We start from the raw sequence: 57,671 nt of genomic DNA on the forward strand, positions 1-57,671 counted from the left end.
TCGTGTTTGATACCGAATGTCCGCTCGCCCCGCTGCTGGCCGACGCGTATCAGGCCGCCTTGCCGCAAGCGCCGCGGCTGGAAATCAGCACAGTGAGTAACGAAGAAGTGCTGGCCCGTTTTGCCGCGCTGCCCGCTGGCGCGCTGGTGGTGTTGATTCAATCCACGCATTTTCGGCTAGATGCCTATCGCCTGCGGGTACAGCTATTTGCGCAAGGGCTGAAGGTCATCGAACACGTACACCTTGCCCGCATGATTAATGCCGAGGCGCCGCGCTATATCGCCGCCCTGGCTTACGATGCCGACTACTATCGGGGCACCGGCCAGGCGCTGCAGGCGCGCATCGCCAGCGCCCCGCATGCCCGGCTGATCAGCGCACGCGGCGATGTACTGCATTACGGCCCGCTCGAGCCGGCCAAGCTCAATGTCGGCGACTATCGACAGCTGAACAATATTGGCGGGCAATTTCCGATTGGCGAAGTATTTACCGAAGCCATCGACCTCACCAGCGTGCATGGCCGCGCGCAGGTGTATGTGTTTGGCGATACCACCTTCCACTGCAATTTCCCCGCCACCCCAATCACCATCGAGGTGGCCGCCGGGCGCATTGTGGCCGTGGAAGACAGCACCCCCGAATTCGACGCAGTGCTGGCGCGGATCCGCGAAGTGGAAGGCGAAGTATGGCTGCGCGAGCTGGGCCTTGGGCTCAACCGCGCCTTTGATCGCGAGAACACCGTGAGCGATATTGGCACCTACGAGCGCCTATGCGGCGTGCACCTATCCTTGGGCGCCAAACACGGCAGCTACAACAAACCGCAATTCAAGCGCAAAGACACCCGCTTTCACATCGATGTCTTCGTGGATATTGCCGGCGGGGTATGGCTGGGGGAAGACAACCTCTACCAGCAGGGGCGCTGGGTGGTGTAAACCCAAGGCCACTCACGGCAATAGGTCAATCCATCTAACTATTTAAATCGCAGGGCGCCGAGGAACAGCGCGGCAATTTCGTTGCGCCTACATCGCATAGATTTCCGCCCAATAAAACAAAAAATCCAGCGGGGTATATGCTGAATGCCTTTTATTGTTAAGCGCTACAGACATATACCCTAAGCCGGATTGGATATTACTCCGCGCCACCTAATTACTGGTCAAACCCAAAACCCTGCTTGCGTGCCACTGGGGCCACTTGCGGGAAATAGAATTGCGAGTAGAACTGCGCGGTATTGGCCGACCATGGTTTGCCATCGCCACGGCCAATGCTTTGCCAGAATTCGCTCAGCGTTTGATCGTAGGCATCGATGTGCGCCGGCAGCTCTGCCGCTTGGTAGGTTTCGTGATGCACAAAGCTGGCTCGTGGCAGACGCGGTTTCAGCGGGCTATCGGTGGCTACATGGCCGATCACCACCCCGGCAATCGGGAAGGTATTCGCTGGCAGTTGCAGCAAATCAATCATCGCCTGTGGATCACGGCGAATACCCCCAATAGGTACCACGCCCAAACCAGCCGCCCGTGCGGCGGTCATCAGATTACCCAGGGCAATGCCGGCATCGACCGCGCCCACACCAAAGCCTTCCACGCTTTGCTGAATCACATGTTCGATGCCGTGCTTGGCCAAAGCCTGGCTGGTTTTATGGAAATCGATCACCACTGTCACAAACACCGGCGCCTGGGCAATCCAGGGCTGGCCACCGGCGATTTCGGCGATTTTGGCGCGGCGGGCAGCATCTTGCACCACCACCAGCGATACTTGCTGGCCATTGATCGAGGTTGGGCCTTTGTAGGCTGCATCCAAAATGGCATCCAGCACTGCGGGCTCAATGGCTTGCTCGGTGTAGCTACGGACACTGCGGTGTTGGTGCATCAGTTCCAGCGTGGCATTCATGGTGTATCTCCAAAGTACAGTCAATCAATTAGACCAGTCGTCTAGTTTAAAACTCAAAAAAAGCCGCCGTGAGGCGACGAAACATCTACCGGCCCGCAGGCCGGCGCGGTTTATTGGGCCGGCCCTGCCGGCAATAACCATTCGGTTTGTTGCAAAGCGCGCTCTAGCGGCGCACTACTCTGCTGAATCTTGCCCAGCAAGGCGCTGCCCATCCACAAGCTATACAAAGTGCTGGCCAGCTGGCTAGGCGGCTGGCTGGCCACCAGTTCGCCGCTGTGCTGACCGCGGGCAATTGCTTCGCCCAGCAAGGCTTCGATGGCTTGGGTGCCTTGAGCCAGCGTGGTGCGCATGGCGCTGGATAAATCGGCCACTTCCGCGCCCAATTTCAGCGCCAGACAGCCGCCAGCCTGGCATTGCTGATGGGTGATCCAGCCGCCAAAATACTGCAACAAAGCCGCGCGGACATTGCCCTGCGCGGGCGAAAGCTGCTGTGCCAGCCGCGCCTGGTAATCGGCAAAATACCGCTCCAGCATCGCCACCCCAAAGCCTTCTTTCGAGCGGAAATAATGATAGAACGAGCCTTTGGGCACGCCCGCTGTTTGCAAAATTTCGGCCAAACCGGTGGCGGCAAAGCCTTTATGCAAGATAATTTGCTCAGCGGTGGCCAGAAGATGGCTGCGGGTATCGTCGGTGCTGGTTTTCATCATGGCGCCATCCTACTAGACGACTGGTCTAGTAGCAAGCCCCCACCCTTGCCGCTCGTCACTTGTTGCAGTGGGAATTTGCCGCAATGCCGGCTGTGCGCAGGCTAGCGTGCAACTAACTGTGGAAAAACCCAACTGCGCTGCGCGTGATTTTCCCTTATCGTGCCGCACCTTTGCTGCTGTGGAGCATCACCATGCCCAAACGCCATACCTGGCTGGAAGACGCCCAAGGCTTACTCACCGGTGTCTTGTTAATGGCGCTGGCCATCCAGTTTTTCAAGCACGCCGGTTTGCTCACTGGCGGGATTACTGGTCTGGCCTTTTTGCTGTATTACGCCACCCACTGGGCCTATGGCGCGATCTTTTTCGCCATTAGCCTGCCGTTTTATCTGTTTGCCTACCGTGTTTTGGGGCGCGAATTTACGCTCAAAACCTTTCTGTGCATCGCCATGCTGTCGGTGCTGGCCGATTGGCTGCCGCACTGGATTCAATTTGGCCAGCTACAGCCCTGGTTTGCCAGCATTATTGGCGGTCTTTTGGCGGGGATCGGGATTTTAATGCTGATCCGGCACAAGGCGAGCCTTGGCGGGGTGACCGTGATGGCGCTGTTTTTGCAGCAGCGCCATGGCTGGCGTGCCGGGCATATCCAGCTGGTGTTTGATCTGTGTATTTTGGCCGCCGGCGCCATGACGGTGAGCGGCGAGAAACTATTGCTATCGATCATGGGCGCAGTGGCGCTGAATCTGGTCATTGCCATCAATCACCGCCCTGGCCGCTATATGGGCATGTAGTGTATTAGGCTGTGTGCCTTATATTAATTAGCATTCAAGCCAATACGCATGATGCATGCATAACTAGGTAAAGGCACCTGACTGATTTCAGCTCAGCCCGGTGCCGACCTATTTTACTGCGGGTAATACGCGCTCAGCGGCTGTTTCAGTTTCAGCAGCCACAGCTCGGAGTCTTCCTTAGTGGCTTTGACCTGCAGCGCTTCGCCTTCGGGCAAACGGCCATCTTTGATCAGTACATCATCCAGATCTTTGCCGCTGGCCAGCTCGGCTTTCAGGCCGAAATCGTTGTCGTTAATCAGCGCCAGCTGACCATCAACCACCGTTAAGCCTTCGGCCTTCTCGGCTTGCCAGCCGATTTCGCGCAGATCAAACATCCGCTGCTTGCGAATCAGCTTGAGGCCGGCCAATTGCTCGGCGGTAGCGTATTCGGCCTCTTTGCCCTCCAGCTGCGGTAAAGCTTCGGCGCCGGCAATGTCGATCACATACAGCACATTGCGCATCTGTTTATCTTTGCCCTTGCCCTGCTCCACCAGCACGAAGCGCTGATTATCCAGCGCCACCAGATCACCGATTTTGGCATCGCCATTTTTCTTGTAGGCGGCGCTATCCAGCGGGTAGCCCAGCATACGGGTCGCGCCGGTGGTCGGGTCTAGCTCCAGCAAGCGGATAATGCCGGCGCTGTGTTTGGTTTCGCCATTGATATTGAGGGTGGATTGCAGCATGGCGTAGATCTTGCCATTGGGGGTGCGCGCCACAGCTTCAAAGCCTCGATTTGGCTGGCGGTATTGCAGCACCTCGGGTAGGCCGCGGCCCGGGGCCAGCTGTTGCAGTACTTTGCCGGTTTTGGCTTCCACTTTCAGCAGGAAGGGGCCATATTCATCCACCACCCACAGATGACCTTTGCCATCAGGCACGATGCCCTCAGGATCTACCCCGCGCGGATGCGCCGGTAGTACCGCCAGCGTGTCGCTCAGCGCCACTTCACCGGTCGCCCCCACCGTACCTGCTGGCAGCGGCAAACCGCTCGCTGGGCCTTCAGCAAACTGGAACGGCTGGCTCTGGATTACACTGGCGCTCTTGCCTCGCACCAGCTTGATCTGGGCAAAACGGGGCTGGTAATCAGGGGTGAGGAAAATCTTGCTCTCCAGCTTTTTGCCACCCTCTTGCACGCGCGGCGCATCGCCATTCGGGCCACGATCGCCGGTGGCCCAGAACAGCAAATTACCCTGCGCATCTTTACCCTTAAACGCTAGACCCGAGCCCGGCGCAAACGGCAGCCCCTGCGGAAATTCGCTGGCAAACGCACCGCTGTACAGCAGATTGAACTTGGCCGGGCTTTGCAGCGCATAGCGCTCTACCGCCGCCACCTGTGGATGATTGACGCTCTCGGCGCGAAAAGCCTCGCCCGCTTGCGCCCCACTTGCCAGCACTGCCGCCAGCATCCATGCCCATTGCTGCATACCCACCTCGTTAAATGAAATCTGCTTGCAATATTACGCAGCAGCGATGACGAAACGATGACAAATTGGCTAGGTACCGCCAGTCAGCAAGCGTCGGCGTGCAGGCTAAGCAAAAACCCAAACACCAAATACCCATACCCTGTATATAAAACCAACCATTACAAAGAAAGGCCTTCATGCGCATACCTATAGATGCAATCTCGACCGCGCGAGCGTTTGCCGTTGAGCGTCACCACTCGTCGGCTTACATTCAAGTTTTGATAAGCCATACCTCGGTACGGTATCGGTGGGCGAAATCGACAGGGCTTAGCGGCGGCTGGCGATACCCTGCCGCGCAAAAAGCAAGCCAAGCCCGCGACGGGCGGCGGCCACTAGGCCGAAGTGATTTTCTTGTCTTTACTGAAATTCAAACAGCATGATCAATCAAGACAAGGGATACCGAAATGCAGCTCTCAATGAAAATGTGTGCCGTCCCGATTTTGCTCGGGATCACCTGCTTACTGGGGTATGGCGTGCTCAGCAGCGCCTTTGATCTGCGCGAAATCAGCCTCGTATTGCTGCTCCTGCCGCTGGGCTGGATGCTGATTTTTGGCGGCATTTATATTGGCCTGATGTATCTGAGCCAGATGAGTATCGACCCGATCCGCTTTCGCCCGCACCGCCATCACTAAGCCTGACGCATCACCCCCAACAACGGCTCGCTGCGGCGGGCCGTTGTGCTGTGGGCGCCGCACAGAATCAGATTAAGGCATTTTACCTTTCGTCGCCCAATCAAATACCCCAGTGATGTATATCACCACAGCCTATTCCAGCTATAACTCTGCAGCAGATACCTTTCATCGTTTCGCCATCTAGACGTCATCGCTTTGTCGCGTAATTGCAAACGGCCTGCAAACTGCGCCCTCTATGCTCGCGGCATTTTTTGATGACGAGGTGCATATGTCTGCCCATGCCCGCGCCGGCCTTTTTGGCTTGGCCCTGCTTCCCCTGCTACTGGCCGCGTGCGGCGGTGGCGAACTGCAAACTCCAACCAGCAGCGTCACCGCGCCCACGCTCAGCGGCCGCGCGATCCTGCCCGCCGCCACTTTCGCCGATGGCCCGATCTCGGGCCAATATCTGGGCGGGACTTTGTTTAACGGCCACAGCGCGCCGTTTGCCAAACAGCCGGTACAAGGCTTTTCAGCGATTCTGAAAAACGCCGATGGCAGCTTCCTGGTGATGGCCGACAACGGCTACGGCAGCATCGAAAACTCGGCTGACTTTAATCTGCGCGTGTACACCATCCGCCCGAATTTCAAAACCGCCACTGGCGGCGATGGCAGCATCAAGACCGAGAAATTCATCGAGCTGAAAGACCCGAATAAACTGATCCCATTTGCGATCACCAATCAATTCAGCAAAGAGCGCGTACTGACCGGCGCCGACTTTGACATCGAATCGATGCAGCGCGCACCGGATGGCACGCTGTGGTTTGGCGATGAATTTGGCCCGTTCCTGCTGCATACCGACGCCAATGGCGTGCTGCTGGAAGCGCCAATCAAGCTGATGGATAGCGAAAATGCCGGCCTGGAAATCCGCTCGCCGCAAAACCCATACAGCGAAGAAGGCAGCGCGGTGCGCATCATGAATGCCGTGCGCGCCCATGCGCAGAGCTTTGGCGCCAAACGTGCGCCGGTGTTCTCGCCGTACTTTGTGCAGCTGAAATACGACGCCAATGGCGTGAAATCCAGCCCGGACGCCCACTACGCCCGCGGCAAAAACCCGCAACCGGGCCTCACCCCAGCCACTAGCGAGATTTTTGATGTTGCCTCGCTCAAGAGCGCTGGCTATCAGGTGGTGACCTGGACGGTGAACGATAAAACCAAAATGACCGAGCTACTGAAAGCCGGCGTGAGCGGCATTATCTCTGATCGCCCTGATCTGCTGCTGGCGGCGGTGAAAGAATTTGATGCCAACAAAGACGGCGTACCTGGTGACTACCTGACCAAAGACGGCCTGATCGACCCGGCCAAATTTGACGCCCAAGGCCACCGTGGCGCGCGCAATCTGCGCCCAGAAAACACCCTGCCCGCCTTTGAGGCCGCGCTGGATAATCTGATGACCACGCTGGAAACCGATTCGGGCATCACCAAAGATGGCGTCTCCGTACTGAAGCACGACCCTTACATCGAAACCCAGAAATGCCGCCGTACCGATGGCACGCCGTACAACGACATCAAGCAAGAAGTGCTGATCAAAGACCTGACACTGGCGCAAATCCAGGCCGACTATATCTGCGATAAAGTCTTCCGCGGCGCCGACCAGAGCAACGACGTGGCTCTCTCGCCAGTTTCGGCCGCACTGGCCACGGCCAAGGGTTACACCAGCCCGTATGTCTTGCCCAAAACGCAGGATATCTTCGATCTGGTTACGGCCTATATTGACTACTACAGCACCGGCGCGGGCAAAACCCATCCGGATGCGGCCAAACGCGTGGCCAACGCCAAGACCGTCCGCTTTAACATCGAAACCAAGATCAATCCGCGCAGCGACAAAGACAACCACGATAAAGTCTACAAAGACCGCACCGTGGGCTTTGAGCAAATGGCCGATACGCTGGCCAAAGTGATTGTCGACAACAAGATGGAAGCGCGCGCCGACATCCAGAGTTTCGATTTCCGCACCCTGCTGCGGGTACAAGAGAAATTCCCGGCCATTCGTACCGTGTATCTGTTTGGTGATTTCCCGATCTACCCAGATCCGGCCAATACCGATGACGGCACCAATATGCAGGATGAAAACGGCAAAAACACGCCGTGGATGGCCGGCCTGTATTGGCCATATCGCAGCACCGCCACCAGCAATCCATTCCGCGCGAAGAAATCTGGTGGTTTTGAAGGTATGGCGCTCTCAAGCGATGGCAGCAAGCTGTACCCGCTGCTGGAACAACCGCTGACTGGCCACGATGATAAAACGCTGCTGATCAGCGAATTTGATATCGCTAGCCGTAAATACACCGGCAAAACCTTCAAGTACAAGCTGGACGCCAAAGGCACCAATATCGGCGACTTTATCCTGTTTAACGCCGAAGAAGGCATCATTATCGAGCGCGATAACAGCACCGGCGATCTGGCTGGCTTTAAAAAGCTCTTCAAGATCAAGCTGGGTAAAGCCGGTGATTACGTTGAGAAAACCGAACTGGTCAACCTGATGGACATTAAAGATCCAAAAGGCATCAGCGGCACTGCCAGCAATGGTGATATCGGGCTGGGTGGCGTCTTTGCGATGCCGTTTGTCACCATCGAGGACGTGGTGGTGATCGATGAAAACACCCTCGGCGTGCTCAACGACAACAACTACCCATTTAGCGTGGGTCGCCACATGGGCACCAAGCTGCCGGATGACAACGAATTTATGTTGATCACCCTGCCAAGCCCACTGAAACTGAAATAAACCGCGCCGGCCTGCCCAATAAAAAAGCCCGCGCTTGCGGGCTTTTTTATTGGTTTGCTCTAACATACCGCCAGGCTGTATTAACCTAAAGAGCATTCAATATAATACCTGGGGCGATATACCCTAGCGCTTCTCGCTATGCAGCAAGGCTTCACGCGCATCTTCAAAGCTCATTTCTTCCGGGCGGACCAGGCGGGTTTTATGCTTGAGGCGATAGCCCCACCAGATCGCCAGAAACAGCGGAATCCCGATATACGTTGCGGTAACGCCCAGCCAATCGATCTTGCCGGCGGCAAAGGCCTGATAGTTTTGCCCCAACATCACCAAGACACACAGGCTAAACGCAAATAGCGGCCCATACGGGAAAAACGGCGAGCGATACGGCAGCTCATCCAGCGAATGGCCTTGTGCCAGAAACCCTTGGCGGAAACGATAATGGCTCACCGCAATCCCCAGCCAGGCAATAAAACCAGTCATGCCCGACATATTCAGTAGCCACAGATACACGGTTTTATCTTCGCCCAGCGCGGTCAGGAAACACAGCATACCCACTGCCGTGGTGGCATACAGCGCATTGCGCGGCACACCGTTGCCCGCCAGCTTGGCAAAGATCTTGGGCGCCAAGCCCTGCTGAGCCAGGGTAAACAGCATCCGCGTTGAGGCATACATACCCGAATTACCGGCCGAGATAATCGCCGTGAGAATCACTGTATTCATCAAGGCGGCCGCAAAGGCCAGGCCGGCATTCTGGAACACCAGCGTGAACGGGCTCATCCCAATGTCGGCAATATCGTTTTTCAGCAGCTTAGGATCGGTATAAGGGATCAGCAAACCAATCAGGAAAATGGCGATCACATAAAACAGCAAAATCCGCCAGAACACCTGCCGGATCGCCCGTGGAATCGCTTTATGCGGGTTTTCGGCCTCGCCAGCGGCCACGCCAATCAGCTCGGTACCCTGAAACGAAAAGCCGGCCACCATCATCACGCCAATCATCGCGGGCAGGCCACCGACAAAAGGCGCCTCACCCAGGGTGAAGTTATGCCAGCCGCCCTGCTCACCGCCGTGCATCACGCCAAAAATCATCAACAGGCCGGTGGCGATAAACACAATCACCGTCACCACTTTGATCAGCGAGCACCAGTATTCGGCCTCACCAAAGCCCCGCACCGAGATGTAATTCAGCGCAAACATCACCGCCAGAAAGCCGGCACTCCAGTAAATACCCGGCACATCGGGAAACCAGAACGCCATAATCAGCTGCGCCGCGACCAGCTCGACCGCAATGGTCACCGCCCAGTTGTACCAGTAATTCCAGCCCAGCGCGAAACCAAAGCCCGGCTCGACAAAGCGCGCACCATAGGTGGCAAACGAGCCCGACACCGGCATATAGGCTGCCAGCTCACCCAGACTCGTCATCAGGAAATACACCATCAGACCGATCAGCAGGTAGGCCGCAATCGCGCCGCCTGGGCCGGCCTGGGCAATGGTGGCGCCCGAGGCCACAAACAGCCCGGTACCAATCGAACCACCGATGGCAATCATCGACAAATGGCGCGCTTTCAGATTGCGCCGCAAGGTAGGCGGGGAGGAAGAGGTACTCATTACGTGGGCTGCATCCTATGTTTTGATTAAAAAATGGTCAGTTGATGATGCCTGAAAAGCCCTGCGCTGTCGTTTGTGGCTATCCCTAGTCAAATACAGTGCAGCCACAAAGCCAGTCAAACAGCTTGACCTAAAATCGGCGACGCCAGCTTGCAGGGATTTTTCACCGTGCCAGCACAGCATGTAGGAAAGCCCGCACGCACGCCGTTTATCGTCTCAGCGCCCGTCTTGCTACCCCAGCACCAGCGTAAGCAGCCATGCTGACGGTAAATATAATTCTGCTGCGCGCCGCCATGCCTTTGTTGCTGCTGGCCCTCTTGCTGGCAATGCCAGCACTGGCCCAAACCACCATCACCCTGAACGCCGAAGATGATTGGGCGCCGTATTCTTATGTCGAGCGGGGCAAAGAGGGCATTCAGGGCCTGGCGCCCAAAATCATCACCGCAGCATTTGCCACCCAGCAAATCAAGGTCAATTACCGGGCGGTGCCCTTTAGCCGCTGCCTGCGCGAAACCGAAGAAGGGCAGGCGCTGGGCTGTTTTGATATTGAAATCAATAGCGACAACGCCAAGCGCTTTTACTTTCACCGCACACCGCTGTTTCAGGAAGGCCTGTCGATTTTCGCCCGCGCCCCGCATCGCACTGGCCTAAGCGCGGCCGACTTACCCGGGCATGCGGTGGGCGCCACCAATGGCTACACCTATCCGCCGGTAATCATGCAGGATAGCCGCATCCGCAAAGATATTTCCCCCAGCGATGAAGTCCAGCTGCGCAAACTACTGGCGGGCGGGCGCATCGACTACGCCCTGATCAACACCACCCCGGCCAAACTGCTATTCAAGAAAAACCCGGCCTTCAAAGGCGCGCTGCTCGAAGTCGGGCTAGTGAATCAGGCCAGCTTCTATATCGGCTTTAGCAAGAAACACCCCGATGGGCAAAAGCTGGCCGAGCTATTCGAAGAAGGCCTGCGCACCATCAAAGCCAATGGCGAATATGAGCGCCTAATGCGCGAATTTCGCGCCAGCCTGCAGTAGTTCCACTCGCTTTGCGCCGCGGCAAAACAGCAATTTTCATTGGGTGATAGCCTGCATTCCGCTATCCTGAAACTTATCCCGTTTGAATGTACTGTAACAGCCGCGTGAATCCCGCCATTCTGACCGCTATTTTGCAGGCTCAGTCCGCCTTTTTGGCCGACAGTGTTGCCCCCGCTGTGTGGCAACAAGCCTTGCGCCAGCTGCTGCCACTCGCCCCGGCGCGCGGCGGACTGCTGGCCAGCTTGCGTGATGATGGGGCGCTGGGCATTCTGGCCATTAGCGAAGGGCCGCAACTGAGCCAACCTGCGGCGCTGGCGCCACTGCAACTTCCCTGCGAAGACTGGCAGCGCCTGCATCGCTGCCAACCTTGCTGGGTCTCGCTGGATCAGCTAAAGGCGCTGAATCAGCCGGCCTTGGCTTGGCTAGCGGCGCAAGCCGGCACCCGCTGGCTGGCACTGCCCCTGCACCGCGAAAACCATTTGGAAGGCATCGCCCTGCTGGCCGTACAAGAGCGAGATTTGCTGCCACTGCAGCTGGATGAACTGGCACCCCTATTGGCCACGCTGGCGCAATTACTGGTGTTTCAGCGCCAAAAGGCGGCTTCCGCCGCCGAACAGGCCAGCCAGCGCCGGCAGCAAATGGCCTTGACCACGCTATACCGGATTAGCGAACTCACCGGCGATGATGATCTGGCGCTGATGCAGGCCGCCTTGCAGCTGGGGGGGGACTATTTTGGCCTTCCCTTTGGCGCCATCGGCCAGATTACCGCCCAAGACTACCGCGTGGTGGCCACCTATCTGGATGGCCAAACCCCGCAGCTGGCCGCGCATTATCCGCTGGCCGAAACCTACTGCCAGCTCACGCTGGAAACCAACGATGTGTTTAGCGTTTCGGCCATGGGCAGTTCACGCTGGTCACAAGCGCCCTGTTACCGGCGTTTCGGGCTGGAAGCTTATATCGGCGTACCGCTGCGGGTCGCGGGCCAGCGCTATGGCACGCTGAGTTTTTCTTCGCCCCAAGTGTATAGCCGGCTCTTCGATGAAATCGACGTCGGGTTTTTGCGGCTGGTGGCTCGCTGGGTAGAAACCGCACTCGAGCGCCAGCAAGCACGCAGCGAGCGCAAACGCCTGCACGAACGCTTTCAGAAAATTGGGCAGGAAGTCCCCGGCCTGATTTTTCAAACCCGGATGAATCTCGATGGCAGCAGCGCCTATCTGTATGCCAGCGCCGGTATCGAGGATATTTACGGCCTGCAACCTGAAGACGTGGCCAACGATGCCTCACGGGTATTGGCAGTCGTGCATCCGGATGATCTGCCCGCAGTGGTGGCCAGCTATATGCAAGCACTGGAAACCCTCAGCCACTGGGACACCATTTACCGGGTCAACCACCCCGTGAAGGGTGAAATCTGGGTTGAGGGCCATGCCAAGCCGGAGCGCACGCCAGAAGGTGACACTACCTGGTATGGCATCGCCACCGATGTTACCGCGCAAAAACAAGTGCAGCTGCAACTTGAACACGCCAAGCAAGCGGCCGAGGCCGCCAATCAGGCCAAGAGCCAGTTTCTGGCCAATATGAGCCACGAAATTCGCACCCCGATTAATGGCGTGCTCGGCATGACACGGCTGCTGCTCGATACCGAGCTCAGCCCCCAGCAGCGCGAATACGCCGATACCGTGCGCTACAGCGGCGATGTGCTGCTGAGCGTGATTAACGATATTCTGGATTTTTCCAAAATCGAAGCCGGCCATCTGGCGCTGGAGCAGATCGATTTCGAGCTCGCCACCGTGCTGCACGAGCTGGGCTCGATGATGGCGCTGCGCATCCGCGAAAAAGGCCTGCACTATCAGGCCGAGCTGACCCCAGGCGTACCCGCCCGCCTGCGCGGCGACCCGGGACGCCTGCGGCAAGTGCTGCTCAATCTGGTCGGCAATGCAGTCAAGTTTACCGACACCGGCGGGGTACAGCTCAGCATCAGCGTGGCCAGCCAAAGTGCCAGCCACTGCACGCTGCAATTTAGCGTGCGTGATAGCGGCATCGGCATACCGGCCGAAAAAATCCCGCAGCTGTTTAATCGCTTTTCACAGCTGGATGAATCCACCTCGCGCCGCTATGGTGGCACCGGGCTCGGCTTGGCCATTTGCCAGCAGCTGGTCACGCTGATGGGCGGTGAAATCCGCGCTAGCAGCCAACCCGGCCAAGGCGCCGAATTCAGCTTCACCCTGCCGCTACAAGTGGCCAACCCCGCCAGTGCGCAGCCAACCCCACGGGTGCCGCAAGCGGCTAATGGCCAGCATTATCGGGTTTTGCTGGCCGAAGATAATCCGGTGAATCAGCGGGTGGCGGTCAAAATGCTGGAAAACCTCGGCTGCAGTGTGCACACCGCCAACAATGGCCTGCATGCCCTGTCCGCGCTGGCGCGGCAAGATTTCGACATTGTGTTTATGGATCTGCAAATGCCGGAAATGGATGGCATTGAGGCCACTCGCGCCATCCGCGCGGGCGACGCCGAAGTACGCGACCCGGCCATCGCCATCGTAGCGCTGACCGCCAATGCCTTGGCCGATGAAAAAGCCCGCTGCTTTGCCGTTGGCATGAATGATTTTCTGGTCAAACCGATCCAGCCCGAAGCGCTGGCCGGCGCTTTGCGCCAATGGGGCACGGCCACCTAACGGTCAGCTTGTGCGTTTGCACAACGGCACACGCCCCCAGCGCCCGCCCAGTGCAGCCCGCGTGCCATAATTTCCGGCATGACCCTCTGCTCGGAAACCGCCATGACGCTGCAAGAACGCTTGGGATTTGCCCCCACCGACCGTGTTTTGATTGTGCATGCCGACGATATTGGCATGTGCGAAGCCACCGTAAGCGCCTGGCGCAGCCTGCACGGGGTCAGCGCCATGAGCTCGGCCTCGGCCATGGCGCCATGCCCATGGTTTCCCGCCGCCGTGGCCGCTGCCCGCGCCGCGGGCGCCACGGCCGACATGGGTCTGCATCTCACGCTCAATTGTGAATGGCGCGAGCATTATCGCTGGGGGCCCATTACCGGCGGGCATACCCCGGCAGGGTTAGCCGATACAGCCGGCTATTTTCATTCGCTGGCGGCCGATACCTATCAGATTGCCGATCTCAGCCGCGCCTACGATGAGCTGGCGGCACAAGTAGCGCGCGCCCAAGCCTTGGGCTTGCCGCTTACCCATCTCGATACCCATATGATGACGGCGCTGCACCCTGAGCTCTTTCGCCATGTCTTGCGCCTTAGCGCCGAGCTGCAATTGCCGGTGCTGGTGCCGCATTATCGCGACCCGCAGCTATTTGCAGATGAAAGCAAAATGCCGCTGCCGCTGTGCCAGCAAACCAGCGCCCTGATTAGCGGTGCCGCCGAGCAGGTCAAGCCGATTGACGCATGGGCGGTACTGCCGTTCGGCCAGTATTTGCGCGACGAAGAACGGCTGCTGTGGGCCGAGCATGTGCTCAAATATTATTTCCACTCCCCCGGTGTGTATGCGCTGATTGGCCATCCGGCCAGCGATACGCCCGAGCTGCGGGCACTGGCCCCCGACTGGGCTACCCGCGTAGCCGATCTGCGCCTCTTTGCCAGCGCCGGCCTGCGCGAGCTGATTGCGCGCGAAAACTACCGGGTGGTGGGCATGCGCGAAATCGCCGCGCTAGCGCCGCACACTCACAGCACTGTCACATCCACCGCCTATGCTGCCGCGCATTAACCGGAGAAACCCGTCATGAACAATATCGCATTGCTCTTACAAGGTGGCGGCGCGCTGGGCGCCTATGAGTTGGGCGTATTGCGCCGCATGCACGAACAAGGCCTGCTGCCAGTAAAAATGGTGGCTGGCGTGTCGATTGGCGCGGTCAATACCGCGGTGCTGGTGGGTAGCAAACACGCTAATCCGCTCACTGCACTGGAAACACTGTGGCAAAAGCTCACCGTGCCCAATATCCCCTTTGCGCCGCAAATCGTTGAGCAAAATTTATCGCTGCTGGGCAACCCGCATATGTCACGGTTGCGCACCGATGTGTGGAATATGCCGCGCTGGACTTCGGTCTACTCGGCTGACCCATTGCGCGAGCTGCTGACCGAGCTGGTGGATTTTGACAAACTCAATGCCTCCGAGACGATTGTGCAGCTCTCGGCGGTGCAGATCGAAAGTGGCGAGATTGCCACCTTTAGCAATCGCGATGGCCAGCGACTGGAGATGGAGCACGTGATTGCTTCGCTGTCGATTCCACCGATGTTCCCGCCGGTGGTGATCGAGGGCAAACATTACTGGGATGGCGGGTTATTTGATAATGCGCCACTGGGCGCAATGATTAATGCCCTGCCGCCCCAGAGCGAGGCGCATTTTGTGATCGTGAATCTGTTCCCGCTCAAAGGTCAGGTGCCGGGCAATCTGGTCGAAACGCAAGACCGAATGCTGGAGATTATTTTCTCGAACAAAGTCTTGGGCGATATGGGGCGCATGGCCGATTACAACGGCTTGGCCGAGCTGTATCAGGCGCTCAACCAGAGCTTGCCGGCCGACTCTCCAATCCGCCAGCTGGAGGGTTTTAAAGACATCGCCCGCCTGCGCATGCTGCTGTCGCCCACGGTGATTACCAACCAAATGCCCGAGGCCGAGAGCACCACGCTGGATTTCTCGCCACGCAGCATTGCCGCGCGCATCGCCGCTGGCTACCGCGATGCCTGCACGCAATTCTAAGCACTTCCACTCTTAAGGGTATTGCGCGCTAGCCTATATAAATTAAGGCCTGGAAAGCCATACCCCAGCGCCAAATCCCCACAACGCTCAATCAGCCGCCCTGAGCGGGCCAGATTGAGCGTTTGTGCATCAAAGTCGAGCGTTTACGCATCATCGCCGTCCCCCCGCCAATTTATGCTGATCAGCACATTCACCCCGTTTGGAGCTTAATGATGTTGATCCGCCGTTTTAGCCAATTCACCCTCGCTTTGGTCGCCAGCAGCATGCTGCACGCGGCCGACTTTACCCTCAGCAGCCCCGATCTACAGGCCGGCCAGGCCATGAGCCGCCAGCAAGAATTCAATGGCTTTGGGTGCAGTGGTGATAACCGCGCCCCCACGCTGAACTGGCAGCACGCCCCGGCCGGCACCCGCAGCTTTGCCGTCACCGTGTACGACCCCGATGCGCCCACCGGCAGTGGTTGGTGGCATTGGCTGGTGGTGAATCTACCCGCCACCAGCAATGGCCTGCGCGCCAAAGCGCTGCCTGCTGGCGCGCTGGAAACCCGCACCGATTACGGCCAGCCCGGCTATGGCGGGGCTTGTCCGCCGGTGGGCGATGCACCGCATCGCTATATCCACACTGTCTGGGCGCTGGATATCGAGCGTTTACCCGTGGATGCGCAAGCTAGCGGCGCGCTGGTTGGCTACCTGCTCAATCAGCATGCGCTGGGCAAAGCCCAACTCACCGCCACCTACCAGCGGCGCGCCCAACCATGATCGCCAGCCTGGATCACTGGGTGCTCACCACTGGCGATCTGGCAAGGTGCCTGACCTTTTACCAGCAGCTGGGTTTACGCGCGGTTGAATTCGCCCCCGGCCGCTGGGCCTTGCACTTTGGTCAGCAAAAGATCAATCTGCATGAGGCTGGCGCCGAAATCAGCCCGCATGCCCGTTACCCACAGCCGGGCAGCCAGGATTGGTGCTGGCTCGTGAGCGAGCCACTCGCGCAAGTACAAGCGCGGCTGCAAGCACTGGGCATCGCCATCGAGCAAGGGCCAGTGCGCCGGCAAGGCGCGGGCGGGCCGCTGTGGTCAATCTATCTGCGCGACCCGGATGGCAATCTGCTCGAGCTGGCCGAGCAAGACGCCGCCAGCGCAATACAGGAGTAAACATGGCCAATTTGCAGCTACGCAGTATTCAGCATGGGCTGATCTTGGCCCAAGAAACCCAGCTGCTGCGCGAAGTGCATTGCCTGCAACCGGTGTTAATGCGGGTGCGGCAGGGGCAAAAACACTGGTGGCTGGGCGAGCACAGCGGGGTGGCCAGCACGGGCCAGCTGCTGCTGATGCCCGCCGGCGCAACGCTGACTGTGCGCAACGAGCCCGGCCCGCAGGGCTATCGCTGCGAAGTTATCACCCTTAGCCCGCAACTAGTGCAGCTGGCGCGCCAGCAACATGCGCAGTGGCTGGCGCCGCAGGCCACCCACAGCCCGCGCTATAGCTGCCCCGCCAGCCCGGTGATTGGCCAGCAATGGGATGAATTATTCGCCGCGCTCGCCGCACATGAACCCGAACCGCTGCTGGAACACCGCGCCTGCGGTTTATTGCTCAGCCTTTTGCTGGCCGACTGTGGCGGCCACCTGCTGCTGGATCGCAGCAGCCGCAGCGATGAGCGGGTGCAGCAGCTCTTGCTGCTGAACCCCGGCCATGATTGGACGGTGCAAGCCCTAGCGCGCCAGCTGCATGTGGGCGAATCCACCCTACGCCGTCAATTGCAGCAAGAGGGCACCTCGTTTCGCCAGCTACTGGATCAAGTGCGCCTGAATACCGCGCTGGGGCTGCTGCAAACCACGCGCCAGCCCATTGGCCAGATTGCGCTGCAATGCGGCTACGCCTCGGCCTCGCGCTTTAGCCAGCGCTTTAGTCAGCGCTTTGGTATTGGCCCGCAACAGCTGCGCAAATCGATTCCCGCGGCCAACCACTAGCCGTGGGTATATCCATCCAAGCAAAGCTAAGAAACAGTCCCAGCCACATACCCTACCGATCCAGTGAAAGCCGGCAAGTCCGCGGCAAACCCGCTATGCTGGGCAGATCTGCTGTCTTGCGCTGGAGCCCGCCATGAGCAATCACCCCGCCTTCGATGCCAAATACGCCGCCGGCCGCGCCCTGCGCGACACAACCGCCCGCGGTAGCCATCATCACCCCGGCAATCTGGAGCGCGACCCGGTGCAGCTCTTGAAGCAATCCAGCCAAGGGCGAGTGCAAAGGCTGGTGCCGCTGCGCTATGGGCGAATGCTGACCTCGCCCTTTGCCTTTTACCGCGGCAGCGCCATCATTCAGGCGCACGATCTGGCCGGCACGCCGCACAGTGGCATTTATCAACAGATTTGCGGCGATTGCCATCTGATGAATTTCGGCGGCTTTGCCACCCCCGAGCGCAATCTGATCTTTGATCTGAATGATTTTGACGAAACCCACCCCGGCCCATGGGAATGGGATGTAAAACGGCTGGCGGCCAGCTTTGCCCTCGCCGCCGACCACATCGGCTGCCATCAGGACAAGATTGATGACATTGTTTATGCCGGCATCCGCAGCTATCAAAGCCACCTCGCCGATTACGCCGAGCTACCGGCTCTGTCGCTGTGGTACGAGAAAATCAGCTTCGCCGATCTGCGCGAAGACGCTACCGACCCCGATGCCGCCACCCTACTGGACGGCCTGATCGCCAAAGCCGGCAAACGCACCAATGAACTGCTGCTGCCGAAAATGAGCCAGAAGCAGCAAGGCCGCTGGATCATGAACGACAATCCGCCCAATTTATTTCATATCCACGGCGATAACCGCCTATTCGACGAAGATGACAACTGGCTCTCGCTGGGCAATTGGCATACGCTGGCCGACGGCCTGATCGAGAGCTATCGCACCACGCTCAGTTATAGCCACCAGCAATTGCTAGGCTATTTTTATCCACAGGATATGGCCTTTAAAGTCGTTGGGGTTGGCAGTGTGGGTACACGGTGTCTGGTCTTGCTGCTGGCCGATGATTGCGACAACCCGCTGTTTTTGCAGATTAAAGAAGCCGTGCCCTCGGTGCTGGCGCAATTTAGCCCCAGCCCCACCTGCAGCTTTACGCATCAGGGCCAGCGCGTGGTGACCGGGCAGCGCGTGATGCAAGCCGCGAGCGATTATTTTCTTGGTTGGGGTACTGGCCCGTTTGGCCGGCATTTTTACTTCCGCCAGCTGCGCGATATGAAGGTCGCAGTGGAGCTCGAAACGCTAGATGGCGATTTATTACAGCATTACGCCCGCCTGTGCGGGCGCGCCCTCGCCCGCTCGCACGCCCGCGCCGGCGGCCAAGGCGCGCAAATCAGCGGTTATCTGGGGCGCAATGATCGCTTTGCCAGCGCACTGGTCGATTACGCGCAAAGCTATCGCGCGCAAGTCGAGCGCGACTACCAGCAGTTTCGCAGCGCCTGCCAGCGCGGCGAATTGCCGGCGCAAACCGAAGCCGACTTTGGGGCCGATTTTCGGCTTTAAATCCACCCCCTGCTAGATGCAGTGAGGCAGTTCACGATGCAAGTTTTCGACAAGCGGCAGGTAAAGATCGGACATTCAACGACCCTAGATGGGCTTTTACAGTGGGGATGTGTGGCCATCCGGCCATGCTGAATAAGCGGCACAGACCGCCCACTGGAGTGAGAGCCATGCCAACGCATCAACATATACCCCCGTGCAGTATTAAACCTAAAACCAGTCCAATCAAAACCTTTATAAATATACCCGTATCTTTCATCGCAGCTAGCTTACTAGCTCTAGGCAACGCAGCATCTGCGGAGTCTAGTCCAGCAATTTGCGCCAATTATTGGCAAACCGATCAGGCTTACCATGCAGGCGATGTGCGTAGCCATCTTGGCCGTAATTATCGAGCCAACTGGTGGACGCAAGCCATGCGCCCCGATCGAGCAGCCAGCCGCAGCGAATGGCAAGATTTAGGCCCTTGCCAGTACCCTGCCCATAGCGTGATCACACTGCGCGGTGATCAGCTCACACCCATCACAGGTCCAGCTATGCAGATTGGCACGCACTATCGGGTGCATATTCTGCTGCCCGCTAACTATCAGCCGGATCGGGCTTACTCGACACTGTATGTGGCAGATTGGAGCTGGCTAGGGGAGCGTAGCAGTATGCAAGACTTGCTTCGCATATATGAGCAACGTGAAGTCCCCCTCTCGGAACTGCGTAGCGTGCCCGAGCAAATTACTGCCGCCGAGGCCGCAGGTGAGGCCTCGCCAGTCATCGTGATCGGGCTCGAATGCCCCGATGACCTGCTCGCCTGCCAGATTCGCCGCGAGCGGGATTTCACGCCCAACAGCTGGGCGCCAGAAGAAGACTACATTCGCGGTGTATTGTGGCCGGAATTGCCAGCCGGTCTAACCATTAGCGGTGGCGGTGAGGCATTTGGCCGATTTCTGCGTGAAACCGTGATACCACACGTTGAACAACGCTTTCGCGTTGATCCAAAGCAGCGAGGTTGGCTGGGCACTTCTCTAAGCGGTTTATGGGGGCTTAGCCAACTCAATCAACGCTCACGGCTATTTAGTCATTACCTGCTCAATAGCCCATCACTGTGGTATGCCGATGGCGCGGTGCTCACAGAATTGACAGTCCAATCTCCAGTGAATTTACGGGGTATCCGCACGGTTTATCTCAGTAGCGGCAGCGAAGAAGCCGCCGAACAGCCCTTGCTGGATTTGCTGGGTGCACAATTACGGGAAAAACAGATTCCCACTGAACAGCGCACCCTGCCAGCAGCCACCCATCTTTCCGCCCCCAGCAGCGCCACCCGCATCGGCCTGCCATTGGTTTATCCTGCTAGCAGTGCGCCCTAACTGGGCACACGCACTCCGCTAGGGTCGCAGTTTTGTGGCCCTAGCCAGTCGTCTGGGCTCTCAATAGCTGGAAGGATGAGCATAGGCGAGGCTTCGGCAACCCAGCATCCGGCACGATTGTGCGATGGCCGCGTGGAAAAATATTCGTTCAAGGACCATAGGCCCGATTCCATGCACACTCTAAGTGCAAAGAAAATACGCAGGAGGAAAGGGTAAATTGGCGCCTTTGCATTCGCAGGGCGGCCCCCTAAGATGAGAGTGACTCTCGCTCCGGGTACAACAATGCGAACTGTTTTTCTGGCTCTGTTAATGTGCTGTACGACGGCGCAAGCGGATTGGGCGCCCGTGCAAGCCACGGTGGATGGTAAGGCCCAGCGCTATACCCCGCTGGCAAAAGCCCAAAACCCATGGCGGATTTGCGCCTTGTTACCCCAAGGCAAAGATAAATTCTGGTGGGGTGTCTCGTGGGGGCTGGCACAACAAGCGGCCCAAGTTGGCGTCAAAATTGGCATCTATCAAGCCGGCGGCTACGATCAGCCGCAACGCCAGAAAGCTCAGTTTGAAGAATGCCTACAGCTGGGCGCCCAGGCGATTATTCTGGCCACCATCGATAGCGCCGATATTTCGCCGCAGATCACCAAGGCCAGCCAGCAAGGTGTACCCGTCATTGATCTAACCAATCAAAATGATCATCCGCAGATCAGCGCTCACGTTTACAGCAGCACCCAAGCCATGGCCCAAATGGCCGCCAATTACCTGCTAGCCAGCACCACGGGCAAAAAACCCGTGGTGGGCTGGTTGCCCGGGCCACTGAATGCGCAATGGGTAAAAAAGGCCGAAACTGGGCTGCAACGCAGCCTGCCGGCCGAGAAAGCGCAGGTCGTTCACGGTGGCTACGCCCCAACCGATCTGAGCTCGCAAATGACGCAGTTACGCGCCCTGCTGGCCCGCGCACAGCCGGATTTTTTGCTCCTGAACGCCGTTGCCGCCGAAGCCGCGGCACGGCTGATGCCGCATCAACCCGTGGCGGTGCCCATCGTGGCGTATTACAGCAATGAGGGCGTACTGAATGCGCTCGCGCACAGTAAAATCAAAGCCGCCGTCACGAGCTCGCCGGTAATTGAGGCGAGGATTAGCGTGGATCTGGCCGTGCGGGTGCTGGAGAAAAAACCCTACCCGCGAGTGGTTAATCCGCCGATCACGCTGCTAACGCCGGAAAATGTACAGCAATTCAACCGCAGCCAACTCAATGCGCCAGAGCAGCAATGGTTTATTGCCCGTCCGCTGCCGAAATAAGCCCAGCTGGCTGACCCAATCATCTAGCAACAGTGCAGGCGCCCCAACAATGCTGAACAACCAGATTCCCACAACAAATAATCCTTCCCCAGTTCCAAGCCCACGGCCGGCCAGCCCCGCCGCGTCTAGCCTGAGTGGTAATCTGTTTGCGGCGGCCGCGCCGCCCGCCAGTGGCGAGCTATTTAGCGTCTTGCTGGAGCGGCCAGATTTATTGATTGAGCGCATCGTCAGCTCAGATCAACTCAGCCCCACGCTGTATTGCCAAACGCAAGACGAATGGGTGGTGCTGCTGCAGGGGGAAGCCAGTGTGCAGTTGGGCGCTGAGCGCCTGCAGTTGCAGGCCGGCGATTATCTGTTTATCCCGGCGCAAACGCCGCATCAGGTGCTCGCAACCAGCGCGGGTGCGCTGTGGCTGGCGATTCATCATGGACCGCGCGGGGCGGCGTGAATATCACCACGCCAGCCGGCTAAGCTTACAGGTATATCGTCAAAAGCATTATTTGAATTAGTCTACAATTAAATACCCACAGCAGGTATTTTAACAAAGCCAGCGGCAGCACCACCGCAGGCCTGCGCCCGCTAGGCAAAGCAGCTGCAGCGGCGTAGCGTAATGCGCAGAGATCAACGCTTGGAGCCGCTATGTCTAGCTACGCCTCAGAATACCTCAACACGGTCACCGCTCTGCTGCAGCGGGTGCAGGATGAACAACTGCCCCAGCTAGAGGCCGCCGCCGCGCGCATTGCCGCCTGCATTGCCAGCGGTGGGCTGTGGCATGTGTTTGGTAGCGGCCATTCGCAGCTACTGGCCGCCGAGCTGTTTTACCGCGCGGGCGGCCTCGTGCCGGTGAATGCGATTCTGGATTTACCGCTATCGGTGATGGTGAACGCGCGCCGCTCAACGTGGCTGGAGCGGGTGCCCGGCTATGCCGAGCAATTGCTGCAGGATGAACCGGTCAGCGCCGGTGATGTGGTGCTGGTGATTTCCAACTCGGGCCGCAATGCCGTGCCGATCGAAGTGGCACTGGCCGCCAAAGCGCGCGGGGCAACGGTGTTTGCGCTCACGGCGGTGGATTTTTCGCGCCGGGTCAGCTCGCGCCACCCCAGCGGCTATAAGCTGCTCGACTGCGCCGAGATCGTGTTTGACAACTACGGCGTTGATGGCGATGCCGTGGTGCAGATCCCCGGCTGCGCCAGTGCGGTGGCCGCCACCTCTACCGTGGTGGGCAGCGCATTGTTGCAAGCGCTGGCCGCAGCGACCGTGGCGCAATTACAGCAAACTGGCCACGCAGCCCCGGTCTGGCAAAGCGCCAATGCCGAAGGTGGCGAGACCCAAAATGCCGCCCACCTCGCCCAGTATCAGGGCCGGATTAAGCGGCTATAGCCATGCGCTACCCTCGCCTACTGCGCTGGCTACAAGGTGCGGCGGTGATCCTGCCGTTGCTGTATCTGCTGGGCGGCGCCATCGTGCTGCTGCTATTTTATCGTACCCCGCCCGATGGTCTGGGCAATCTGTTTATCTTTTTATATACACTGCCGCTGGCGCTATTGGGGCATAGGCTGTGGCCGGGGCAGTTTCCCTTTATGCCCGGCGGCTATTATCTAGCGCATACGCTGTACTTTATCCCCAGCGTTTTGCTGCTGGCGGGGCTGCTGTGGCTGGCTTTGCGCGCACTGGCGCGATGGCTGGCACGCGGCCCATCTCACGCACAGCCCGGCAATCAGCAATAAAAAACCCGCTCGATGCCCCGAGCGGGTTCAGTCTGCTTTCGCCTACGATTCTGCGGCGCTTTAGCTGGCGAGCTTCAAACCCATCACGCCGGCCACGATCAAGGTCAGGCAAGCAATGCGCGCGGCATTAAGCGGATCGCCAAACCAGATAATCCCGCCTATCGTCACCCCCACTGCGCCAAGGCCAGTCCAGATCGCGTAAGCGGTACCGGCCGGAATATCTTTCATTGCCCACGAGAGCAGGCCCATATTCAGAAACGACAGCAATACCGAGCCCAGCATCAGCCAGCGGCTAGGGTAAATCTGTACCAGCTTGAGCGACAGCGCCCAGATAATTTCAGTAAAAACGGCAAAAGCCAGAATCAGCCAACCTGACATCACAACCTCCTACGGGGCCTTGAACAACGGGCTCGGAAGGTCGAGGCTGCCGGAAACCCGCAAGAGGCAGCGGCCGGCATTATCGCCGGCCGCTACGGGCGGGGCAAGCATGTCAGGCGGGTAAAAATACCATTCGGCGCATCAATTCAAGCACTTAGCCGTCAGCGCCGGTAGTTGTAAAAGCCATCATAAATCCGGCCGGTGCGGTCAAAATTGCAGCTATAGGTCAAGTTACGTGACCCACCCTGCACAAAAATCACCTGCCCATCGCCGGTTAAGTTACGGCCATTCAGATTGGTGCTAAACAGGCTAAGCGATTTCACTGCGCCATGATCATCATCCAGATGGCGCTGCAAGACCTGACTGCATTCCTGCCGCAGATATTGCGTATCGCTCAGCGGATTACCGCCAGTGCCAGCGGCGTAGCTCTCGCGTTTCTGGTTTTGCGCCAGCTCGCTGTCGCTGGGCTTTTCGTTGGCCTTATCGCCGTTTTTATTGCCACTCATCATCGCGGCCAATGCCACCAGCCCGACCACCCCCGCGCCGATCGCCAGCGCGCGGTCCCGTTTTTTGTGCGAATCATCTTTACCACCCAGCGCATCCTGACTCACATTCCAGCTCACCACTTCGCGATACCGCACTTTGCAGGTAAAGGCATGGTCTTTGCCATCGCGATTGGCGCGCACCCGGCCATTCAAATCATACGAATCCCAGCCGGTATCCTGCACATCGTCATAGCGGGCATCGCTGTATTCATTGCCCCAATGCACAATCTTGTCATCACAATCGCGGCGGGCGCTCGATTCGTTGTATGCCAGTGCAGGGCTGGCAGTGCCTAACAAACTTGCAATCAGCAAGCCAATCAATACTGGGCGGGTCGTGGCCATTGTCGTGCTCTCCAGGTGCTAGTTGATCATTTGCATGCGGGTGCATGTCATTCAAACTAGCAGACGGAGACAACAATTCGATGACATGCTGGCCAGGCGAGCGCTGAACAACCGCCAGTAGGTAGGCACTTGCGCGCCAGCAGCGCGAGGTGCACACGGCCACCTCATCCAAACAAAAGGGGTATAGCCACAAGAAGCTCTAAAATCAGAGCCTCTGTCGCTATACCCCATTTAGATCAAATAGCTTGCCTTATTTCAACCGACGCAATTTGGCAATAAAAAAGCCGTCATACACCTCATTGGGCAAAATCCGCCGCGCCAGCGCCACGGCCGCGGGCCAATCTTTGCCTTGCCAGTGCGTGATACCGGGCTGGGTATTGCTGATGGGCAATTCAATCGCTTCCAGCGTCACCGCATCGCCAAGACGATCGAGCACATAGGTCAGCACCCCTTCGTTTTCTTCAGGGGCGAACGAGCAGGTGGAATACAGCACCAGCCCACCCGGCTTCACCGCCTGCAGCGCCGAGAGCAACAGCCGCTGCTGCTTTTTGCTGCATTCTTTCACCTTGGCCGGCGTCCAGTGGTTGAGGGTTTCCGGGTCATTCAGATCAAAGCGCGCCTCGGATGAACACGGCGCATCCAGCAACACCCGATCGAAGGTATCGGGCGTTTTGCTGCCGACCGCACGGCCATCATGCATATAGCAGCGGGCCATGGTGACGCCTTGCTCGTCCAGGTTGCGTTTCAGGCGGAAAAACCGATCTTTCACCGGCTCCACGGCCGACAGGCGACCGTCATTTTGCATCAGCGCGGCCAGTAGCGTGGTTTTACCACCGGGGGCGGCGGCCAGATCCAGCACCGCTTCACCGGCCTGCGGCGCAACCAGCAAGGCGGCCAGCTGGCTAGAGAGGTTTTGCAGATAGATTTCGCCCGCGTAAAACTCGGGAGTTTCGGTCAGCGCGCGCTTTTGTGCCGCCGGCACAATGGCGGCGGCCGGATAATAATCCACCGCCGTGAGCACAAAGCCCGCTGCGCGCAGACGCTCCAGCACTGCCGCCGGCTCGGCTTTGAGCGTATTCACCCGAAAAGCCACCGGCTTTTCACAGGCAAAGCTATCCATCACCGCCGGCAATTGCGCTGCCGGCACAATTTGGGCCAGACGGGCCGCAAAAGCCTCTGGCAAAGAAAGTGTCGTCGTGGTCATGCCGGTATTGTAACTGTAAATCCGGCCTCGCTAGGCTGCCGGCTTGACGCGCGGCCCACACCGGCGCAGCATGGCGCCATCCTTGCAAACCTTGTCAATTACCGGAGCTTCAATATGCGCACCGCCCTACTAAGCGTACTGGCCATCACCACCCTGAGCGCCTGCGCCGCCAGCACGCCAACTCCGCCCGCAAACTGCCCGCCCGCCAATCTGGCCGGTGGCTACCACCCGCAAACCAGCGTATCGCCCGAAGCCGAAGAAGCCGCCGCCGTGGCGCTACGGCAAATGAACACCACCGCCAAGCTGGAGCAGATTTTAGAAGTACGCACCCAAGTGGTGGCCGGCCTGAATTACGCGCTGCGCCTGCGGCTGAGTAATGGCGAGGAATACCAAACCGTGGTGTGGCGCAAACTGGATGGCAGCTGGGAAGTGACCCAGCCACTCAAGAAAACCCCGCTGCAGCCACTCTGCCCAGCGCAATAAGCCCAGCTGCCCGCGGCTCACCCCAAACTTGAGGCGCGCAGCCCAGCCGGCTATGCTGGGTGCATGCGACTTTCTCTGTTTCTTGCACTTCTGCTCTGGCTGGGCCTTTGGGGCTCTAGTCAGGCGCAAACCCGCGTGCCGCTGTATACCTATTACGACGAAGCGCCCTTTGCCCTCGATCGCCCAGATAACTGGACTCAGCGCCTAGCACAGCACCTAACCCAAGCCTCACGCGGCAAATACCTTTTTACCCCAACCACCTTACCGCGCCGGCGCCTCGATCGCCTGCTGGCCCAGCCGGGATGGAATGGCGTAGTGGCTTGGGGCAACCCGGAATTCTTTCCGAATGTCCCCACCCAGCAACTGCGCTGGAGCCATAGCTATTTATATGATGCCGATCTGGTTGTCAGCCGGCGTGAGCGGCCGGTGCGGTTTCAAGGCCCGCCGTCTTTATATGGGCTGCGCCTTGGCGCCGTATTGGGCCGCCAGCTTAATGACTTTGAAGACAGCATTCGTGCTGGCTTGATTGTGCGCGAAGATGCCCCCAGCACGCTGTCTAATCTGAAAAAGCTGCGCGCCGGCCGGATTGATTGCACGCTGATTCAGCGCACCGCGCTACCAGGCCTGCGGCAAAGCTTCCCCGATCTGGAACAATGGCTGTACATCAGCCCAACACCACGACGGGCTTTCAGCCGCCATTTCGCCGTTGAGCCGGGTCAGCAGGCCTTGTTTGAATTTCTACAAACCGCCAGCCTGCAAATGCCGGCCAACTTATTCAACCATTAGCCCGCCCGCTCAAAGCGCAGCTTCATCAGCAACACCCCGCTGGCCAAGAGTAGCGTAAAGGCATTGGATAAAATAATCGGTGCCGACTGAATCAACAGGCCATAAACCAGCCAGCTCAAGAGCCCCACACACAGCAGCGCATACATCCCCAGCGAAATATCCTGCGTACTGCGCGTGCGCCAGACTTGCACCACCTGCGGCACAAAGCAGCTGGTGGTGCAGGCGGCGGCAAATAGGCCTAATAGCTCAACCGGATTCATGCTGCCACCTCCGTGCTAGGCGCCCAGCGCACCTCGCGCCAATCACTGATCTGCCCAGCGATGCCGGCCGGGCTTGGCGCCTGCTGCCCCACCTGAATCACCGTGCAGCTCGCCGCCAGCGCGCTGGCCATGCCGGCGCTGGCATCTTCAAACGCCAGACATGCGCTGGCCGGTACGCCCAGCAGGGCGGCGCCGCGCAAATAGGGCTCGGGGTGCGGCTTGCCGTGCTCAATATCATCGGCACAAATGCTGTAGCGGGGCAGCGGCAGGCCGCAATGCGCCAAGCGAGCCTCCATCACCGCCCGCGAGGCGGATGTCACCACCGCCCAGCGCTCGGGCGGCAGTTGCGCCAGCCACGCGGCTGCGCCTGCTATTGCCACCACCCCCGTACTATCGCTGGCCTCCAGCTGATCTAGCCACGCGCTTTCTGCCGCAGCATCCAGCTCAGGGGCGACTAATTTCACCGTGCTGCTGCCGGGAATACCATGGCATACGGCCAGCACCCGCTCCAGCGCAATGCCATGGCGCTGACACCAGCGCGCCCAGATTTGCTCGATATTGGCCGTTGAATCAATCAAAGTGCCATCCATATCAAACAGAAAATAGTTTGAATTCAACAACATGCCGTTCACTCCTTCGCCTGTGATGTGGCACAGTATTCACGATCTGGCACCCGATAAAATCGAGTTTTGGCCGGATTTTCTCTACAATCAGCTCAATACTTAGCCACGGATTGCGATGATGCTGGTCAGGGAATGGATTTCCCCCACCGAGGGGCAGGGCTGGTTTTATCAATGTCTGGAAGAAACCCTGTGCCCGTTTCAGTGGCACTATCACCCCGAATTCGAGCTGACCTTCACCCTGCGTGCCCGCGGGGTGCGCTATATCGGCAGCGATATTGACCCCTTTGGTGAAATCGATCTGGCGCTGGTAGCACCCGGCCAGCCGCACACCTGGCAGGCCAATCCGCCCGAACAGGGCCAGCTGCATCAGGTGCAGGTGGTGTTATTTCGCCTCGAATGGCTGGATGGGCTGGCGCAAGGGGGCTTGCCCGAGTTGCGCGCCTTGCGCAGCTGGCTGGCCAGTGTGCGCACCGGTGTGGTGTTTAGCCAGGCGCTGGCGGTGGCGCTGCAGCCCGCGTTTGCCGAGCTGCATAGCTTGCGCGGCGTACCGCGGCTGGCCTGCTTGCTGAATATATTGCACGCGCTGATGCAGGATGCGGGCGCGCGACTGATCGATGGGCCGGGGCTGGTGTTTCACGAAGATCGCCGCCTGCAGGTGGCGCTGGCGCATCTGCAACAGCACTACACCCGCCCGCTGGCGCTGGCCGAATTGGCCGCCGTGGCCGGGGCCAGCCCGGCAACCCTGAAGCGGCTATTTCATGACGGCATGAAAACCACCTTTAGCGCCTTGCTGGCCAGCTTGCGCATTGGCCATGCCTGCCATTTGCTGCTGACCACCGAGCGCAGCATTGCCTTTATTGCCACCGCCAGTGGCTTTCCGAGCGTGAGCCAGTTTTACCGCAAATTTATCGAGCTAAAGGCGCTGCCGCCGGCGCAATATCGTAGCGCCGTACGTAGCTAAACCATGGGTATTGCCTCCTGACGCATATTAATCAATGTCTCTAGGGCAATACCCAATCCACCTATTCGATTCTGAAGCGCGCTACCAAGCTTTGCAGCTCGGCCGCTACTTGCTCCACACCGGTGGCGCTATCGGCGGTATGGCGGATCGACACGCTGGTTTCTTCCACCATTTGCGAGATATCTTCCACTCGCACCGCAATGCTATTGCTCGCCACGCTCTGCTCGCGGGTAGCGGCGGCCACTTCGCGCAGATGCTCCAGCGTGGCTTCGGCGCCGTGGTGAATCTGCCCCAGCGAGGCCGATACATGGCCAGCCAGCGCTACGCCGCGCTCCACCTCCGGCAAGGCACCTTGCATTAGCTCGACCACTTGCGTGGTTTCACCCTGAATCGTGGCCAGCATGCGCTCGATATCTACCGTGGCCGATGAGGTGCGCTCGGCCAGCTTGCGCACTTCGTCGGCCACCACAGCAAAGCCGCGGCCTTGCTCGCCGGCGCGAGCGGCCTCGATGGCGGCATTCAGCGCCAGCAGATTGGTCTGCCCAGCAATATCTTTAATCACCGCAGCAATGCCGGAAATCTCGCGCGCCTTGCTATCCAGCTCGCGAATCTGGCTGGTGGCGGTGCTGACGCTGCTGGCGATTTGCGCCATTGAATCGCTGGCCTCGCCCACCTGATTCACGCCGGCATGCGCCAGCGCCGTGGCCTCCTGCGAGGCTTGCTCGGTCACCGCCGAATTATCCGAAATATGCGTAATGCTCACGGTCAGCTCTTCCATCGCCGCGGCCATCGAGGTGGTGGCATCGGCCTGCCGCGCGGCAGCTTGGGCGATTTCGCGACTCGAGAGCGCGATCTGCGCCGATTGTGTGCCCAAGGTGCCGGCATGTTGCTGCACATCGCGCAGCATCTGCCGCAGCCCGTCCACCATGGTATTGAGCGCCCCGAGCAAGCTGGCCGGATCGCGGCCGGTGATATTCTGGCGCAAATCGCCAGCCGCAATCGCCTGCATAATCTGCATGGCCTCGCGCGGCTCGCCCCCCAATTGCGACAAAATCGAGCGGGCAATCAGCCACGAAGCGCCGCCCAGCAACACCGCCAACAGCAAAAGCTGGCCCACGCCCAGCCAGAGTTTATGCAGGTAGGCGGCGTTCAGATCATCTTCATACACACCGGTACACACCACCCAATTCCAGCCCGGCACCGGCAGGGCGTAGGCAATTTTCGGCTGCGGCTGCGGATTGCCCGGCTTGGCAAAATGAAAATAGGCAAAGCCGCCGCCCTGCTGCGCGGCTTTCACCAGCTCTTGCAAAATCATCACGCCGTTCACATCCTGCAGGCCGCCTTTAAACTGGCCTTCAAATTCAGGCTTGAGCGGGTGCATGCGATACACCATCGCAGTATCAATGATGAAAAAATACTCGGTCCGCTCAAAGCGCACGCCGCGCAGCGCGGCCGCAGCCTGCTGCTGCGCTTCGGCCTGGCTTAGCTCGCCGCGCTCGGCGCGATCTTTAAAGTAATTCACCACTCCGACAGCCGATTCGACCTGCGCCCGCACTTTGGCCTGCCGCTCTTCGAGCATGCTGCGGCGTAAATCCTGCAAGGTCAGCGCGCCGCTCAAAGCCAGCATCAATAAAGCCACGCCACACAAGACCCATAAGCGGGCGCCAACGCGCCAGCGCTGTAATAGTGCATTCATTTTTTGTCCTCCCAGACTGAGAGCTGGACTACGCCAGCCTTGATCAAGGCCGGAGTCTAGCCAGTGGCCGCCTACGGCGGGGCCAGGATCTGGCGAGCGGCTGCAAGACTTAGGTCAGCGGCATAAAAGCCACCCTCAGCGGTTGAAACATTAGCGTTATCTAATTTTAAGTTGGGCGCGCCATGCTCCAGTCGGTGGCAGGGCTTGCGCCGCCCCAGCGGACCGCCTAAGCTGGCCGCCGTACCTGCGGCTGAGCATAGGCTGCGCTGAGGCCAACAGGCTCTCGCGCAACAATAATGATGGGTATATGACAGTAAACAACATTAATCGAGGCCTGCAGCGACATACCCCCGCCAAGTACATCACGCCAGCCCTGTCATCGCCTACTTCTGCGGCGGGCGGCGCTCAGCGCAGGCAGGCTTAGGTCAACAACTTTGTCATAGATGGTGGCAGGCCGAGTTCCCGCCCTGCGTGTTCATTTTTACCCTTATGGCATCGGCATTTCTCCACAGCGCCCACTGGGGTTGGTGCGATACGCTCAATACATGCGCCAAACTCAGGAAACCCCACGATGACGACCCCACGCATCCCCCCGCTCAAGATCATTGAAGACCACCCCAGCGCCATGGCCCCGCCGCCGCGCCCAAACCAGCCGCCACACCAGCGCTGGCTCGGCTATCTGCTCACCGGGCTGGCGTTTGCTTTGCTGGGCTTTGGGCTAGTGAGTGCCCAGCATATTTACCCGGCTTTTCACCTGCCGCTGTGGTCAGAGCTCACGCTGTTTGCCTCGTTTCCGGTGGTGATTTACGGCGTGGTGAAGCTGGGCTAAGCCAGCCAAAACTGTCAGCCCGCTGTCATTCAAAGCTGGCATACTGCGGTTTTATCCTTGAAGATCGCCACCATGCGTCACCTGCTGCTACTTGCCCTGTTCGCCCTCACCCCATTCGCCCAAGCGCGCACCATCGGGATTTTTAATGGCGCCGGCACGTGCGAAGGCTGCGGCGAAACGGTGGGTGCATTTTTTCAGGCGCGGCAGGACAAGGTGATTTACCTAAATGAGAAAACCCTTAGCGCCGCCACCTTAGCCAAGATTCAGGTGTATGTGCAGCCCGGTGGCTCGGATGACATCGACGAAACGCTCAATGCCCTGCGCCCGGCGCAGATACGCGCCTTGCGCCAGTTTGTGCAGCAGGGCGGCAGCTATCTGGGTATTTGTGCCGGCGCTTATCTGGCCGGCCGCTACAGCGATGCCGCCAGCCGCAAACCCGCTTTTGGCCTCGTGCCCATCAATGAAGTCGATGCCGAAATAGCCAGCCCCGCCGCCACCTTGCTGCCAGTGCAATGGCAAGGGCAAACCCGCTGGTTTTATCACCAAAGCGCCCCACATCTCGGCAAAACCGCGCCCGCCGGGGCCGAAATTTTAGGCCGCTATCAGCGCAGCGGCCGTATCGCCGCGCTGAGCACCCGCTTTGGCCACGGCAAAGTGCTGCTGGTCGGCCCGCATCTGGAAGCCGGCCGCGACTGGTATCAGGCTGATGGCCTCAGCCTGCAATACGGCACCGCCGAGGCTGATTTTGCCCGCCTGCTGGATCGCCTGTAAGCCGCGCGGTGTGAATGCTGCCGCTTTTCTGCGGCAATTGTTACGGGTGGCTGGCTGACGAGCTGATTACAATCGCCGGCTTTCATTACTCTATCCACCCGTCATGCGCTGCTTAATTCCTGTTGCCCTCCTTCTTCTCACCACTGGCTGTGCCTCGCTCAGCGATAGCGAATGCCGTACCGGCGATTGGTATAGCATCGGCCTGCGCGATGGCCAGAATGGCTATAGCTCGCAAGTTGCCGAGCATGCCAAAGCCTGCCGCAAGCAGCGCGTGGCGCCCGATCTGGAACAATACAATCGTGGGCGCGAAGAAGGCCTGCGCAGTTATTGCACGGCCAGCAATGGTTATCAGGTGGGTTTGCGCGGCGCGCAGGCGGGCAATGTGTGCCCGGCCGGCACGCAGGCCGCATTTCAAAATGCCTATCAGCGTGGCTATCAGCGCTACAAGGTGCAGCAAGAGCTGCAGCAGGTGGAATGGCGCATCGATAATTACAACAAGCAGCGCGGCCAGCTCGAAGAAAAACTGCGCGCCGCCCAAACCGATAAAGACCGCCGCAAATACGAGCGCGAGCTAGACAACCTGCGCCAGCAAAACCGCGATGACCGGCGCCTACGCGATATTTTGCGCGCCCAGGTGATCGCCCTGCCGCTGCTGTATTCGCAATAACGCGATGCCCCTTGCAGGTATATCCAGCCAAGCCATGTAAAGATTAGCCTTTAGAGATATACCCTTAATAAGACTGAATCAGGCACATAGCCACAGCCTAGTGCGCCGGCGCCGCGGCCGGCAGTGGCAGCCGCACGCTAAAGCGGCAGCCACGCCCCGCCAGCCCGGTGCCTAATTCAATCTGGCCGCCCAGCCGCGCTACCGCCTGCGCCACTATCGCCAGGCCCAGCCCGGTGCCAGCTACGCTGTGGCCAGTGCCGCGCACAAAGCGCTCAAAAATCCGCCCCTGCTCGGCGGGCGGAATGCCCGGGCCGCTATCGGCCACTTCCAGCAAGAGCTGCGCGCCCTGCTGGCTGAGGCTCACTTCGATCTGATCGCCGGCATGAATATACGCCACGGCGTTATTAAGTAGATTTTGCACAATCGATTGCACGGCATGGGCATCTAGCCGGGCGGGCAAGGTATCGGGCGCATTCAGCCCCAGCTCGATCTGCCGTGCCAGCGCCGCCGGCGCCACGCGGGCCAGCTCGGTTTGCAGCAGGTCGGCCAGATCAATCTGCTGCGGAGTTTCGAGCCGATCATTATCGATATGCGATAGCTCCAATAGCTGGGCGATCAGGTGCGAGGCGCGGGCAATGGCGGCTTCCAGATCTTGCCCGGCGGCTTGGCGCGCCGCGGGCGTGTCGGCCCGCGCCAGCACATGTGCCTGCGCCGAAATCACCGCGATGGGCGTGCGCAGCTCATGCGCGGCATCTTGCACAAAGGCATGCTCGCGGGCGATTTTGCTGCGTAATTGCTGCAATAGCCGCTCTAGCGCCGCGGTTAGCGGTTTAAGCTCGGCATAGGGGCTATGAAAATTCAGCGGCGACAGATCATCTTTATCTTTGCTGGCAATCAGCTGCGAGAGCTGGCGCAATGGCCGCAAGCCGCCCGACACCACCAGCCCGATCACCAGCGACATCACCGGCAGGGCGATCAACATCTGGATGGTCATTTCGGGCAGCAGCACTTTCAGCAGCACCTGCGCGCTAAATTTGGGCGCCGCTAGGCGGATTTCCCACTGCGCAGCGCGCATCAGGCACACCCGATATTCGGCGCCATTCACCACCACATCGTAAAAAGCCTGCGGCTGCAGCGCCAGCGGCACGCCCCGGCTTTCCGGCGATAAATACAGCTGGCGGCCTTGCCGGTCATTGAGCTGCAGCAGCATCGATTGCTCGACTTTGGAATCGCGCAGGCCGGTATTAAACATCTCGGAAGCCGTCGCCAGCACGCCGATGGCATCGCGCTCGGAGCGGGCCTTGCCCAGCTCCACTAGCAGCGTCTGGCCATACAGCTGCAGGCTACGGTCGCGCTCGGAAGTGCGGGTGAATTGCCAATAGCCATAAATCGCCAGCGTAAACCACACCGCCACCAGCGCCAGTAGCAAGGCCAGCAACACCCGCCGGATCAGGCTGGGGCCTAATAAGCTCAGGGATAATTTCATAGCTCAAATAAATACCCAACACCGCGCAAAGTGCGAATGCGGTGCGCGCCGATTTTGCGGCGCAGATGCGATAAATGCACTTCCAGCGCACCAAAATCCAGCGCGTCGCCCAGTGGCGATAGCCGCTGCGCCAGCGCACTTTTGGGCACCACCAACCCCGGCTCGCGCGCCAGCTCCAGCAGCAATTGAAATTCGCGCGGCGATAAATCCAGCGGCACACCATTAAGGCTGGCCAGGTGTTTGCGCGGCTCGATCTGCAGCTCGCCCAGCTGCCACACCTCGCTGGCCTGCTGCGCATAGCGGCGCAACACCGCCCGCATGCGGGCGATCAGCTCAGCAGTGGCAAAGGGCTTGATGATGAAATCATCGGCGCCGCTATCCAGCCCGGTTAAACGATCATCCAGCGCCGAGCGCGCGGTAATCACAATAATCGGCGTGGCGATACCCGCCCGGCGCCAGCGCTGCAGCAGATCAAAGCCCACCCCATCGGGCAGGGTGAGATCGAGCAACACGCAGTCGTAATCCATGTCTTGCCCGCTGTGCGGGGCCGTCGCCAAATTACGCCGCCAATCGCTGCTAATGCCTTCGGCTTTTAAAGCCTGCTGCAGGGCAAAGCCCAGATCGAGGTCGTCTTCAATAATCAGAATATGCATGCCAGCACTGTACCTGAAGAACCTTAAGCTTTTCCTAAGGATGCGTTTGACATACTGCCAGCGTTGCTTCCCGCCGGCGAGCGGCCAGCTCCCGCCCACTGCGGCTGATGTCTAACCCAACCATTCAGGATTTAATCATGCGCACTGTACTGACCCTTTCTTTGCTTTTGCTTGGCCACACCGCACTGGCCGAAACCCCGAATTCCGCCACCGAACAAGGCCTGCCCCGGCTGCAAAGCCTGTGGGAAGAAGCCAGCGATAGCCGCAACTGGCAAGCCGTGGCGGGGCTGGGCGTGGGCTACGCGCCCGAAATTATGGGCGGCGAAGTTTACAAAGCCACGGCGTTGCCGAGTTTTGATTTATCACACCGCTCGGGTTTCTTTGTGGGTAGCAGCAAAGGGCTGGGCTGGAGCTATGCCGCCAACCCCGACTGGCAAGCCGCGATTTTTATCGGCATGAGCCCGGGCCGCAAAGAAAAAACCAAGCTCACCGATAAGCAAACCTTTAAAGGCATGGGCGAAATCAAAGCCGCCGCGCAAGCCGGCCTATTGCTGAGCTACAGCCTGCAAGACCTCAACCTCTCGCTGCAAGCCACCACCGGGTTAGATAGCAAAAACCGCGGCCAGCAAATCACGCTGGGCGCCGATTACACCGTCTACAGCAGTGCGCAATTTGCGCTGATGATCAATGGCGCGCTCACCGCCAGCAGCAGCGATTATCAGCAACGCTGGTATGGCGTATCCGCCGCGCAAGCCCGAAAGAGCGGCTTTAAAGCCTATCAGGCCGGCAGCGGGCTCACGCAAGGTAGCGTTGGCCTCACCGCCATTGTGCCGCTCAGCAATAGCCTGCGCTGGGTGAATGCCGTGAGCTATAACCAGCTTTTAGGCGATGCCGCCGATAGCCCGCTGGTGAAAGAAAAAGGCAGCGCCGCCCTGATGTCCGCCCTGCAATACACCTGGTAAACCCCGCGGAGAACCCCATGCCCTTCAGCATCCGCCACGCCCTGCGCCGGCTGCTTACCGCTCAGCCCCCCACCGCGGGGGCCGCGGCCCCCAGCCCCGCTCACCCTGCCAGCCCGGCCACTCCGACGGCATTCGAGCACCGCAGCCGCGCCTTTGAAATCGAGGCCCCCAACAGCGCGCCCCCACGCCGGCGCACGGCGGAATACCACGACGTGATACCGCCGATGAATTTGCAGGGTTAAGCCATAGGGAACTGGCGCAATCTAGCTCACAGCCTACCGCGCTACTTACAAAAACTAACCCTCGCCCCGCCGCCCGCCCACCATACTAAGCAGCGCACAGGCTAGGCCTGCATCGATGAGTGGGAGAAAGATGGACGGGATAGGCGGGGTGATACTGGGTACTTTGCTGTACGGCACAGCCAAAGTGCTGGGCTATCGCTGGTGGTGTGGCGTAGGGCTGGCGTGGCTGCGGCCCGATCTCAGCCCCGAAGCCCTGCGCCGGCGCAGTTGGCAGCTGGGTATGACTCGGCTACTGATCGGCTTTGGGGTCGGCATCCCGGTGGCCGCGCTGCATGCCATGGTGCTCGAGCTAACTGGCGTGCAGGCGCTGGCTTATTTACTGGTGTATGTGCCGATCCGCTGGTTTGAATGGGGCCTGATCGTGCCGCTGATGCCCGCCGGCAAACTCAGCTGGGGGCAGCTCTGGCGCGGCCAACACCGCACCGAGCGCCGCTGGCGGCTCATTGGCATCGCCGTATCGTGCGTACTGGATGTGGTGTTTCTGCTCGGGGTGCTCAATGGTATTCGGGGCATGGGGCGGATATTTTGCTAGCCCGTAGATGCGGGTAGTGGCGGCGATATTCACGGGTATAGTCGTGCAAGCATTATCCTTTAAAGCTTTGCTGGCTATACCGCTGCATGTATATATCTTAAGCGGCTGCGCCGCAATGTTTTGATGCGCGTTCCGCCGCGCAGGCAGGTAGGGGGCTTTGCTTCTCCAAAGCCCCCTACACCCCAAAAGAGCCCCGATCGACGCGAAACCCCGCCCGTCCGGCAATTGGCAAGGCGCCGCAAAACTCGCTGCGCGCTACCGTCGCGCAGCTCAAACAGGTTGCGGCTTAAAACCTTGCCAATCACCTCCCGAACGGCGCGTCTCCACGGGCAATCCGTGCTTACCGCGGCAGGGGTATATCTGCCAAAGCCAATTCAGAAATAATCTTCAGAGCAATACTAAGGCAGGTATATACATAAATCGTCGCGCTGCACGGTTTCCCCTGTCATCAAGCCGAGCGAGGAACAAGCGGCAAGGGAATTCGGCGGGCTCTGTTTTGTTAAAGCCCGCCGCCTTGCCGATTGTCCGCAGCGAGGGCATTTTGCGCAGCAAAACTTGATGAGGGGTCGCCTTTGGGGTGAAGGGGTATTTGGCGAAGCAAATACCCCTTCCCGCCTGCGCGGCGCACAGCCGCCAATCCCGCTCAAACACAAAACCAACGTACGCCATGCCGTGGCCTTGGGTCAGCTTCGCTTTTCATCAACAAAGCTAACATTTTTCCAGCAAATAGCTGACGTTGATTTTTCAATTCGATAAGATATTGAAATCCGACGAACGGTAGGGCGTATTCGACGCGAAGCGGCAATACGCCATTGAGTGATTCGATCAACATCCGTGGTACACATGCGGTGTAATGCCTTCGGCGATTACACCCTACGCCGTACCGAGGTGAGAATAAAAAGGACAGTCGATGTTAACAGCTTTTAGCCTTACCAACTTTAAGGCATTTCAGAATTTTCCTATGATTGATATTAAACCCCTTACTGTCATCATGGGGAAAAATAGCTGTGGAAAGTCATCACTCATTCATAGTTTACTACTTCTAAAGCAGACAATGGAGTCGAATGACAAGCTAAGTGCAGTCAATCTAGAAGGTCGGTTTCTCAAATACTCAAATCTTAATGAGCTAAGCTATAAAATTCCAAGAATTCAAACCGCATCGATTGGATACGAATTTAAAACGACAGAAGAAACAACAATAAAAATAGGAATTAGAAACAAAAAAATTAACGACCACTACATTCCTCAAGTTTCAGAATGGCGAGTAAATGATATCGAAGGCAACGAAATTTTAGACGCACTAAAAAGGAAAAGCATAATAACCATGCTTTCCGACAATGAATTTTTCGAAAGATTTCTATCAAAAAAGACATCATTGAAAATAGATTTTCGCAATTTCATACCAGAGACATTAATTTTAGAAAATTTTGATGACGAAGAAAATCTTAGCTCACGCTTTAGCATTCCATTCACCACATTTGAAAGAATCCGCCCAACCATCAATGAATTCACATCAACAATTGATAATATAAAGTATCTAAGTCCTGTTCGCGCAAGCCCACAAAGGGCATACATTCATTACACCGAAACATCACACGACGTTAATGAAGATGGATTCAATGCTGCCCATTACTTTTGGGTTCACAAAGATAGAAAAGTAAAATGGAAAGGCCAAGAAATCACCTTAGTTGAAGCAGCAAATAAGTGTCTAGCATGCGTCGGACTGACACAAAAAATCCAGCCAGTAAAATCAGGCAAACTGATTTATCAAATCAAAGTCAGCCTTGATGAAAAGAAAAGTGTAACAATTGCTGATGTTGGATTTGGTTACTCTCAAGTGATACCAACAATACTTACTGGCCTAACAAGCAATAAGGATAACTTAGTGCTAATCGAACAGCCAGAGATTCATCTTCACCCATCAAGCTGCGCCAATTTAGCAGACCTCTTCTTAGGATTAATCGAAGACAAAAGGCGTTTCATCATTGAATCGCATAGCCAAGATTTTATTAATCGATTACAACTTAGAGTCATAGAAAATCCAACACTCGCAGAGAAAATTAACATTATCTTCATTGACAAGGACGACAACGGAAACCCAAAGGCAAATCAATTTACAATTGACAAAAATGGTAACTTTCCGGACTTCCCACCAGGATTTTTAGACGAGTCCGAAAATGGAGCAGTGAGCATACTAAAGGCACGCTCTGAATCAAGAAGAAAAAACAAATCATTGATAGAAAGCGAAGTACAAGAAGAAAACAACAATCGCCGAGATTGAAATGACGACAATAACAATCTGCCCAAAAGAATTAAATCCATTCCCAGTGCCAACAAATGATGCGGATTTAGATCTCTACGATGATCATATCGCAGACCTTGCTGCATTTATCTCCGACTGCCCAAGAAATAATATTAATCTAGTGCACTCAAAAGATATTATTGATCATTTATTGCAAACGGCACCATGGAATGGCACGATCAATCCAGAATATAGAATCTACCTAAGTCAATGGCGGAGAGCAATTATTGGACCACTTTCTAAAGCTCAGTCAATGGCTACACAAGCATCGAATGCAAGCATTCCATGCACAGAGTTAACGGACCCAACAATAAATCCGCTCTTCAACGAGCTATTAACTAGCTTAATCCAAAATAGTCAAGTTAGATATGGAAAAAACCATTTCGGAGTATACGCTAAAAACCCTTGTAGTAAGGCAGCAAAATGCAACAATGGAATCATAATTTCTAGCAATAAGATGCTCAAGACTGTCAAGCACCCTATGTATCTGATATATCCTAAAACATTGCCATCGGAAGGCACACACCCATTTACCCCCCCTTCGCATAACATAACACAGCCTCTAATGTGTAATCAGGATGGGTATATTTCTGGCAATAATAAATGCTGGCACTGGGATCTGTTTCATGACGACCATTGGGATGTTCAATTAGTAAACCCGCATCAGAATGGTAAATACTTAAATGTAGATTGCGAAGGCAATGAACTTTAGCGCACTTAGCAAATCAATATATTAAATCCATCTAAAATCCAGAAACTATTGAGAGTAATTACTAAAATCTGTGTTTCCGTCACCTCAACAAAAAGCCCCGCATCCGCGGGGCTTTTTCATGGGTATCACTACCCAACCATCATCCAGCAAGGCATCAGGCCACATACCCCAAGTTCGGCGCCAAATCGCGCTCGGCTTGCGCGACCGACACCCCACGCCGCTGGGCATAATCCTCCACCTGATCTTTGGTGATTTTGCCCACACCAAAGTAGCGCGACTCTGGGTGCGCGAGGTAGAAGCCGCTGACCGCCGCGGTTGGCAGCATCGCGTAGCCTTCGGTGAGGGTCATGCCGATGTTCGGCGCGTTCAGCAGTTTGAATAGCTCCACCTTGCTGGTGTGATCCGGGCAGGCTGGGTAGCCGGGGGCGGGGCGGATGCCGGTGTATTTTTCGTCGATCAGCGCTTCGTTATCCAGCTGCTCATCGGCGGCGTAGCCCCACAGCTCGGTGCGCACGCGGGCGTGCATGTGCTCGGCGAAGGCTTCGGCGAGGCGGTCGGCCAGCGATTTGAGCAAGATGGCGCTGTAGTCGTCGTTGGCGTCTTCAAAGCGTTTGACGTGCTCATCAATGCCAATGCCGGCGGTGACGGCAAAGGCGCCAATATAATCAGTCAAGCCGGTTTCTTTCGGCGCGACAAAGTCGGCCAGACACCAGTTGGGCTTCACATCGGCCGCGTTGCGCTCGTCGGTTTTGGCCTTCGGCAATTGCTGGCGCAGGTTATGCCACAGCATCGCGGTTTCGCCGGTGGCTGGGTCGCGGATTTCGATGTCGTCGTGGTTGACCGCATTGGCGGGGAAGAAGCCGATCACGCCAGCGGCAGACAGCCATTTTTCTTCGACGATTTGTTTCAGCATTTTTTGCGCGTCTTCAAACAGCGGGCGCGCGGCTTCGCCGACGACTTCGTCGTTCAAAATCGCTGGATAGCGGCCATACAGCTCCCAGCTCTGGAAGAACGGCGTCCAGTCGATATAGGGTACCAACTCGCTCAGATCATATTGGGTATATTCGCGTACGCCAGTAAAGCTAGGCGCTACCGGCGTATACGTCGCCCAATCTTGTTTGAATTTAAATTCGCGCGCTTCGGCTATGCTGATCAGCTTGGTGCGATCTTTGTTTTCAAACAGCTCGCGCGCTTTGGCGTATTCGGCTTTTACTTCGGCCACGAATGGCGCTTTCAGATCGTCCGACAGCAAGTTTGAGCACACGCCCACCGCGCGGCTGGCGTCGGCCACGTAAATCACTTGGCCGTTTTGGTAGTGCGGCTCGATCTTCACCGCGGTGTGGACTTTGGATGTCGTCGCGCCGCCGATCAGCAGCGGAATATCAAAGCCCTGGCGCTGCATTTCTTTGGCGACGTGCGCCATTTCTTCCAGCGATGGGGTAATCAGGCCGGAGAGGCCAATGATGTCGGCGCCGACTTCGCGCGCTTTATCCAAGATCGTTTGGCACGGCACCATCACGCCCAGATCAAACACCTGATAGTTATTACAGCGCAGCACCACGCCAACGATGTTTTTACCGATGTCGTGCACGTCGCCCTTCACCGTGGCCATAATGATCTTGCCCTTGGCCGGCGCGTCGGCCAGACCCATGGCGATTTTTTCGGCTTCGATAAATGGCTCGAGGTGGGCCACGGCGGCTTTCATCACGCGGGCGGATTTCACCACCTGCGGCAGGAACATCTTGCCGGCACCAAATAAGTCGCCGACGACATTCATGCCGTTCATCAAGTGGCCTTCGATCACGTGGATCGGGCGCTCGACGCTTTGGCGCGCTTCTTCGGTGTCTTCCACGATGTAGGTGGTAATGCCTTTCACCAGCGAATGCGTGATCCGCTCTTGCAGCGGTAGCGTGCGCCAGCTTAAATCTTCACCCGATTTCTGCGCCGCGTCGCCACGGAATGATTCGGCCAGCGCGATCAGCGCGTCGGTGTCGGCCATTGGGTCGGCACCGTCCATCAGCACCACGCGCTCGATGGCGTTGCGCAGCTCCAGCGGCACTTCGTCGTAGTTTTCCAGCGCACCGGCGTTCACGATACCCATCGTCATGCCGCGCTGAATCGCGTGGTAGAGGAATACGGCGTGGATCGCTTCGCGCACCTTGTTATTGCCGCGGAAAGAGAACGACACGTTCGACACACCGCCGCTGATTTTGGCGTGCGGCAGGTTTTGCTTAATCCAGCCAGTGGCCTCAATAAAGTCGAGGCCATAGCGGGCGTGCTCTTCAATACCAGTCGCCACGGCAAAGATGTTGGGGTCGAAAATAATGTCGGCCGGGTTAAAGCCGATTTCATCGACCAGGATGCGATGCGATTTTTCGCAAATCTCGACTTTACGCGCGTAGGTATCGGCCTGACCGACTTCGTCAAAGGCCATCACGATCACGGCGGCGCCGTACATTTTCAGCAAGCGCGCGTGGTGTTTGAATTGCTCGACCCCTTCTTTCATCGAGATCGAGTTCACGATGCACTTGCCCTGCACGCATTTCAGGCCGGCTTCGATCACGTCCCATTTCGATGAGTCGATCATGATCGGCACGCGGCTGATGTCGGGCTCGGCGGCGATCAGATTCAGGAAGGTCACCATGGCCTGATGGGCGTCGAGCATGCCCTCATCCATATTGATGTCGATGATCTGCGCGCCGTTTTCCACCTGCTGGCGGGCGACCTCCAGCGCGGTCGGATAATCGCCAGCCAAAATCAGGCGAGCAAAGGCTTTCGAGCCTGTGACGTTGGTGCGCTCACCAACGTTCACAAATAGATCGCTGTCGCCAATATTGAACGGTTCTAGGCCAGATAGGCGGCATTTAGGCTCGATCTCGGGTAGCTGGCGCGGTGGCAGGTCTTTTACGGCTTCGTAAATCGCCTTGATATGCGCTGGCGTGGTGCCGCAACAGCCACCGATGATATTCACCAAGCCCGAGGCCGCCCATTCGCGCACTTGCGGCGCCATATCTTCAGGCAGCAAATCATAGCCAGTCGGCGCGAGCGGGTTCGGCAGACCGGCGTTGGCGTGTACCGACACATAGGTGTCAGAAATACGGCTCATTTCTTCGACATACGGGCGCAGCAAATCGGGGCCAAGCGCGCAGTTCAGGCCGAACGACACCGCATCGGCGTGGTGCAGCGAGTTGTAGAACGCTTCGGTGGTCTGGCCAGTCAGCGTGCGGCCCGATTGATCGGTGATCGTGCCGGAAATCATGATCGGCAGCTCTTCTTGCTCGGGGCGATCGGCGAAGTATTTCTTAATCGCGAACACGGCGGCTTTGGCGTTCAGCGTGTCGAAAATCGTCTCGACCATCAAAATATCGGCGCCGCCTTTCACGAGGCCGTCGATGGATTCGAGGTAAGCCTCAACCAGCGCATCAAAGGTGACATTGCGGTAGCCGGGGTCGTTCACATCCGGGCTGATCGACGCCGTGCGGCTGGTGGGGCCAAGAATACCGGCACAGAAGCGCGGTTTGCTGGGGTCTTTGGCCGTTTGCGCCACGCACAGATCTTTCACCAATTTGGCCGCGGCGTGGTTGATCTCCCACACCAGGCCTTCCATCTCATAATCGGCCATCGCCATCGAAGTGGCGTTAAAGCTATTGGTTTCGATGATGTCGGCACCAGCATCAAGGTATTGCTGGTGGATTTCGCTGATGATCTGCGGCTGCGTAAGCACCAGCAAATCGTTATTGCCTTTGACATCGGTATGCCAATCGGCAAAGCGCTCGCCGCGATATTGGGCCTCGGTGAGCTTGTATTGCTGAATCATCGTCCCCATGCCGCCGTCGAGCATCAGTATTTTTTCGGCTAGCAGTTTTTTCAGGTGTTCGGCACGCGTCATGGGGCTTGTCAATCAGTAAAAAAATCAATCGGCTAGTTTACCATGAGCACGGCCAAGCTGCGTAAGCTACGCCCCCTAGCGCCAGTGTGCCGGCCGCCGATCGGCACCCCACGCCGCAAGATGCGCCCAACTGATTTACCACAAGGTCGCAGACAGAAAATTAGGAAACCATGAACCCCAAATGGTCCGGCCTGTCGTAGACTCACGCTTTTGTCATAAAGCTGACACAAAGCACAATAACAAGAGGAATCCACCGTGTTATCCCGTCTGTCCACCCGTAACAAACTCTTTATGCTCAGCGGCACTTTGCTGCTGTTAATGACTGGGCAAATTCTGTTCACCCTGTATCAGCTCTCGTTTAATCGCAGCAAGGTTGAAGAGCTACTGCAAGATCGCTATCCCAAAATCGAGCAACAGCAACTGATCACCGCCAATACGCTGGCGATTGGCATGCTGCTGCGCGAAGCCATCATCGATAACGAAGCCCACGAAATCGAACAGGGCCTAAACCGGATTGGCGAATTGCGCCAAAGCTCGACCTCCGCGCTGCAATATTTAGAAACCCACACTGAAAGCGCGGAGAGCAAGGCGGTATTGAGCGAGATTAATGCCGCACGCGCGCCACTGGCCCAGCATTACGAGGCGCTGTTTAGCCTGATTCGCGCCAATCAGGATGCCGAGGCGATGCAATATCTGCGCACGCAATACGATCCGGCCTATCAGCTGTTCCAGCAAAAAGTGGATGCCATGCTGGCCTCGCAAAAAAGCAAAATGAACGCCGCCGGCCAAGCCACCACCGACAGCATTGACCAGCTGTTCTGGCTGATGCTGATTAGCGGCGGGATTGCCGCGGCGCTGGGGCTGGCCGCCTCGCTGCTGATTGCCCACGCGATTACCCGCCCGATTGCCCAGGCGCTGAGCGAAGCCGAGCGCATTGCCGCTGGCGATTTGCGCGCAGGCCCAGCCCAAAATATCGACGGGGATGACGAACCAGCCCGCCTCTTGCAGGCGCTGCACACCATGCGCGGCAATCTGCAAACCATGGCGCAGCAAATTCAGCGCCATGCCCAGGCCGTGAGCGGCGCTGCGCATCTCTTGGCCAGCTCATCCCAGCAAGTGGCCGTGAGCGCACAGCAGCAATCGGCCTCAACCACTGGCGCAGCCGCCACGCTGGAAGAGCTGACCGTGAGTATTCATCTGGTGGCCGATAGCGCCAGCGAGGCTTCGCAACAGGCGCAAAACGCCGGCGAAACCGCCCAGCTGGGTGGCAAATTTGTGGTGAAAGCCTCGAAACAAATGAGCGCAGTGGGCAGCGATGTCAGCCAGTCGGCCAGCCAGATGTCGGCGCTGGAGCAAGATGTGAGCGAAATCGGCAAGATGGCGACGATTATTCGTGAAGTAGCCGACCAGACTAATCTGCTGGCCCTGAATGCCGCGATTGAAGCGGCCCGCGCTGGCGAAACCGGCCGTGGCTTTGCCGTAGTGGCCGATGAAGTGCGCAAGCTGGCCGAGCGCACCACGCATTCGGCGCATGAAATCAGCGAGATGATTACCCGCATCCAAAACGGCAGCGCCACGGTAAACCAGTGGATGAATGAAAGCGTGCACAGTGTGGATGAAGCCGCGCTCAGCGCCGATTCGGCCGCGCTGGCCATGGAAGAAATCGAGGGCAACGCCGGCGCCGTGGTGGCCGCGGTAAATCATATTAGCCATTCGCTGAACGAGCAAAAACTCGCCGGCCAGGATCTGGCCAGCCGGATGGAGCAAGTGGCCCAGATGGCCGAAGAAAACGGCCAGACCGTGCAACAGCTGGCCAGCACCGCGCAGGAATTATCGCGCCTGGCTACGGAGCTTAATACCACGGTGGGGCAATTCCGCTTGCACTAAGCGGCCCACACCCACGCACTTGGCGCAGGCAAAATCTGCGCCAAGTACTTGGTTCCGTTGAAAATTACCAAATCCAGCGCGGCAAAGTACGCAGCGCTGGCAACCGGCAGCGCGTTAGCATTTCAGTATCCACAACTGAAAGGTGACGCCGATGCAAATCCGCTCTCTCACCCCGACTTACAGCACCATCCAGCCGCGCAGCATGAGCAGCGGTCTGCCCACCACCACGCAAAGCGAGGCGCATAGCCTGTGGCAGGAAGACCTGTACAGCAGCAGCCCCGACCTGCCGGCGCTGAGCAAGCCCGAGCTTCCCAGCGCTGCCAAACCGGTGTTGCTGGAGCTGGCCAAGGCCGACCATGTGAACCGGCTGGTGGATATTTATCTGCAATCGAGCGGGCAAGCGCCGCTTAGCCGTCAGAGCACACTCAGCGCCCAGCAGCAGCGCGATTGGCTGCAGCAAACCTATCAGCCCGAGCTGGCCGCCCCCAGCCAGCTGAGCGTGAGCGCGTAAACCAAGCCACGCCACACGCATGCCGCCGGCAGCCAGTCCTACTTTGAGCCTACGCATGGCTGTCGCCAATTTTTCATACAACCGTGAAACAATCGCCATTCCCACCCCCGAATGAGGTGCAAGATGCTGGTTTCACAGGAAAAAACGGCGCTCTGGTGGCGCCTGAACGAGAAAGTGTTCGCACTGGCCCAGCAGAATCTGCGCCGCGCTTGCGAAACCCAATTGCCCAAGCTGCTGCCCGCGCCGCTGCGTGATTATCCGCTGGTCAGCTGGCTCAATACCGGGGTGGCGTATTGGCGGGATAGCCTTGAGCGACAAGCGCTGTACTGGGATACCCTGCGCGTACGTGGTGATCAATTTTTGCAGCACGAGGCTGCCGGCAAACCGCCGGTACTGAAATTTGCCTACGAGCTGGTGGTGGATGCCCGCTCTTTCGCCCAGCCGGTGAATTACGCGCTGGTGCGCATTACCCCGCCGGCCGGCATCACCGTCAACCCGGCCAGCCGCCCCTATGTGGTGATCGACCCGCGTGCCGGCCATGGCCCCGGGATTGGCGGCTTTAAAGCCGAATCGGAAATCGGCGTGGCGCTGCAGGCCGGCCATCCGGTATATGCGGTGATTTTCTTCCCGATCCCCGAGCCCGGCCAAACCTTGGCCGATGTCACCTCGGCCGAAGCCGAATTTTTGCGCTATGTGCGCCAGAGCCACCCTGATGCCCCCAAACCGGTGCTGATTGGTAATTGCCAAGGCGGCTGGGCGGCGCTGTTGGTAGCGGCCAGCTCGCCTGAGCTGGTCGGCGCGGTGGTGGCCAATGGCGCGCCGGTGTCGTACTGGGCCGGCAACGATAACAGCCCGATGCGCTACGCCGGCGGCATGCTGGGCGGTAGCTGGCTGGCCCTGCTGGCCGCCGATCTGGGCAACGGCCTCTTTGATGGCGCACATCTGGTGAGTAATTTTGAAAATCTGGATCTGGGCAATACGCTGGTGAGCAAGCATTACCACCTGTATGACCAGATCGATACCGAGGCGCCGCGCTTTCTGGATTTCGAGCGCTGGTGGGGCGCCAATTACCTGATGAATGCGGCGGAAATCCGCTGGATTGTCGATCACCTGTTTATTGGCAATGATCTGGTCGAGGGTAAAGCGCAAGCCGCCAGCGGCGCGTATGACCTCACCGCAGTGCATGCGCCGGTGGTGATTTTTGCCTCGCTGGGCGACAACATCACCCCGCCGCAGCAAGCTTTTAACTGGATACTGGATCTTTACCCGAGCACCGATGCGCTGAAAGCCGCTGGGCAAGTGGTGGTGGGGCTGGTGCATGAGTCGATTGGGCATTTGGGGATTTTTGTCAGCGCCGGCGTGGCCAGCAAAGAGCATGCGCAGATTGTCGAGCTGATGACCATCATCGAAACGCTGCCACCGGGCCTGTATGCGCTGCAGATCGAAGCGGACGCCGATGGCGGCTGGCGGGCGCAACTGCAGGAACATCCGGTTGAGTCGCTGCATGCGCACCAGCGCTTTGACCGCCGCGATGAGCTGGCCTTTGCCGCGGTAGAGAGCGTTTCTGCCGCCAATATGGCCGCCTATGAGCAATGGCTGCGCCCGTGGGTGCAAGCCTGCAGCAATGATCTCACCGCCACGCTGGGGCGCTTATATCACCCGCTGCGCCTGCAGCGCTGGGCGTGGAGCAGCCTCAACCCGCTGGCGCTGGCCAATAGCATCTGGGCCGAGCAAATCCGCCAGCAGCGCCAAGCGCCGACCGAGACGCTGCCATGGCGGGCGCTAGAACGCCAAAGCGTGCAGCAGCTAGCCGCCGGGCTGGATTGGCTGGGTGCGCTGCGCGACATTCAAACCGAAACTGCCTTTTTGCTCGGCTACGGCACACTCACCCTGCTGGGGGTGGGGCAGGAACATCAGCAAGCCGGGCAGCTCCCCACTGCCGAAACGACAGCGACGGCCCCAAGCCCAGCCACGTTGCCGGCGCCAGAGTCGCCCACGCCGCTGGATTTGCAAGAACAGCTACAAGCGGGGGATGCCACTACCGGCCTGATCCGGCTGGGGCTGTTGCTGCAGGGCGAGCAGATCGATGTACAGCAACGGCAGCTCAGCGTGAGCTGGCTGCGCACGCACACCCCACTGGCGGAGTTGGATGACGATACTCTGGCCACGCTGATTCACCAGCAAAGCCTGCTGCTATGGCACTGGCGCGAGGCCGCGATCGACACGCTGCCAACGCTGTTTGGCAGCAAAGCGGCGCTGGAGCGGGCGTTTAAGCTGTATCAGGCCTTGGCCAAAGAGCATGCGGCCGATCTGGCCCTGAGCGAGCGGCTGAGCGCCCTGCGCAAAACCCTACTGCCCACCCGTCGCCGTGGCAAAACCGATGATGCCATCACGGTAGATGCCGCCTGACTGGTGAATTAGCCACACAAAAACAAACCAGGGTATTGCCCGCCAGTGCATGAATATCAATGCACGTCAGGCAATACCCCGGTTTTATTTGACTGGGCGCCTTGGCGCTTAGATCATTTCCTGCGCCTGAATCGCCGTCAGTGCGATGGTGAAGACGATGTCATCCACCAACGCCCCGCGCGACAGATCATTCACCGGCTTGCGCAAGCCCTGCAGCATTGGGCCCACCGACACCACGTTGGCGCTACGCTGTACCGCCTTGTAGGTGGTATTGCCGGTATTCAGATCTGGGAACACAAACACCGTCGCCTGACCAGCTACCAGCGAGCCCGGGGCTTTTTGCTGGCCCACTTCCTGCACCGAGGCCGCATCGTATTGCAGCGGGCCATCGATGGTGAGCTGTGGGTGGCGGGCTTTGGCGATTTCCGTCGCCGCGCGCACTTTATCCACATCCGCGCCTGAGCCCGATTGGCCGGTGGAATAACTGATCATCGCTACTTTCGGATCAATACCAAACGCTTTGGCCGAGTAGGCACTTTGCGCAGCGATTTCGGCCAGTTGCTCGGCGGTTGGGTTCGGGTTCACCGCGCAATCGCCGTACACCAGCACTTGTTCGGGCATCAGCATAAAGAACACCGAGGACACAATCGAATTGCCCGGTGCGGTTTTGATCAGCTGCAGCGCCGGACGGATGGTGTTGGCCGTGGTGTGGATCGCGCCCGAAACCAGGCCATCCACTTCATCAATCGCCAGCATCATGGTGCCGAGCACGACGTTATCTTCCAGCTGGCGCAGGGCCTGAATTTCGGTCAAGCCTTTTGACTTACGCAGCTCAACCATCGGTGGCACGTAGCGCTGGCGGATTTCGTCCGGATCAAGGATTTCCAGCGTGGGCGGCACGGTCACCCCCTGGGTTTGCGCTACCGCTTCGATCGTGGCGCGTTTACCCAGCAGCACGCAGCGCGCGATGCCTTTTTCTTCACAAATGATTGCGGCGCAAATGGTGCGTGGCTCTTCGCCTTCAGGCAGCACAATGCGTTTGTTCGCAGCACGCGCTTTCTGGATCAGCTGATAACGGAAAGCCGGCGGGCTCAGATGATGTACACCCAGCGTATTCACCCCGGCCACCAGTGCATCCACATCCAGTTGCTCGGCCACGGCATTCATCACCCGGGTCATGCGGTCTTTGTCATCGGCCGGCACCACGGTTGGTACTTTGCTGATGGCCAGCGCGGTGCCGAAACTATCGCCATCGGTGCGCAAGACCGGAATGCCGGTATTAAAGGCCATGTGCACAAAATCGCGCACGGTGTGGTTGATTTCGGTATTGTGCGTCAGCACCAGCCCAGCCAGCTGCACGCCATTGCTGGCGGCCAGTGCGGTGGCCAGAATCACGTCATCGCGATCACCTGAGCTCACAATCAGCGCGCCCGGCTGCAGCCGGCGAATCACTTCGGGTACGGCCCGAGCCGCCACCACGGTTTCGGTGACGCGGCGCTTGGTCAGCTCGCCCTTGACCAGAATTTCGGCATCCAGATGCAGTGCCACATCGAGCGTACGCGGGGCCAGCAGGTGCGGATCAAATTCGATCACGCCCCAGATCGGCAAACCATCCAGCTGGGCTTGCATCTGCGCGCTATCAAAATCAACTGGCGCTTTGTTAAAGATCACCCCGCCCACGCGCACGCCTTCGTTACCAAACTGGCGCGCCGCGACTTTGACTTCTTCGGCGGCGTGTTTGGCGCTGGCATCGGTGACCAGAATCACCGTGGCCTGCAAACCCAACGCCATCGAAGTATTGAGCTGACTGGTGTAGGGGTTGCCACCATCCGGGTGCAGGCCTTCCACCACCAGCACATCGGCGTCATTGGCGGCGTTCATGCACATGGTGACGATTTCTTCGAGCAGATCGTCAGTCTGGCCAATGGAAATTTGCTCGATGGCATAGGCGGCATTCAGGGCATCTGGCACTTCCAGCGAACAAATGCGGCGAGCAAAGTGGCTAGAGCGCTCCACATCGCTGGCAGCCTGATCCTGGGCAACCGGTTTAACAAACCCTACTTTCAAGCTTTGGTTTTGCAGGCAGCGAACCACACCCAAGGTCACCGAGGTCAGGCCGACATTGTGGCGGGTTGGCGCAATAAAAAAGGTTTGCATGGTGTCTTTTCCAAATGGCGTACGCAGACAAGTGCGCACTATAAACAAACAGCAGCTATAGCATCATGACATAGCTCTAATAAAAGTCGAAAAGCGCCCGCAATGCCACTATTCACCTCGTCAAACCCCCAGCCTTATGCTGCAGGGGACGCCGATGAACGGCACAATAGACGCTTCACGCGCCCCGACGAGGACACCCGATGATTTGCGACCAGATTTTGATTCAACAACACGGCGATGAAAATCAGCTGCAACTGACGCAGCGCGAGCTGGCCGCACCGGGCCAGGGAGAAGTACTACTGCGGCAAACCGCCATCGGGGTGAACTTCATTGATACCTATCATCGCTCGGGCCTGTATCCGCTACCGCTACCCAGTGGGCTGGGGCTGGAAGCCTGCGGCATCGTCGAGGCGGTCGGGCCGGGGGTCGAAACCCTGCAAGCCGGTGATCGGGTTGCGTATGCGGGGGGCACACCCGGCGCGTATGCGACGCGCCGTATTATGCCAGAAGCCAAGCTGGTCAACGTGCCTAGGGATATACCTGATGAGCTGGTTGCCGGCACGCTACTGCGCGGCATGACGGCGCAGTATTTGCTGAAACAAACCTACCCGGTCAGCGCAGGCCAGACCATCTTGGTGCACGCAGCCGCGGGCGGTGTGGGGCAGATTTTGTGCCAATGGGCGCAGGGGCTGGGCGTGCGGGTCTTGGGTACCGTGGGTGGCGCCGCCAAAGCCGAATTGGCGCAGGGCTGGTGCGATGCAGTGCTGGATTACACCCAGCCCGATTGGGTAGCCGCTGTACGCGAGCTCACTGCCGGCGCGGGCGTGCCGGTGGTGTATGACGGCGTGGGAGCGGCGACTTTCCTGCCTTCACTCGATTGCCTGACCCCGCGCGGCCTCTTGGCCAGCTTTGGCAATGCCTCGGGCGCGGTTGAAAGTTTTAATCTGGGCCTGCTGGCGCAAAAAGGCTCGCTCTTTGTCACCCGCCCCACGCTTGGCCACTACACCGCCAACCGGGCTGCGCTATTGGCCTGCGCGGATGATTATTTCCAGGCCCTGCTCAGCGGCTTGGTGCAGCCCACCGTCGGCCAGCGTTATGCCTTGGCCGAGGCAGCCCAAGCGCACCGTGATTTGGCCGCCCGCCGCACCACCGGCGGCACGGTGTTATTGCCATGACCACCCTGATTTATCTGCACGGCTTTTTATCCAGCCCGATGTCGGAAAAAGCCCAGCAAACGCAGGCCTGGATGCAGACACAAGGCTTGGCAGAGCAGTATCTGTGCCCACAGCTGCCGATGAATCCACAGCAGGCCATCAACCAATTGCACGAGCTATTGGCACCGCTGGCGGGGGATTTTTGCCTGATCGGCAGCTCGCTGGGCGGTTTTTTTGCCACCTGGGCCGTCGAGGAGTACGGCGGCCGGGCGGTGCTGATCAACCCCGCGGTGCAACCCTATACGCTGATCGAGCAGTATCTGGGGCCACAGCAAAATTACCAGACCGGCGAAATTCACATTATTGACGCCTCGTTTGCATTAGAATTACGCCATTACGAAAGAAGGCCCAGCCAAGCGCAGCGCTACTGGCTCTTGAGCCAAACCGGCGACGAGGTATTGGACTATCGGCACGCGGTGGACTATTACCAAGGATGCCGCCAAACCATCCTGCCGGGCGGCGATCACGGCTTTATCGGCTATGCCGACTGGCTGCCCGCAATCTGGGCCTTTGCCAACGGCATGGCAGCAGCACAAGGGAATACAGAAGAATGACAACGCCACAAACCGGCATTCTGCCACCGGCTTCCAGCAATGGATTATTTATGCTGTTTCACCGCCGCTTGGGTCGGCGCGTGGATCAGGCGTGTAAGCAACTCGTGGCCAGCTGGCCATCCCGCGTGGCGGAGCTCGCGCAAGCCAACCCCGATGCCGAGCTCTACGCCACGCTCGGCATCGGCCCGGAAGTATGGCCCGAATTTTTTGGCGCCAACAGCAAGCCCGCTCAATTACGCGCCTTTCCCCGCATTGCCGGCGCGATTCATCCGGCCCCGATTACCCAGTGTGATTTGATGCTGCATCTGCGCGCCGAGCGCTACGATGTGCTGTTTGAGCTGGCAGACCAATTTACCCAAGCCCTGGGCGAGTGGTTTGACGCCATTGAAACAGTGCAGGGCTTTCGTTATCGCGATCGCCGTGACCTCACCGGCTTTGTGGATGGCACCGAAAACCCAGCCGATGACGAGCGCGCCGCCGTGGCGCTGGTGGGTAGTGAAGATGCGCAGTGGGCCGGCGGCAGCTATTTGCATATCCAGCGCTATGTGCACCGGATGGAAAGCTGGAACAAACTGCCGGTCAAACAGCAGGAAGCCATCATCGGCCGCACCAAAGACAGCGATGAAGAGCTGCCCGATGAAGATCGCCCCCTCACCGCGCACATTAGCCGGGTGGTGATCGAGGAGAATGGCGAAGAGCTGCAGATTCTGCGGCAAAGCCTGCCCTACGGCTCGCCCAGTGGCGATAAGGGACTGTACTTCACCTCGTATTGCAAAACCCCGGCGGTGTTTGAGCAAATGCTGACCCGCATGGTGGCACCCACCGACGATGGCCGGGTCGATCATCTACTGAATTTCAGCCGGGCCGTGACCGGCGCCGCTTTTTTTGCCCCCAGCATTGAAAAGCTGCGCAGTCTGGCTGAATAAAGGCAGACGAAAACAAAAAAGCGCGGTGTAGACCGCGCTTCAGGCTGCTGCCACAGTGCAAGTGCAATATTCTTTAATTCTCGGCAAAGCCGAGCCTGAGGAAATAAGGCTTTGAATCTGCAGCCTTGATGTTCTATTCCCACCCCTCCCGTCCCCTCCTTGAGGGGAGCCTCGCTTCGCGAGTGGGGTTTGTCATCTGGTCTTGCCTAATTCCTTCAATTCGCAGGCAAAGATTAGCTTGCGAATAGCCGCTCGGCATACAGCGCTTCTGGGAAAACATGCCGCCACCACAAGCCTTCCACATAGAAACCTTCGTTGCGCTCGCAGCGCGCGGCCACCGCATTAAAAAATGGGCTGGTTGGTGAAGTTTGCCGCGATAAGCTGGCCGGCAGGCAAAACAACGGTTTGTCGTTCAGTTCGCCCGCCAGCTGAGCCGCCAACTCGGGGCGATTGGCTTTGATCATCAGCGGCACATCGCCGCGCAGTTTTTGCTCGGCCCCGCTGAGCTGGTTTTTGAACGCCAACGCGCCCTTCTGATCCAGCTCGAACATACTTTGCGGCAAAATGCCGCGGGCGACAAATTCTTCATTCAACGCCGGCTTGTGATCACCAAACACCACCAGCACCAGCGGGCGTTGCCGCTGCTTAGCCAGTTTGAATAGGGTGGCCTCGAAGTTCTCCAGATCGCGCACCGCGGCCGCCAGCCGGGTTTGATACTGGCCAATGCCGCTGTCGTTATTGGGAATAAACGGGCCATGGGTCGATACCGTCACCAGAAACATAAACTGTTTCTGTTCGGGGGCGGCGCTGCGATAGTTTTGCAGCGCGACGTCATACATCGATTTATCCAGCGGCCAACCGGCTTTGCGATCCCAATACATGCGATCAATAAAGCGACTTTGCTGAAAGCCAAATTTCGGATACACCTCGGCGCGCTTGTAAAAACTGCCGTGATAATTATGCATACCGGTGGTGAGGTAGCCGGCACTATCAAGCTCACTGGCCAGCGTGGCGCTTTGCTCGCTGTAACGCGAGGAGAAATTCTGAAAATCAATCCCCGGCAAGGAAAGTGATGAAAGCCCGGTCAGCGCCTCATATTCGGCATCCGCCGTGCCGCCGCCATACACCGGGCTAATCGCGCGAGCATGCACAAATCCACGCCGGGTGAGCTGCTGCAGCGCGGTGGGGAGTTTGTCATCCCGGCTGGTGTAACACGACTCGCACATCACCACCACCAAATCCGGGTTGGCCGGTTGCGCGAGCGGGGGTAGCTGCACACTGTAAAAATCATGCTGGCCGGGCTTGGGCACATGCATGCTTTCTGCGCTTAACACCAGATGTGCCAGAATGCCGTTTTGTTTCACATTTTCGCGGAAGTTATAAAACACATAGCGGGTATCTAGTGTTTTACTAAGCCAGCGCTGCGTTTCCAGCGCATACCTACCCGACGTATCGAACTGGCACCCCACAATGCCACACAGCACCAGCCCCGGTAATAAACGGCGCTTACGAAAACTCGGTCGATACCACAGCCCTAAGCTCACCGCCGCTACGAGGCCGACGGCAAAACCGATGATGTCCCAATCGATATAGGCAGTGAGTGCCAACCCTTGGCCCACTTCGAGGAGATCGCGCCCGAGCAAAGGCTCACCAGTGGCCTTGGTTTTGACATAGCTCACATTCCACAGCAGGCCTTCGAGGCTCAGCGCCGCCCAAGCGGCGCACCAGCGATTGAGGAAAATCGCAAAAAAGAAAAACAGCAGCGCGGAAAACCCCAGCCGCGGCACATCCCACTGGCGATCAATAAAATACCGACCAGCCAGCAGCAGCGCGCACACGGCGGCCAACAGCAGGGCCGACTTCAGCCAGGGATGAGAAATAGCAGGCCACTTCAAACGCAAAACCATCACACCATATAAACAAGAATGCCCGGCACCAGCCAGGCATGAGGTCTGTGCCAGCGCAGCACACAGACTAAATACACAGAAATTTTCAGCCATTAATTCAGGCACTTACCAGCCGTCGGTGCGAATCCGCGCCCGCTCTGGGGGTGCCTAGCAGAATATTATGACCGAATTACGCGCCCCTCGCAGTGAGACATTTACACTACAGACCAACGGTTAGGCTCGGCGCGGCGGGCGAAAGCGTAATGCCTCGGGGTAGGGAAAAAAGTCTTCGATTTGCCCGGCTTTGATTCGCGCCTTACAGCCTTGCCAGAACTGCGGCGTGAGCAAATCGGCGTGGTAACGCTCAAAGGCGGCGCGCACATCGGCGCGTGTGAGCAGGAAATTGCCAAATTCCTCGGGATACACCTCGTTTTTATTGCCGCTAAACCAGGTATCCCCACTGAGCTCAAATTCGGGCGAGGGCGGCGGGGGAATCCGGCGAAAATCGCAGTCGGTCATGTATTCGATTTCATCGTAATCGTAAAACACCACCCGACCGGCGTGCGTCACCCCAAAGTTTTTAAACAACATATCGCCGGGGAAAATATTGGCTATCGCCAGCTCGCGCAGCGCATTGCCATAATCGCGAATCACCGCCTCCACCGCCGCGCCTTCGCGATGCTGGATATATAAATTCAGCGGTTTCATCCGGCATTCGATAAATAAATGCCGGATCACCACTTCATCGCCCTCTTCCTCAATCGCAGTGGGCGCCAGCTCGCGCAGCTCGGCTAGCACCTCGGGGGCGAAACGCGCTTTGGGCAAGGCGACATTAGAAAACTCGAGCGAATCGGCCATCCGCCCCACCCGATCATGCTGCTTCACCAGTAAATACTTCGCCCGCACCGTGGCGTGATCCACTTCTTTCGGCGGCGCAAACACGTCTTTAATCACCTTAAACACATAGGGAAACGACGGCAGCGTAAACACGCTCATCACCATACCCTTAGTACCCGGCGCAAACACAAACTGATCGCTGGAGTGGCGCAAATGATGAAAGAGCTCGCGGTAAAACATGGTTTTGCCCTGCTTACCCAGCCCCAGCATCATATACAGCTCAGCCCGTGGCTTATTGGGCAACATGTCATGCAAAAACTGCACATAGGCCGACGGCGCGGCCATATCGACCAGAAAATACGCCCGAGAAAGCGAAAACAGATGGCGGATTTGTTCACCACGAAACAGCGCGGCATCTACATACAAATGGCCATCCTCGCGCCGGCAAATCGGCAGCGCAAACGGGATTTTCTTGCGCCCATAATTGGCCTGCCCCAGTAAATAGGCCGCCTTATTGCGATAAAACGGCGAGGCCAGCACCTGGATATAGCTATTGAATTTGGCCTTGGGCGCTTTGCCCAGATGACGCCGCAGCGCACAGATGATTTGCCGCACATCCCGCTCAAGATGCGCAAAGGGCAGGCGAAAGCCGAAATCCGCCAAAATAGCCCGAATAGTGGCCGCCAAGCCCGCTTCATTCGGGTAGTACGTGCGAAACGCCGGGCCATCGGCCTCGATGTATTCGGTAGAGACCGCCGGGCGGTAAAAGATAAAATCGTTATGAAAATAGGTGCGATGCAAGATGCGGCAGCACACCGAGTTAAAAAACGTCTCGGCCAACTCCATTTGCTGGTGGTTGACCAGTAAGCCGATGTATTGCTGCTTCACCCGCTGCCACACACTATCGGGCAAGGATTCAGCATTAAAACTCTGTTTGAGCTGCTGCACACACTCTTGCACCCGCAAATCGTAAAAAGCGATCCGCTCGCGCACGAGGGTTTGCTGGGCATGAATATCGCCGGCCTCAAAATGAGCCTGCGCCGCGCGGCTGGCCTCGCGAAAGACCCGATAGTGGTGATCAAAGCCAGCCAGAATCGCCCGCGCAATCGCATGGCCCAGCTCCAGTTCATTGGCAAATTCGGCAGGGGCGTTCATCAGCGTAGCTCCACAGATTAGTCTCTCGCTTCAGTGTAGGTAAGCCCGGCCAAAATGCTGCTAAGCAATAGCAAAATTGCCAGCGGTTTTTGCCGGCCGCGCCTTGCTTTCTGCCCGGCCAACGCCCACGATGAAAGCAGTCTGCTCTGGAGAAACACATGCAGCGCACCTTCAACCTCGCCGGGCTAATCATTGGCCTGACCGTGCTCAGCCTCGTTTTACTGCTGTGGCAACAGCT

The 57,671-nt window shown here is 58.2% G+C and carries 51 protein-coding genes (2 of these 51 running past the window's edge); 35 read left to right on the top strand and 16 right to left on the bottom strand.

Annotated features, from left to right (window positions below; all coding sequences use genetic code 11):
* On the top strand, positions 1 to 926 hold the 3' portion of the coding sequence (locus tag G482_RS0113930; RefSeq protein WP_028450539.1) for a hypothetical protein. The gene continues 118 nt to the left of window position 1, outside the view; only the last 926 of its 1,044 coding nucleotides appear in the window; its start codon lies off the left edge, out of view; the stop codon is at positions 924 to 926.
* Between the two features lie 214 nt (positions 927 to 1,140).
* Here the strand turns inward: G482_RS0113930 and G482_RS0113935 are convergent, their stop codons facing one another.
* Together G482_RS0113935 and G482_RS0113940 are read right to left on the bottom strand one after the other, a co-directional pair.
* Positions 1,141 to 1,881: an NADPH-dependent oxidoreductase gene (locus G482_RS0113935; protein WP_028450540.1), complete on the bottom strand. Its 741-nt coding sequence runs from the start codon at positions 1,879 to 1,881 to the stop codon at positions 1,141 to 1,143.
* 110 nt (positions 1,882 to 1,991) lie between these two features.
* The gene (locus G482_RS0113940; protein WP_028450541.1) at positions 1,992 to 2,588 is read right to left on the bottom strand and encodes a TetR/AcrR family transcriptional regulator; all 597 of its coding nucleotides are present in this window, start codon (positions 2,586 to 2,588) and stop codon (positions 1,992 to 1,994) included.
* Between the two features lie 191 nt (positions 2,589 to 2,779).
* On the opposite strand from G482_RS0113940, the gene G482_RS0113945 reads away from it, so the two are divergent.
* Complete coding sequence (locus G482_RS0113945; protein WP_034619750.1) at positions 2,780 to 3,376, top strand: YitT family protein; 597 nt, start codon at positions 2,780 to 2,782, stop codon at positions 3,374 to 3,376.
* 113 nt (positions 3,377 to 3,489) lie between these two features.
* On the opposite strand, the gene G482_RS0113950 is transcribed toward G482_RS0113945, so the two are convergent.
* Positions 3,490 to 4,836, bottom strand: a complete 1,347-nt coding sequence (locus tag G482_RS0113950; protein WP_051259044.1) for an esterase-like activity of phytase family protein — start codon at positions 4,834 to 4,836, stop codon at positions 3,490 to 3,492.
* Positions 4,837 to 5,291: 455 nt separating this feature from the next.
* Here G482_RS0113950 and G482_RS0113955 point away from each other — a divergent pair, with 455 nt between their 5' ends.
* Entirely contained in the window at positions 5,292 to 5,507 is a 216-nt protein-coding gene (locus tag G482_RS0113955; protein WP_028450544.1) for a hypothetical protein, read from the top strand.
* A 268-nt stretch (positions 5,508 to 5,775) separates the two neighbouring features.
* The gene (locus G482_RS0113960; protein WP_051259076.1) at positions 5,776 to 8,268 is read left to right on the top strand and encodes an esterase-like activity of phytase family protein; all 2,493 of its coding nucleotides are present in this window, start codon (positions 5,776 to 5,778) and stop codon (positions 8,266 to 8,268) included.
* A gap of 123 nt (positions 8,269 to 8,391) precedes the next feature.
* Here G482_RS0113960 and G482_RS0113965 read toward each other — a convergent pair whose 3' ends face one another.
* Positions 8,392 to 9,873: an amino acid permease gene (locus G482_RS0113965; RefSeq protein WP_028450546.1), complete on the bottom strand. Its 1,482-nt coding sequence runs from the start codon at positions 9,871 to 9,873 to the stop codon at positions 8,392 to 8,394.
* 257 nt (positions 9,874 to 10,130) lie between these two features.
* Here G482_RS0113965 and G482_RS0113970 point away from each other — a divergent pair, with 257 nt between their 5' ends.
* From G482_RS0113970 to G482_RS0114030, 13 genes are all read left to right on the top strand, one after another.
* Complete coding sequence (locus G482_RS0113970; RefSeq protein ID WP_051259045.1) at positions 10,131 to 10,907, top strand: substrate-binding periplasmic protein; 777 nt, start codon at positions 10,131 to 10,133, stop codon at positions 10,905 to 10,907.
* Positions 10,908 to 11,011: 104 nt separating this feature from the next.
* Positions 11,012 to 13,579 (top strand): ATP-binding protein, encoded by a 2,568-nt coding sequence (locus G482_RS19795; RefSeq protein WP_169721083.1) that lies wholly within the window; start codon positions 11,012 to 11,014, stop codon positions 13,577 to 13,579.
* Between the two features lie 102 nt (positions 13,580 to 13,681).
* Positions 13,682 to 14,629, top strand: a complete 948-nt coding sequence (locus tag G482_RS19800; protein ID WP_051259047.1) for a ChbG/HpnK family deacetylase — start codon at positions 13,682 to 13,684, stop codon at positions 14,627 to 14,629.
* Positions 14,630 to 14,644: 15 nt separating this feature from the next.
* On the top strand, positions 14,645 to 15,622 hold the full coding sequence (locus tag G482_RS0113985; protein ID WP_028450548.1) for a patatin-like phospholipase family protein: 978 nt from the start codon (positions 14,645 to 14,647) through the stop codon (positions 15,620 to 15,622).
* A 212-nt stretch (positions 15,623 to 15,834) separates the two neighbouring features.
* On the top strand, positions 15,835 to 16,380 hold the full coding sequence (locus tag G482_RS0113990) for a YbhB/YbcL family Raf kinase inhibitor-like protein (protein ID WP_028450549.1): 546 nt from the start codon (positions 15,835 to 15,837) through the stop codon (positions 16,378 to 16,380).
* The gene (locus G482_RS0113995) at positions 16,377 to 16,772 is read left to right on the top strand and encodes a VOC family protein (protein WP_028450550.1); all 396 of its coding nucleotides are present in this window, start codon (positions 16,377 to 16,379) and stop codon (positions 16,770 to 16,772) included. The genes G482_RS0113990 and G482_RS0113995 overlap by 4 nt, the downstream gene beginning before the upstream one ends.
* Before the next feature lie 2 nt (positions 16,773 to 16,774).
* Positions 16,775 to 17,587, top strand: coding sequence for a helix-turn-helix transcriptional regulator (locus G482_RS0114000; RefSeq protein WP_034619751.1), 813 nt, complete (start codon positions 16,775 to 16,777; stop codon positions 17,585 to 17,587).
* A 133-nt stretch (positions 17,588 to 17,720) separates the two neighbouring features.
* Positions 17,721 to 19,139, top strand: coding sequence for a DUF2252 domain-containing protein (locus G482_RS0114005; RefSeq protein ID WP_028450552.1), 1,419 nt, complete (start codon positions 17,721 to 17,723; stop codon positions 19,137 to 19,139).
* A gap of 410 nt (positions 19,140 to 19,549) precedes the next feature.
* On the top strand, positions 19,550 to 20,491 hold the full coding sequence (locus G482_RS0114010; protein ID WP_028450553.1) for an alpha/beta hydrolase: 942 nt from the start codon (positions 19,550 to 19,552) through the stop codon (positions 20,489 to 20,491).
* A 309-nt stretch (positions 20,492 to 20,800) separates the two neighbouring features.
* Positions 20,801 to 21,787 carry a TMAO reductase system periplasmic protein TorT gene (torT, locus tag G482_RS0114015; RefSeq protein ID WP_051259048.1) on the top strand — a complete coding sequence of 329 codons (987 nt, stop codon included), beginning with the start codon at positions 20,801 to 20,803 and terminating at the stop codon, positions 21,785 to 21,787.
* Positions 21,788 to 21,836: 49 nt separating this feature from the next.
* Positions 21,837 to 22,235, top strand: coding sequence for a cupin domain-containing protein (locus G482_RS0114020; RefSeq protein WP_084414711.1), 399 nt, complete (start codon positions 21,837 to 21,839; stop codon positions 22,233 to 22,235).
* A gap of 191 nt (positions 22,236 to 22,426) precedes the next feature.
* On the top strand, positions 22,427 to 23,167 hold the full coding sequence (locus tag G482_RS0114025) for a sugar isomerase domain-containing protein (RefSeq protein ID WP_028450556.1): 741 nt from the start codon (positions 22,427 to 22,429) through the stop codon (positions 23,165 to 23,167).
* A gap of 2 nt (positions 23,168 to 23,169) precedes the next feature.
* The gene (locus G482_RS0114030; RefSeq protein ID WP_028450557.1) at positions 23,170 to 23,514 is read left to right on the top strand and encodes a hypothetical protein; all 345 of its coding nucleotides are present in this window, start codon (positions 23,170 to 23,172) and stop codon (positions 23,512 to 23,514) included.
* Positions 23,515 to 23,574: 60 nt separating this feature from the next.
* Here G482_RS0114030 and G482_RS0114035 read toward each other — a convergent pair whose 3' ends face one another.
* The 3 genes from G482_RS0114035 to G482_RS0114045 all read right to left on the bottom strand — a co-directional run bounded on the left by G482_RS0114035 (position 23,575) and on the right by G482_RS0114045 (position 25,983).
* Positions 23,575 to 23,892 carry a DMT family transporter gene (locus G482_RS0114035; RefSeq protein ID WP_034619752.1) on the bottom strand — a complete coding sequence of 106 codons (318 nt, stop codon included), beginning with the start codon at positions 23,890 to 23,892 and terminating at the stop codon, positions 23,575 to 23,577.
* 161 nt (positions 23,893 to 24,053) lie between these two features.
* On the bottom strand, positions 24,054 to 24,779 hold the full coding sequence (locus G482_RS0114040) for a hypothetical protein (protein ID WP_028450559.1): 726 nt from the start codon (positions 24,777 to 24,779) through the stop codon (positions 24,054 to 24,056).
* A gap of 250 nt (positions 24,780 to 25,029) precedes the next feature.
* Positions 25,030 to 25,983 (bottom strand): RsmB/NOP family class I SAM-dependent RNA methyltransferase, encoded by a 954-nt coding sequence (locus G482_RS0114045; RefSeq protein ID WP_028450560.1) that lies wholly within the window; start codon positions 25,981 to 25,983, stop codon positions 25,030 to 25,032.
* A gap of 114 nt (positions 25,984 to 26,097) precedes the next feature.
* Here G482_RS0114045 and G482_RS0114050 point away from each other — a divergent pair, with 114 nt between their 5' ends.
* Both G482_RS0114050 and G482_RS18845 read left to right on the top strand, forming a co-directional pair.
* Entirely contained in the window at positions 26,098 to 26,466 is a 369-nt protein-coding gene (locus tag G482_RS0114050) for a cystatin domain-containing protein (RefSeq protein WP_028450561.1), read from the top strand.
* Positions 26,467 to 26,529: 63 nt separating this feature from the next.
* Entirely contained in the window at positions 26,530 to 27,252 is a 723-nt protein-coding gene (locus tag G482_RS18845; protein WP_156905411.1) for a transporter substrate-binding domain-containing protein, read from the top strand.
* Here the strand turns inward: G482_RS18845 and G482_RS0114060 are convergent.
* Positions 27,249 to 27,512: a SemiSWEET transporter gene (locus G482_RS0114060; RefSeq protein ID WP_028450562.1), complete on the bottom strand. Its 264-nt coding sequence runs from the start codon at positions 27,510 to 27,512 to the stop codon at positions 27,249 to 27,251. The genes G482_RS18845 and G482_RS0114060 overlap by 4 nt on opposite strands.
* Positions 27,509 to 28,135, bottom strand: a complete 627-nt coding sequence (locus tag G482_RS0114065) for an HAD-IA family hydrolase (protein ID WP_084414713.1) — start codon at positions 28,133 to 28,135, stop codon at positions 27,509 to 27,511. The genes G482_RS0114060 and G482_RS0114065 overlap by 4 nt, the downstream gene beginning before the upstream one ends.
* Positions 28,136 to 28,253: 118 nt before the next feature.
* Between G482_RS0114065 and G482_RS18850 the strand changes: the two genes are divergently transcribed.
* Positions 28,254 to 29,096 (top strand): helix-turn-helix domain-containing protein, encoded by an 843-nt coding sequence (locus G482_RS18850; RefSeq protein ID WP_051259050.1) that lies wholly within the window; start codon positions 28,254 to 28,256, stop codon positions 29,094 to 29,096.
* A 61-nt stretch (positions 29,097 to 29,157) separates the two neighbouring features.
* On the opposite strand, the gene G482_RS0114080 is transcribed toward G482_RS18850, so the two are convergent.
* A complete protein-coding gene (locus tag G482_RS0114080; protein WP_028450564.1) occupies positions 29,158 to 30,792 on the bottom strand; it encodes a methyl-accepting chemotaxis protein in 1,635 nt (544 codons plus the stop codon).
* 571 nt (positions 30,793 to 31,363) lie between these two features.
* On the opposite strand from G482_RS0114080, the gene G482_RS0114085 reads away from it, so the two are divergent.
* The 3 genes from G482_RS0114085 to G482_RS18860 all read left to right on the top strand — a co-directional run bounded on the left by G482_RS0114085 (position 31,364) and on the right by G482_RS18860 (position 33,059).
* Positions 31,364 to 31,621: a hypothetical protein gene (locus tag G482_RS0114085; RefSeq protein WP_028450565.1), complete on the top strand. Its 258-nt coding sequence runs from the start codon at positions 31,364 to 31,366 to the stop codon at positions 31,619 to 31,621.
* Positions 31,622 to 31,693: 72 nt separating this feature from the next.
* A complete protein-coding gene (locus G482_RS18855; RefSeq protein ID WP_051259051.1) occupies positions 31,694 to 32,392 on the top strand; it encodes a BPL-N domain-containing protein in 699 nt (232 codons plus the stop codon).
* Between the two features lie 103 nt (positions 32,393 to 32,495).
* Positions 32,496 to 33,059, top strand: coding sequence for a DUF2799 domain-containing protein (locus G482_RS18860; protein WP_051259052.1), 564 nt, complete (start codon positions 32,496 to 32,498; stop codon positions 33,057 to 33,059).
* Positions 33,060 to 33,156: 97 nt separating this feature from the next.
* Here the strand turns inward: G482_RS18860 and G482_RS0114100 are convergent, their stop codons facing one another.
* Together G482_RS0114100 and G482_RS0114105 are read right to left on the bottom strand one after the other, a co-directional pair.
* On the bottom strand, positions 33,157 to 34,545 hold the full coding sequence (locus G482_RS0114100; protein ID WP_051259053.1) for a sensor histidine kinase: 1,389 nt from the start codon (positions 34,543 to 34,545) through the stop codon (positions 33,157 to 33,159).
* Positions 34,542 to 35,198: a response regulator gene (locus tag G482_RS0114105; protein WP_028450567.1), complete on the bottom strand. Its 657-nt coding sequence runs from the start codon at positions 35,196 to 35,198 to the stop codon at positions 34,542 to 34,544. Before G482_RS0114105 ends, G482_RS0114100 begins: the two co-directional genes overlap by 4 nt.
* Positions 35,199 to 35,335: 137 nt before the next feature.
* Here G482_RS0114105 and G482_RS0114110 point away from each other — a divergent pair, with 137 nt between their 5' ends.
* The 5 genes from G482_RS0114110 to G482_RS20380 all read left to right on the top strand — a co-directional run bounded on the left by G482_RS0114110 (position 35,336) and on the right by G482_RS20380 (position 40,008).
* Complete coding sequence (locus G482_RS0114110; RefSeq protein ID WP_028450568.1) at positions 35,336 to 36,160, top strand: MipA/OmpV family protein; 825 nt, start codon at positions 35,336 to 35,338, stop codon at positions 36,158 to 36,160.
* Positions 36,161 to 36,177: 17 nt separating this feature from the next.
* On the top strand, positions 36,178 to 36,402 hold the full coding sequence (locus G482_RS0114115; RefSeq protein WP_028450569.1) for a hypothetical protein: 225 nt from the start codon (positions 36,178 to 36,180) through the stop codon (positions 36,400 to 36,402).
* Positions 36,403 to 36,532: 130 nt separating this feature from the next.
* Positions 36,533 to 36,994, top strand: coding sequence for a hypothetical protein (locus tag G482_RS0114120; RefSeq protein WP_028450570.1), 462 nt, complete (start codon positions 36,533 to 36,535; stop codon positions 36,992 to 36,994).
* Positions 36,995 to 37,904: 910 nt separating this feature from the next.
* Positions 37,905 to 39,275, top strand: a complete 1,371-nt coding sequence (locus tag G482_RS0114130) for an AAA family ATPase (RefSeq protein ID WP_034619753.1) — start codon at positions 37,905 to 37,907, stop codon at positions 39,273 to 39,275.
* A gap of 1 nt (position 39,276) precedes the next feature.
* Positions 39,277 to 40,008, top strand: coding sequence for a hypothetical protein (locus G482_RS20380; RefSeq protein WP_156905412.1), 732 nt, complete (start codon positions 39,277 to 39,279; stop codon positions 40,006 to 40,008).
* 154 nt (positions 40,009 to 40,162) lie between these two features.
* Here G482_RS20380 and metH read toward each other — a convergent pair whose 3' ends face one another.
* Positions 40,163 to 43,897, bottom strand: a complete 3,735-nt coding sequence (gene metH / locus G482_RS0114135; protein WP_028450573.1) for a methionine synthase — start codon at positions 43,895 to 43,897, stop codon at positions 40,163 to 40,165.
* A gap of 255 nt (positions 43,898 to 44,152) precedes the next feature.
* On the opposite strand from metH, the gene G482_RS18865 reads away from it, so the two are divergent.
* From G482_RS18865 to G482_RS18870, 3 genes are all read left to right on the top strand, one after another.
* Positions 44,153 to 45,784 (top strand): methyl-accepting chemotaxis protein, encoded by a 1,632-nt coding sequence (locus tag G482_RS18865; RefSeq protein WP_051259054.1) that lies wholly within the window; start codon positions 44,153 to 44,155, stop codon positions 45,782 to 45,784.
* A 151-nt stretch (positions 45,785 to 45,935) separates the two neighbouring features.
* The gene (locus G482_RS0114145; RefSeq protein ID WP_028450575.1) at positions 45,936 to 46,295 is read left to right on the top strand and encodes a hypothetical protein; all 360 of its coding nucleotides are present in this window, start codon (positions 45,936 to 45,938) and stop codon (positions 46,293 to 46,295) included.
* A 123-nt stretch (positions 46,296 to 46,418) separates the two neighbouring features.
* A complete protein-coding gene (locus tag G482_RS18870) occupies positions 46,419 to 48,704 on the top strand; it encodes a DUF3141 domain-containing protein (protein WP_051259055.1) in 2,286 nt (761 codons plus the stop codon).
* Positions 48,705 to 48,812: 108 nt separating this feature from the next.
* Here G482_RS18870 and pta read toward each other — a convergent pair whose 3' ends face one another.
* Positions 48,813 to 50,861 carry a phosphate acetyltransferase gene (pta, locus tag G482_RS0114155; protein WP_028450576.1) on the bottom strand — a complete coding sequence of 683 codons (2,049 nt, stop codon included), beginning with the start codon at positions 50,859 to 50,861 and terminating at the stop codon, positions 48,813 to 48,815.
* A 200-nt stretch (positions 50,862 to 51,061) separates the two neighbouring features.
* Between pta and G482_RS0114160 the strand changes: the two genes are divergently transcribed.
* From G482_RS0114160 to G482_RS0114170, 3 genes are read left to right on the top strand one after another with little or no spacing between them, the layout of a single operon-like run.
* Positions 51,062 to 52,036, top strand: coding sequence for a quinone oxidoreductase family protein (locus G482_RS0114160; protein WP_034619754.1), 975 nt, complete (start codon positions 51,062 to 51,064; stop codon positions 52,034 to 52,036).
* Complete coding sequence (locus G482_RS0114165) at positions 52,033 to 52,629, top strand: YqiA/YcfP family alpha/beta fold hydrolase (protein WP_028450578.1); 597 nt, start codon at positions 52,033 to 52,035, stop codon at positions 52,627 to 52,629. The genes G482_RS0114160 and G482_RS0114165 overlap by 4 nt, the downstream gene beginning before the upstream one ends.
* Positions 52,626 to 53,555: a Dyp-type peroxidase gene (locus G482_RS0114170; RefSeq protein WP_028450579.1), complete on the top strand. Its 930-nt coding sequence runs from the start codon at positions 52,626 to 52,628 to the stop codon at positions 53,553 to 53,555. The genes G482_RS0114165 and G482_RS0114170 overlap by 4 nt, the downstream gene beginning before the upstream one ends.
* Before the next feature lie 233 nt (positions 53,556 to 53,788).
* Here the strand turns inward: G482_RS0114170 and G482_RS0114175 are convergent, their stop codons facing one another.
* Together G482_RS0114175 and aceK are read right to left on the bottom strand one after the other, a co-directional pair.
* Positions 53,789 to 55,450, bottom strand: coding sequence for an LTA synthase family protein (locus G482_RS0114175; RefSeq protein ID WP_169721084.1), 1,662 nt, complete (start codon positions 55,448 to 55,450; stop codon positions 53,789 to 53,791).
* A gap of 225 nt (positions 55,451 to 55,675) precedes the next feature.
* Positions 55,676 to 57,433 carry a bifunctional isocitrate dehydrogenase kinase/phosphatase gene (aceK, locus tag G482_RS0114180; RefSeq protein WP_028450581.1) on the bottom strand — a complete coding sequence of 586 codons (1,758 nt, stop codon included), beginning with the start codon at positions 57,431 to 57,433 and terminating at the stop codon, positions 55,676 to 55,678.
* A gap of 158 nt (positions 57,434 to 57,591) precedes the next feature.
* Here aceK and G482_RS0114185 point away from each other — a divergent pair, with 158 nt between their 5' ends.
* Positions 57,592 to 57,671, top strand: the 5' portion of a protein-coding gene (locus G482_RS0114185; protein ID WP_028450582.1) for a GGDEF domain-containing protein. The gene runs 1,225 nt beyond the window's last position; 80 of the gene's 1,305 nt are visible here — the first part of the coding sequence; the start codon lies at positions 57,592 to 57,594; the stop codon falls past the right edge of the window.

The sequence above is a fragment of the Chitinibacter tainanensis DSM 15459 genome (assembly GCF_000429785.1).
Taxonomy (GTDB): Bacteria; Pseudomonadota; Gammaproteobacteria; order Burkholderiales; family Chitinibacteraceae; genus Chitinibacter; species Chitinibacter tainanensis.

Coding starts and splice junctions, on each gene's coding strand:
- G482_RS0113935 (WP_028450540.1), bottom strand. CDS start 1,881: ATGAATGCCACGCTGGAACTGATGCACCAACACCGCAGTGTCCGTAGC.
- G482_RS0113940 (WP_028450541.1), bottom strand. CDS start 2,588: ATGATGAAAACCAGCACCGACGATACCCGCAGCCATCTTCTGGCCACC.
- G482_RS0113945 (WP_034619750.1), top strand. CDS start 2,780: ATGCCCAAACGCCATACCTGGCTGGAAGACGCCCAAGGCTTACTCACC.
- G482_RS0113950 (WP_051259044.1), bottom strand. CDS start 4,836: ATGCAGCAATGGGCATGGATGCTGGCGGCAGTGCTGGCAAGTGGGGCG.
- G482_RS0113955 (WP_028450544.1), top strand. CDS start 5,292: ATGAAAATGTGTGCCGTCCCGATTTTGCTCGGGATCACCTGCTTACTG.
- G482_RS0113960 (WP_051259076.1), top strand. CDS start 5,776: ATGTCTGCCCATGCCCGCGCCGGCCTTTTTGGCTTGGCCCTGCTTCCC.
- G482_RS0113965 (WP_028450546.1), bottom strand. CDS start 9,873: ATGAGTACCTCTTCCTCCCCGCCTACCTTGCGGCGCAATCTGAAAGCG.
- G482_RS0113970 (WP_051259045.1), top strand. CDS start 10,131: ATGCTGACGGTAAATATAATTCTGCTGCGCGCCGCCATGCCTTTGTTG.
- G482_RS19800 (WP_051259047.1), top strand. CDS start 13,682: ATGACGCTGCAAGAACGCTTGGGATTTGCCCCCACCGACCGTGTTTTG.
- G482_RS0113985 (WP_028450548.1), top strand. CDS start 14,645: ATGAACAATATCGCATTGCTCTTACAAGGTGGCGGCGCGCTGGGCGCC.
- G482_RS0113990 (WP_028450549.1), top strand. CDS start 15,835: ATGTTGATCCGCCGTTTTAGCCAATTCACCCTCGCTTTGGTCGCCAGC.
- G482_RS0113995 (WP_028450550.1), top strand. CDS start 16,377: ATGATCGCCAGCCTGGATCACTGGGTGCTCACCACTGGCGATCTGGCA.
- G482_RS0114000 (WP_034619751.1), top strand. CDS start 16,775: ATGGCCAATTTGCAGCTACGCAGTATTCAGCATGGGCTGATCTTGGCC.
- G482_RS0114005 (WP_028450552.1), top strand. CDS start 17,721: ATGAGCAATCACCCCGCCTTCGATGCCAAATACGCCGCCGGCCGCGCC.
- G482_RS0114010 (WP_028450553.1), top strand. CDS start 19,550: ATGCGCCCCGATCGAGCAGCCAGCCGCAGCGAATGGCAAGATTTAGGC.
- torT (WP_051259048.1), top strand. CDS start 20,801: ATGTGCTGTACGACGGCGCAAGCGGATTGGGCGCCCGTGCAAGCCACG.
- G482_RS0114020 (WP_084414711.1), top strand. CDS start 21,837: ATGCTGAACAACCAGATTCCCACAACAAATAATCCTTCCCCAGTTCCA.
- G482_RS0114025 (WP_028450556.1), top strand. CDS start 22,427: ATGTCTAGCTACGCCTCAGAATACCTCAACACGGTCACCGCTCTGCTG.
- G482_RS0114030 (WP_028450557.1), top strand. CDS start 23,170: ATGCGCTACCCTCGCCTACTGCGCTGGCTACAAGGTGCGGCGGTGATC.
- G482_RS0114035 (WP_034619752.1), bottom strand. CDS start 23,892: ATGTCAGGTTGGCTGATTCTGGCTTTTGCCGTTTTTACTGAAATTATC.
- G482_RS0114040 (WP_028450559.1), bottom strand. CDS start 24,779: ATGGCCACGACCCGCCCAGTATTGATTGGCTTGCTGATTGCAAGTTTG.
- G482_RS0114045 (WP_028450560.1), bottom strand. CDS start 25,983: ATGACCACGACGACACTTTCTTTGCCAGAGGCTTTTGCGGCCCGTCTG.
- G482_RS0114050 (WP_028450561.1), top strand. CDS start 26,098: ATGCGCACCGCCCTACTAAGCGTACTGGCCATCACCACCCTGAGCGCC.
- G482_RS18845 (WP_156905411.1), top strand. CDS start 26,530: ATGCGACTTTCTCTGTTTCTTGCACTTCTGCTCTGGCTGGGCCTTTGG.
- G482_RS0114060 (WP_028450562.1), bottom strand. CDS start 27,512: ATGAATCCGGTTGAGCTATTAGGCCTATTTGCCGCCGCCTGCACCACC.
- G482_RS0114065 (WP_084414713.1), bottom strand. CDS start 28,135: ATGTTGTTGAATTCAAACTATTTTCTGTTTGATATGGATGGCACTTTG.
- G482_RS18850 (WP_051259050.1), top strand. CDS start 28,254: ATGCTGGTCAGGGAATGGATTTCCCCCACCGAGGGGCAGGGCTGGTTT.
- G482_RS0114080 (WP_028450564.1), bottom strand. CDS start 30,792: ATGAATGCACTATTACAGCGCTGGCGCGTTGGCGCCCGCTTATGGGTC.
- G482_RS0114085 (WP_028450565.1), top strand. CDS start 31,364: ATGACGACCCCACGCATCCCCCCGCTCAAGATCATTGAAGACCACCCC.
- G482_RS18855 (WP_051259051.1), top strand. CDS start 31,694: ATGCGTCACCTGCTGCTACTTGCCCTGTTCGCCCTCACCCCATTCGCC.
- G482_RS18860 (WP_051259052.1), top strand. CDS start 32,496: ATGCGCTGCTTAATTCCTGTTGCCCTCCTTCTTCTCACCACTGGCTGT.
- G482_RS0114100 (WP_051259053.1), bottom strand. CDS start 34,545: ATGAAATTATCCCTGAGCTTATTAGGCCCCAGCCTGATCCGGCGGGTG.
- G482_RS0114105 (WP_028450567.1), bottom strand. CDS start 35,198: ATGCATATTCTGATTATTGAAGACGACCTCGATCTGGGCTTTGCCCTG.
- G482_RS0114110 (WP_028450568.1), top strand. CDS start 35,336: ATGCGCACTGTACTGACCCTTTCTTTGCTTTTGCTTGGCCACACCGCA.
- G482_RS0114115 (WP_028450569.1), top strand. CDS start 36,178: ATGCCCTTCAGCATCCGCCACGCCCTGCGCCGGCTGCTTACCGCTCAG.
- G482_RS0114120 (WP_028450570.1), top strand. CDS start 36,533: ATGGACGGGATAGGCGGGGTGATACTGGGTACTTTGCTGTACGGCACA.
- G482_RS0114130 (WP_034619753.1), top strand. CDS start 37,905: ATGTTAACAGCTTTTAGCCTTACCAACTTTAAGGCATTTCAGAATTTT.
- G482_RS20380 (WP_156905412.1), top strand. CDS start 39,277: ATGACGACAATAACAATCTGCCCAAAAGAATTAAATCCATTCCCAGTG.
- metH (WP_028450573.1), bottom strand. CDS start 43,897: ATGACGCGTGCCGAACACCTGAAAAAACTGCTAGCCGAAAAAATACTG.
- G482_RS0114145 (WP_028450575.1), top strand. CDS start 45,936: ATGCAAATCCGCTCTCTCACCCCGACTTACAGCACCATCCAGCCGCGC.
- G482_RS18870 (WP_051259055.1), top strand. CDS start 46,419: ATGCTGGTTTCACAGGAAAAAACGGCGCTCTGGTGGCGCCTGAACGAG.
- pta (WP_028450576.1), bottom strand. CDS start 50,861: ATGCAAACCTTTTTTATTGCGCCAACCCGCCACAATGTCGGCCTGACC.
- G482_RS0114160 (WP_034619754.1), top strand. CDS start 51,062: ATGATTTGCGACCAGATTTTGATTCAACAACACGGCGATGAAAATCAG.
- G482_RS0114165 (WP_028450578.1), top strand. CDS start 52,033: ATGACCACCCTGATTTATCTGCACGGCTTTTTATCCAGCCCGATGTCG.
- G482_RS0114170 (WP_028450579.1), top strand. CDS start 52,626: ATGACAACGCCACAAACCGGCATTCTGCCACCGGCTTCCAGCAATGGA.
- aceK (WP_028450581.1), bottom strand. CDS start 57,433: ATGAACGCCCCTGCCGAATTTGCCAATGAACTGGAGCTGGGCCATGCG.